General features: G+C 54.8%; 54 protein-coding genes and 4 tRNA genes (1 of these 58 running past the window's edge). 41 read left to right on the plus strand and 17 right to left on the minus strand.

Annotation, left to right across the window (positions count from 1 at the left end):
- Positions 1-231: 231 nt before the first annotated feature.
- Together gppA and rhlB are read right to left on the minus strand one after the other, a co-directional pair.
- Positions 232-1719, minus strand: coding sequence for a guanosine-5'-triphosphate,3'-diphosphate diphosphatase (gene gppA / locus ACI2I2_RS20510; protein WP_404659723.1), 1488 nt, complete (start codon positions 1717-1719; stop codon positions 232-234).
- A gap of 7 nt (positions 1720-1726) precedes the next feature.
- Positions 1727-2995 (minus strand): ATP-dependent RNA helicase RhlB, encoded by a 1269-nt coding sequence (gene rhlB, locus ACI2I2_RS20515; RefSeq protein ID WP_404659653.1) that lies wholly within the window; start codon positions 2993-2995, stop codon positions 1727-1729.
- 152 nt (positions 2996-3147) lie between these two features.
- Here rhlB and trxA point away from each other — a divergent pair, with 152 nt between their 5' ends.
- The 19 genes from trxA to ACI2I2_RS20610 all read left to right on the plus strand — a co-directional run bounded on the left by trxA (position 3148) and on the right by ACI2I2_RS20610 (position 20330).
- A complete protein-coding gene (trxA, locus tag ACI2I2_RS20520; RefSeq protein ID WP_330985223.1) occupies positions 3148-3477 on the plus strand; it encodes a thioredoxin TrxA in 330 nt (109 codons plus the stop codon).
- 330 nt (positions 3478-3807) lie between these two features.
- Complete coding sequence (gene rho / locus ACI2I2_RS20525; RefSeq protein WP_297200544.1) at positions 3808-5067, plus strand: transcription termination factor Rho; 1260 nt, start codon at positions 3808-3810, stop codon at positions 5065-5067.
- A gap of 236 nt (positions 5068-5303) precedes the next feature.
- Positions 5304-6398 (plus strand): UDP-N-acetylglucosamine--undecaprenyl-phosphate N-acetylglucosaminephosphotransferase, encoded by a 1095-nt coding sequence (wecA, locus tag ACI2I2_RS20530; RefSeq protein WP_404659655.1) that lies wholly within the window; start codon positions 5304-5306, stop codon positions 6396-6398.
- 21 nt (positions 6399-6419) lie between these two features.
- The gene (gene wzzE, locus ACI2I2_RS20535; protein WP_404659657.1) at positions 6420-7466 is read left to right on the plus strand and encodes an ECA polysaccharide chain length modulation protein; all 1047 of its coding nucleotides are present in this window, start codon (positions 6420-6422) and stop codon (positions 7464-7466) included.
- A gap of 215 nt (positions 7467-7681) precedes the next feature.
- Positions 7682-8812 (plus strand): non-hydrolyzing UDP-N-acetylglucosamine 2-epimerase, encoded by a 1131-nt coding sequence (gene wecB / locus ACI2I2_RS20540; RefSeq protein ID WP_404659659.1) that lies wholly within the window; start codon positions 7682-7684, stop codon positions 8810-8812.
- The gene (gene wecC / locus ACI2I2_RS20545) at positions 8809-10071 is read left to right on the plus strand and encodes a UDP-N-acetyl-D-mannosamine dehydrogenase (protein WP_404659660.1); all 1263 of its coding nucleotides are present in this window, start codon (positions 8809-8811) and stop codon (positions 10069-10071) included. The genes wecB and wecC overlap by 4 nt, the downstream gene beginning before the upstream one ends.
- Positions 10068-11135 (plus strand): dTDP-glucose 4,6-dehydratase, encoded by a 1068-nt coding sequence (gene rffG, locus ACI2I2_RS20550; protein WP_404659661.1) that lies wholly within the window; start codon positions 10068-10070, stop codon positions 11133-11135. The genes wecC and rffG overlap by 4 nt, the downstream gene beginning before the upstream one ends.
- Positions 11136-11152: 17 nt before the next feature.
- The gene (gene rfbA, locus ACI2I2_RS20555) at positions 11153-12034 is read left to right on the plus strand and encodes a glucose-1-phosphate thymidylyltransferase RfbA (protein WP_404659663.1); all 882 of its coding nucleotides are present in this window, start codon (positions 11153-11155) and stop codon (positions 12032-12034) included.
- The gene (gene rffC, locus ACI2I2_RS20560; RefSeq protein WP_404659664.1) at positions 12012-12686 is read left to right on the plus strand and encodes a dTDP-4-amino-4,6-dideoxy-D-galactose acyltransferase; all 675 of its coding nucleotides are present in this window, start codon (positions 12012-12014) and stop codon (positions 12684-12686) included. Before rfbA ends, rffC begins: the two co-directional genes overlap by 23 nt.
- Positions 12687-12690: 4 nt before the next feature.
- Positions 12691-13821: a dTDP-4-amino-4,6-dideoxygalactose transaminase gene (gene rffA, locus ACI2I2_RS20565; protein ID WP_404659665.1), complete on the plus strand. Its 1131-nt coding sequence runs from the start codon at positions 12691-12693 to the stop codon at positions 13819-13821.
- A 1-nt stretch (position 13822) separates the two neighbouring features.
- A complete protein-coding gene (wzxE, locus tag ACI2I2_RS20570) occupies positions 13823-15073 on the plus strand; it encodes a lipid III flippase WzxE (protein WP_404659666.1) in 1251 nt (416 codons plus the stop codon).
- Positions 15070-16149, plus strand: a complete 1080-nt coding sequence (locus tag ACI2I2_RS20575; protein ID WP_404659668.1) for a TDP-N-acetylfucosamine:lipid II N-acetylfucosaminyltransferase — start codon at positions 15070-15072, stop codon at positions 16147-16149. Before wzxE ends, ACI2I2_RS20575 begins: the two co-directional genes overlap by 4 nt.
- Complete coding sequence (gene wzyE, locus ACI2I2_RS20580) at positions 16146-17492, plus strand: ECA oligosaccharide polymerase (protein ID WP_404659669.1); 1347 nt, start codon at positions 16146-16148, stop codon at positions 17490-17492. Before ACI2I2_RS20575 ends, wzyE begins: the two co-directional genes overlap by 4 nt.
- Before the next feature lie 11 nt (positions 17493-17503).
- Positions 17504-18244, plus strand: coding sequence for a lipopolysaccharide N-acetylmannosaminouronosyltransferase (gene wecG / locus ACI2I2_RS20585; protein WP_404659671.1), 741 nt, complete (start codon positions 17504-17506; stop codon positions 18242-18244).
- Positions 18245-18406: 162 nt separating this feature from the next.
- Positions 18407-19792 (plus strand): amino acid permease, encoded by a 1386-nt coding sequence (locus ACI2I2_RS20590; RefSeq protein ID WP_404659672.1) that lies wholly within the window; start codon positions 18407-18409, stop codon positions 19790-19792.
- A gap of 102 nt (positions 19793-19894) precedes the next feature.
- A tRNA-Arg gene (locus tag ACI2I2_RS20595) sits at positions 19895-19971 on the plus strand.
- Positions 19972-20027: 56 nt separating this feature from the next.
- A tRNA-His gene (locus ACI2I2_RS20600) sits at positions 20028-20103 on the plus strand.
- Positions 20104-20125: 22 nt separating this feature from the next.
- A tRNA-Leu gene (locus tag ACI2I2_RS20605) sits at positions 20126-20211 on the plus strand.
- A 42-nt stretch (positions 20212-20253) separates the two neighbouring features.
- Positions 20254-20330 (plus strand) — tRNA-Pro (locus ACI2I2_RS20610).
- Positions 20331-20801: 471 nt separating this feature from the next.
- Here ACI2I2_RS20610 and ACI2I2_RS20615 read toward each other — a convergent pair.
- The 5 genes from ACI2I2_RS20615 to hemC form a co-directional block, all read right to left on the minus strand.
- A complete protein-coding gene (locus ACI2I2_RS20615) occupies positions 20802-22007 on the minus strand; it encodes an MFS transporter (protein WP_404659673.1) in 1206 nt (401 codons plus the stop codon).
- 168 nt (positions 22008-22175) lie between these two features.
- Positions 22176-23372: a protoheme IX biogenesis protein HemY gene (gene hemY, locus ACI2I2_RS20620; protein WP_404659674.1), complete on the minus strand. Its 1197-nt coding sequence runs from the start codon at positions 23370-23372 to the stop codon at positions 22176-22178.
- 2 nt (positions 23373-23374) lie between these two features.
- A complete protein-coding gene (hemX, locus tag ACI2I2_RS20625) occupies positions 23375-24565 on the minus strand; it encodes a uroporphyrinogen-III C-methyltransferase (RefSeq protein ID WP_404659675.1) in 1191 nt (396 codons plus the stop codon).
- 21 nt (positions 24566-24586) lie between these two features.
- Positions 24587-25327, minus strand: a complete 741-nt coding sequence (gene hemD, locus ACI2I2_RS20630; RefSeq protein ID WP_404659676.1) for a uroporphyrinogen-III synthase — start codon at positions 25325-25327, stop codon at positions 24587-24589.
- Entirely contained in the window at positions 25324-26265 is a 942-nt protein-coding gene (gene hemC / locus ACI2I2_RS20635; protein ID WP_404659677.1) for a hydroxymethylbilane synthase, read from the minus strand. The genes hemD and hemC overlap by 4 nt, the downstream gene beginning before the upstream one ends.
- Positions 26266-26584: 319 nt before the next feature.
- Here hemC and cyaA point away from each other — a divergent pair, with 319 nt between their 5' ends.
- The gene (gene cyaA, locus ACI2I2_RS20640) at positions 26585-29131 is read left to right on the plus strand and encodes a class I adenylate cyclase (protein ID WP_404659678.1); all 2547 of its coding nucleotides are present in this window, start codon (positions 26585-26587) and stop codon (positions 29129-29131) included.
- An 89-nt stretch (positions 29132-29220) separates the two neighbouring features.
- Here the strand turns inward: cyaA and cyaY are convergent, their stop codons facing one another.
- On the minus strand, positions 29221-29541 hold the full coding sequence (gene cyaY, locus ACI2I2_RS20645) for an iron donor protein CyaY (RefSeq protein ID WP_404659680.1): 321 nt from the start codon (positions 29539-29541) through the stop codon (positions 29221-29223).
- Positions 29542-29651: 110 nt separating this feature from the next.
- Between cyaY and ACI2I2_RS20650 the strand changes: the two genes are divergently transcribed.
- From ACI2I2_RS20650 to corA, 8 genes are all read left to right on the plus strand, one after another.
- Positions 29652-29855, plus strand: a complete 204-nt coding sequence (locus tag ACI2I2_RS20650; protein WP_404659681.1) for a lipoprotein — start codon at positions 29652-29654, stop codon at positions 29853-29855.
- A gap of 36 nt (positions 29856-29891) precedes the next feature.
- Positions 29892-30716, plus strand: a complete 825-nt coding sequence (gene dapF, locus ACI2I2_RS20655) for a diaminopimelate epimerase (protein WP_404659724.1) — start codon at positions 29892-29894, stop codon at positions 30714-30716.
- Entirely contained in the window at positions 30713-31420 is a 708-nt protein-coding gene (locus ACI2I2_RS20660; RefSeq protein ID WP_404659682.1) for a DUF484 domain-containing protein, read from the plus strand. The genes dapF and ACI2I2_RS20660 overlap by 4 nt, the downstream gene beginning before the upstream one ends.
- Positions 31417-32319, plus strand: coding sequence for a tyrosine recombinase XerC (gene xerC, locus ACI2I2_RS20665; protein ID WP_404659683.1), 903 nt, complete (start codon positions 31417-31419; stop codon positions 32317-32319). The genes ACI2I2_RS20660 and xerC overlap by 4 nt, the downstream gene beginning before the upstream one ends.
- Complete coding sequence (yigB, locus tag ACI2I2_RS20670) at positions 32319-33035, plus strand: 5-amino-6-(5-phospho-D-ribitylamino)uracil phosphatase YigB (protein WP_404659684.1); 717 nt, start codon at positions 32319-32321, stop codon at positions 33033-33035. Before xerC ends, yigB begins: the two co-directional genes overlap by 1 nt.
- A 64-nt stretch (positions 33036-33099) precedes the next feature.
- Complete coding sequence (gene uvrD, locus ACI2I2_RS20675; protein WP_330985197.1) at positions 33100-35262, plus strand: DNA helicase II; 2163 nt, start codon at positions 33100-33102, stop codon at positions 35260-35262.
- 148 nt (positions 35263-35410) lie between these two features.
- Entirely contained in the window at positions 35411-35467 is a 57-nt protein-coding gene (ysgD, locus tag ACI2I2_RS20680) for a YsgD/CorL family protein (RefSeq protein ID WP_404659725.1), read from the plus strand.
- Between the two features lie 149 nt (positions 35468-35616).
- The gene (gene corA, locus ACI2I2_RS20685; protein ID WP_330985196.1) at positions 35617-36567 is read left to right on the plus strand and encodes a magnesium/cobalt transporter CorA; all 951 of its coding nucleotides are present in this window, start codon (positions 35617-35619) and stop codon (positions 36565-36567) included.
- On the opposite strand, the gene ACI2I2_RS20690 is transcribed toward corA, so the two are convergent.
- The 4 genes from ACI2I2_RS20690 to yigI all read right to left on the minus strand — a co-directional run bounded on the left by ACI2I2_RS20690 (position 36545) and on the right by yigI (position 39777).
- Entirely contained in the window at positions 36545-37279 is a 735-nt protein-coding gene (locus tag ACI2I2_RS20690; protein WP_404659685.1) for a phosphate/phosphite/phosphonate ABC transporter substrate-binding protein, read from the minus strand. The genes corA and ACI2I2_RS20690 overlap by 23 nt on opposite strands.
- Positions 37269-38255 (minus strand): fatty acid desaturase, encoded by a 987-nt coding sequence (locus ACI2I2_RS20695; RefSeq protein WP_404659686.1) that lies wholly within the window; start codon positions 38253-38255, stop codon positions 37269-37271. The genes ACI2I2_RS20690 and ACI2I2_RS20695 overlap by 11 nt, the downstream gene beginning before the upstream one ends.
- Positions 38256-38364: 109 nt before the next feature.
- The gene (gene rarD, locus ACI2I2_RS20700; RefSeq protein WP_404659687.1) at positions 38365-39258 is read right to left on the minus strand and encodes an EamA family transporter RarD; all 894 of its coding nucleotides are present in this window, start codon (positions 39256-39258) and stop codon (positions 38365-38367) included.
- A 51-nt stretch (positions 39259-39309) separates the two neighbouring features.
- The gene (gene yigI / locus ACI2I2_RS20705) at positions 39310-39777 is read right to left on the minus strand and encodes an acyl-CoA thioesterase YigI (protein WP_330985192.1); all 468 of its coding nucleotides are present in this window, start codon (positions 39775-39777) and stop codon (positions 39310-39312) included.
- Positions 39778-39936: 159 nt separating this feature from the next.
- On the opposite strand from yigI, the gene pldA reads away from it, so the two are divergent.
- The 3 genes from pldA to rhtC all read left to right on the plus strand — a co-directional run bounded on the left by pldA (position 39937) and on the right by rhtC (position 43383).
- Positions 39937-40806: a phospholipase A gene (gene pldA / locus ACI2I2_RS20710; protein WP_404659688.1), complete on the plus strand. Its 870-nt coding sequence runs from the start codon at positions 39937-39939 to the stop codon at positions 40804-40806.
- 59 nt (positions 40807-40865) lie between these two features.
- Positions 40866-42701, plus strand: a complete 1836-nt coding sequence (gene recQ, locus ACI2I2_RS20715) for an ATP-dependent DNA helicase RecQ (RefSeq protein WP_330985187.1) — start codon at positions 40866-40868, stop codon at positions 42699-42701.
- Positions 42702-42762: 61 nt separating this feature from the next.
- A complete protein-coding gene (gene rhtC, locus ACI2I2_RS20720; RefSeq protein ID WP_404659689.1) occupies positions 42763-43383 on the plus strand; it encodes a threonine export protein RhtC in 621 nt (206 codons plus the stop codon).
- Here rhtC and rhtB read toward each other — a convergent pair whose 3' ends face one another.
- On the minus strand, positions 43384-44004 hold the full coding sequence (gene rhtB, locus ACI2I2_RS20725; RefSeq protein ID WP_404659691.1) for a homoserine/homoserine lactone efflux protein: 621 nt from the start codon (positions 44002-44004) through the stop codon (positions 43384-43386).
- 110 nt (positions 44005-44114) lie between these two features.
- On the opposite strand from rhtB, the gene pldB reads away from it, so the two are divergent.
- Both pldB and yigL read left to right on the plus strand, forming a co-directional pair.
- On the plus strand, positions 44115-45107 hold the full coding sequence (pldB, locus tag ACI2I2_RS20730) for a lysophospholipase L2 (RefSeq protein WP_404659692.1): 993 nt from the start codon (positions 44115-44117) through the stop codon (positions 45105-45107).
- 41 nt (positions 45108-45148) lie between these two features.
- Positions 45149-45955 (plus strand): sugar/pyridoxal phosphate phosphatase YigL, encoded by an 807-nt coding sequence (gene yigL / locus ACI2I2_RS20735; protein ID WP_404659693.1) that lies wholly within the window; start codon positions 45149-45151, stop codon positions 45953-45955.
- On the opposite strand, the gene ACI2I2_RS20740 is transcribed toward yigL, so the two are convergent.
- Positions 45946-46737 carry an EAL domain-containing protein gene (locus ACI2I2_RS20740; protein ID WP_404659694.1) on the minus strand — a complete coding sequence of 264 codons (792 nt, stop codon included), beginning with the start codon at positions 46735-46737 and terminating at the stop codon, positions 45946-45948. The genes yigL and ACI2I2_RS20740 overlap by 10 nt on opposite strands.
- A gap of 195 nt (positions 46738-46932) precedes the next feature.
- Here ACI2I2_RS20740 and ACI2I2_RS20745 point away from each other — a divergent pair, with 195 nt between their 5' ends.
- Complete coding sequence (locus ACI2I2_RS20745; RefSeq protein WP_404659696.1) at positions 46933-47832, plus strand: carboxylate/amino acid/amine transporter; 900 nt, start codon at positions 46933-46935, stop codon at positions 47830-47832.
- On the opposite strand, the gene metR is transcribed toward ACI2I2_RS20745, so the two are convergent.
- Positions 47720-48673: an HTH-type transcriptional regulator MetR gene (metR, locus tag ACI2I2_RS20750; RefSeq protein WP_330985911.1), complete on the minus strand. Its 954-nt coding sequence runs from the start codon at positions 48671-48673 to the stop codon at positions 47720-47722. The two genes, ACI2I2_RS20745 and metR, sit on opposite strands and share 113 nt — an antisense overlap.
- A gap of 116 nt (positions 48674-48789) precedes the next feature.
- On the opposite strand from metR, the gene metE reads away from it, so the two are divergent.
- Positions 48790-51051: a 5-methyltetrahydropteroyltriglutamate--homocysteine S-methyltransferase gene (gene metE, locus ACI2I2_RS20755; protein WP_404659698.1), complete on the plus strand. Its 2262-nt coding sequence runs from the start codon at positions 48790-48792 to the stop codon at positions 51049-51051.
- On the opposite strand, the gene ACI2I2_RS20760 is transcribed toward metE, so the two are convergent.
- Positions 51048-51353: a hypothetical protein gene (locus tag ACI2I2_RS20760; protein ID WP_404659699.1), complete on the minus strand. Its 306-nt coding sequence runs from the start codon at positions 51351-51353 to the stop codon at positions 51048-51050. The two genes, metE and ACI2I2_RS20760, sit on opposite strands and share 4 nt — an antisense overlap.
- 92 nt (positions 51354-51445) lie before the next feature.
- On the opposite strand from ACI2I2_RS20760, the gene ACI2I2_RS20765 reads away from it, so the two are divergent.
- Positions 51446-51901, plus strand: a complete 456-nt coding sequence (locus ACI2I2_RS20765) for a hypothetical protein (RefSeq protein WP_404659700.1) — start codon at positions 51446-51448, stop codon at positions 51899-51901.
- Positions 51902-51947: 46 nt separating this feature from the next.
- Here ACI2I2_RS20765 and ACI2I2_RS20770 read toward each other — a convergent pair whose 3' ends face one another.
- Positions 51948-52754, minus strand: coding sequence for a dienelactone hydrolase family protein (locus ACI2I2_RS20770; RefSeq protein ID WP_404659702.1), 807 nt, complete (start codon positions 52752-52754; stop codon positions 51948-51950).
- A gap of 255 nt (positions 52755-53009) precedes the next feature.
- Between ACI2I2_RS20770 and udp the strand changes: the two genes are divergently transcribed.
- From udp to ubiB, 5 genes are all read left to right on the plus strand, one after another.
- A complete protein-coding gene (udp, locus tag ACI2I2_RS20775) occupies positions 53010-53771 on the plus strand; it encodes a uridine phosphorylase (RefSeq protein WP_330985906.1) in 762 nt (253 codons plus the stop codon).
- Between the two features lie 267 nt (positions 53772-54038).
- On the plus strand, positions 54039-55490 hold the full coding sequence (gene rmuC, locus ACI2I2_RS20780) for a DNA recombination protein RmuC (RefSeq protein ID WP_404659704.1): 1452 nt from the start codon (positions 54039-54041) through the stop codon (positions 55488-55490).
- Positions 55491-55557: 67 nt separating this feature from the next.
- Positions 55558-56313, plus strand: coding sequence for a bifunctional demethylmenaquinone methyltransferase/2-methoxy-6-polyprenyl-1,4-benzoquinol methylase UbiE (ubiE, locus tag ACI2I2_RS20785; RefSeq protein ID WP_404659705.1), 756 nt, complete (start codon positions 55558-55560; stop codon positions 56311-56313).
- An 11-nt stretch (positions 56314-56324) separates the two neighbouring features.
- Positions 56325-56930, plus strand: coding sequence for an SCP2 domain-containing protein (locus ACI2I2_RS20790; RefSeq protein ID WP_404659706.1), 606 nt, complete (start codon positions 56325-56327; stop codon positions 56928-56930).
- Positions 56927-57095: the beginning of a ubiquinone biosynthesis regulatory protein kinase UbiB gene (gene ubiB, locus ACI2I2_RS20795; RefSeq protein WP_404659708.1), read on the plus strand. Its footprint extends 1472 nt past the window's final position; only the first 169 of its 1641 coding nucleotides appear in the window; its start codon is at positions 56927-56929; its stop codon lies beyond the right edge, outside the window. Before ACI2I2_RS20790 ends, ubiB begins: the two co-directional genes overlap by 4 nt.

Genomic DNA, 57095 nt, shown 5'->3' on the forward strand with positions numbered 1-57095 from the left:
CATCCTTGCGAATGCGGGGTACCGGGTGTTCCGGTCCATGATACTGTTCGGTTTATCACATGTGGAGAGGTGCAGTCCGGCGCGAATTATCTACGACACAGATTTGAAAATCTAAGGCCCGGTACGGCGTCCGGACTGCAGGCAGAAAGAACTGGCCGGTTCTTTCTGCACGAGAGGAATAATACAAGGCCCGGTAAGGCGTAGCCGCCACCGGGCAATTCAGGCTCGGGTTTATTCTACCGTCAAAGGCCAGTGCACATAGCTTTGCCACTGGCTTTCCTGCAACACCAACTCTGCACCCAGCGGATGATTTTCCAGCCAGCCTGTGGGCAGTTTTAACGTCAGCGCTTCACCTTCCACGCTTAACGTCATGTCGGGAACCAGATCGTCACGGCGGCGGCCGGCAAACAAAATCGCCAGGCGCAGCAGGCGGCAGAGCCTGTCGGCAACGCGTGGAGAGACGGCGTTTTGCTGGTGCAAAGAAGGGAGATCAACCGGATTGGTTTGGTTGAGCACTAACGTTGCCAACAGCTTTTTCTGAGCGGGAGTAAAGCCTGGCAAATCCAGATTACGTACCAGATAGGCTGCATGCTGTGGGGCTTGTTTAAAATCCACACTCAGGCCGATTTCATGCAGATGGCAAGCACTTAGCAGCAGATCGCAGCTTAATGGCTCGATATCCCACTTTTCCCCGATCTGATCAACGAAATGAGAAGCCAGTTGCGCCACGCGCTGAGCTTGTTCGGTATCGACCATAAAACGACGCTGAATATTGCGCAGTGTACGGTTGCGTATATCCTGATCGACCGCCAGATGGAGCATGCCGTAAACCAGGCCTTCACGCAGCGCACCGCCAGCCAGCGTCATGCACTGAATACCCAGTTCGTTGAAAATGGCCAACAGGATAGCCAGGCCGCTGGGGAAAACCAGCGCTCGTTCCAGCGTCAGGCCTTCAATTTCAAGCTCTTCAAGACGACCGCACTGGATGGCTCGCTGCTTCAGCTGTTGCAGTTTAGGCAATGTGATGCGCTCGTCCATGCCCTGCGCCATCATGATTTCCTGCAAGGCCTGGACGGTGCCGGAAGCGCCGACGCAAACTTTCCAGCCATTGTTGCGCAGTTCATTGGCAACCGGACGCAGTACCTCGCGCGCAGCTTGTTCGGCTGCATCGAAATGAGCTTGTTCAAGGTTACGGTCGGTAAAGAAGCGTTCCAGCCAGGTGACGCAGCCCATGGAAAGGCTGAACAGCGAAGTGGTTTGTGCGCCCACACCGGTGACGAGTTCGGTACTCGCACCGCCGATATCGACGACCAGACGGCGCTCATCGCCGCCAGTGGTATGCGCCACGCCTTGATAAATCAGACGCGCTTCTTCTTCACCGCTGATGACCTGAACCGGACAGCCAAGGATCTCTTGTGCTTTGGCGATGAAATCGCTCGCATTGACCGCCAGGCGCAGCGTTGCGGTGGCGACCACACGGATTTGGGCGTGAGGAATATCTTGCAGACGTTCAGCAAACAGGCGCAAACACTGCCAGCCTCGCTCCATCGCTTCGGGAGACAGCGTGTTGTTGCTGTCCAGCCCGGCGGCGAGCCTGACTTTGCGCTTGATGCGCGTCAGGGTTTGAATGCTCCCCGCCACTTCGCGCACAACCAGCATATGAAAACTATTGGAACCGAGATCGATAGCTGCATAAAGCGAAGAGGCGGTGCTGAGCATAGCGCGTTTAACCTGGACGACGACGATTACGCGGTGCGCCACCGGAGCGACGCGGGCCATTGCCTGGACGAGCACGCGTCAGGCGCAGTGCCTTCGGCAGATCGTTCATCAGGGCATCCGGATTGTACTTACTCTGCGGAATCGAATGACCAATATAGGTTTCGATAGCAGGCAGATTCAGGGCGTACTCTTCACAGGCGAGGCTGATGGAGTGGCCGCTGGCACCGGCACGACCGGTACGACCGATACGGTGAACGTAGTCTTCGCAGTCGTCTGGCAGGTCGTAGTTAAAGACGTGGGTCACGGCGGGAATATGCAGGCCGCGCGCAGCAACGTCGGTTGCGACCAGAATATCGAGATCGCCACGGGTGAATTCGTCGAGAATACGCAGGCGTTTTTTCTGCGCAACATCGCCAGTCAACAGGCCGACGCGATGACCGTCTGCTGCCAGATGGCCCCAGATGTCTTCACAGCGGTGTTTGGTGTTGGCGAAGATGATGGCGCGATCTGGCCACTCTTCTTCAATCAGCGTTTGCAGCAGGCGCATTTTTTCTTCGTTAGAAGGGTAGAAGAGTTCTTCTTTAATGCGGTGCCCGGTTTTCTGCTCTGGCTCCACTTCCACGTACTCGGCGTTGTTCATCTGCTCGAAAGCCAGCTCGCGAACGCGGTAAGAAAGAGTAGCGGAGAACAGCATGTTCAGACGTTGGTTAGCCTGTGGCATGCGGCGGAACAGCCAGCGAATATCTTTGATAAAGCCGAGATCGTACATGCGGTCGGCTTCGTCCAGCACCACGACCTGGATCGCGCCCAGGTTAATGTGATTCTGTTTTGCATAATCAATAAGACGGCCAGTGGTGCCGATCAAAATATCGACGCCGCTTTCCAGGACTTTGAGCTGCTTATCGTAGCCGTCGCCGCCGTAGGCGAGACCCAGCTTCAGGCCGGTCGCATTTGCCAAAGGCTCTGCATCCGCATGAATCTGGACAGCCAGTTCACGCGTCGGTGCCATGATCAGAGCGCGAGGTTGGTTAACCTGACGGTTCTCTGCGGCCGGGTGAGAGAGAAGATAATGGAACGTTGACGTTAAAAACGCCATCGTTTTGCCGGTTCCGGTTTGCGCCTGCCCTGCAACATCACGACCCGCCAGTGTCAGCGGGAGGGCCAGTGCCTGAATGGGCGTGCAATTATGAAACCCTTTCTTTTCAAGGGCTTCAATCACTTTTGGGTGCAGGGCGAAGTCGGAAAACTTCTGTTCTGTTAAATGTGTTTTGCTCATAGTGTGGTAGAATATCAGCTTACTATTGCATTAAGAAAGCGTATCCGGTGAAATAACGTCAACCTTTTAGTTGGCTAAAGCAACATCAACACGACGTTGATTGTTGATTAATGCTACACCAACACACCAGGCTTATTCCTGTGGAGTTATATATGAGCGATAAAATTATTCACCTGACTGACGATAGTTTTGACACGGACGTACTCAAAGCTGACGGGGTTACTCTCGTTGATTTCTGGGCAGAGTGGTGCGGTCCGTGCAAAATGATTGCTCCGATTCTGGATGAAATCGCTGAAGAGTTCGAAGGTAAGCTGACCGTTGCGAAGCTGAACATCGATGCAAACCCAGGCACAGCGCCGAAATACGGCATCCGCGGTATTCCGACCCTGCTGCTGTTCAAAAACGGCGAAGTCGCGGCCACGAAAGTGGGTGCGCTGTCTAAAGGCCAGCTGAAAGAATTCCTCGAAGCAAACCTCGCCTAATCCAGACGTTGCCGATGTGGCGCCCAGTGTTCTCCTAAAATGTCAGGACCGCTGGACGCCCGTTCATAGTCGTGCTAAGTTAACGTTGACTTCGTTTTAAACATACCTTATGTAGTTTGAATCTGATTTAGCCAAACCTTCCCGTACGACTACATTACGCGTGAAGTTGAAAGATTCCAGGCTTATCACTATTTCCGTCTCGTCGTTTCAGTTCTGCGTTCTTTCCTTGACCAGGCAGCGTACAGACATGAGTTGATGGCCGTAAACAGGCACGGATGACCCTGCCATACCATTCACAACATACGTTCGAGATTTACCCCTCACACCACTATGAATCTTACCGAATTAAAGAATACGCCGGTTTCTGAGCTGATTACTCTCGGCGAAAATATGGGGCTGGAAAACCTGGCCCGTATGCGCAAACAGGACATCATTTTTGCCATCCTGAAGCAGCACGCGAAGAGTGGCGAAGATATCTTTGGCGACGGTGTGCTGGAGATTCTGCAGGATGGATTTGGTTTCCTCCGCTCCGCAGACAGCTCCTACCTCGCCGGCCCCGATGATATCTACGTTTCCCCCAGCCAAATCCGCCGTTTCAACCTCCGCACAGGTGACACCATTTCCGGTAAGATTCGTCCTCCTAAAGAGGGTGAGCGTTACTTTGCTCTGTTGAAAGTTAACGAAGTTAACTACGACAAGCCGGAAAATGCGCGTAATAAAATCCTGTTCGAGAACTTAACGCCGCTGCACGCGAATTCTCGTCTGCGTATGGAACGTGGAAATGGCTCCACCGAAGACTTAACGGCTCGCGTACTCGATTTGGCTTCGCCAATCGGTCGTGGCCAGCGTGGCCTGATTGTTGCACCGCCGAAAGCCGGTAAAACCATGCTGCTGCAAAACATTGCACAGAGCATTGCCTACAACCACCCAGACTGCGTGTTGATGGTACTGCTGATTGACGAACGTCCGGAAGAAGTGACCGAAATGCAGCGTCTGGTTAAGGGTGAAGTGGTTGCTTCTACCTTTGACGAACCGGCTTCTCGCCACGTTCAGGTTGCGGAAATGGTTATCGAGAAAGCGAAGCGTCTGGTTGAGCATAAAAAAGACGTTATCATTCTGCTCGATTCCATCACTCGTCTGGCTCGTGCCTACAACACCGTCGTACCGGCTTCCGGTAAAGTGCTGACCGGTGGTGTGGACGCCAACGCCCTGCATCGTCCGAAGCGTTTCTTCGGTGCGGCACGTAATGTGGAAGAGGGCGGAAGCCTGACCATCATTGCCACCGCACTGGTCGATACCGGTTCTAAAATGGATGAAGTTATCTATGAAGAATTTAAAGGTACCGGCAACATGGAACTGCATCTGGCGCGTAAGATCGCTGAAAAACGTGTCTTCCCGGCTATCGACTACAACCGTTCTGGTACCCGTAAAGAAGAGCTGCTCACCACTCAGGAAGAGCTGCAGAAAATGTGGATCTTGCGCAAAATCATCCATCCAATGGGTGAAATCGACGCAATGGAGTTCCTCATTAATAAGCTGGCGATGACCAAAACTAACGACGATTTCTTCGACATGATGAAGCGTTCGTAAGGTTTGTTTCGCTGAGAAACGCCACGCAGTTGCGTGGCGTTTTTGTTTTTGCCGTACGGTGATTAACACCGGCGAAAAAGACAGTGAAGTGAAGAGTTTTTTGCGGCGTTCGGGTTGAAGTCGTCATTTCTGGCTAAAATTACAACAATCCCCTTAAAACTCAGTCGTATTCCTCTTCAGGAGAGCGGCTATCGTGAGTATACTTTCGCTAATAATTTTTCCAGAGAGCACCAATTGTGAATTTACTGACCGCCAGTACTGATCTGATCAGTATTTTTTTGTTCACAACCCTGTTCCTTTTTTTCGCCCGCAAGGTCGCTAAAAAGGTCGGACTGGTGGATAAACCCAACTACCGTAAACGTCATCAAGGATTGATCCCTCTGGTTGGCGGCATCTCAGTTTATGCAGGGATATGCTTCACGTTTGCGATTGTTAACGCCTACATTCCTCATGCCATGCTCTATCTGGCCTGTGCCGGTGTGCTGGTGTTCATCGGCGCACTGGATGACCGATTCGATATCAGCGTAAAAATCCGAGCCACTGTTCAGGCGTTGATCGGCATTGTCATGATGTTTGTCGGCAATCTGCACCTGATGAGCCTGGGCTATATTTTTGGCTCGTGGGAACTGGTTTTAGGGCCATTCGGCTATTTCCTGACGTTGTTTGCCGTCTGGGCCGCGATTAACGCCTTCAATATGGTCGATGGCATTGATGGCCTGCTGGGTGGGCTGTCCTGCGTGTCCTTTGCCGCGATGGGCCTCATCCTGTGGTTCGACGGGCAGACCAGCCTGGCGATGTGGTGCTTTGCGATGATTGCCGCGATTGTGCCTTACATCATGCTGAACCTCGGCATTCTGGGTCGTCGTTATAAAGTCTTCATGGGTGATGCTGGCAGTACCTTAATCGGCTTCACCGTCATCTGGATTTTGCTGGAAACCACTCAGGGGAAAACGCACCCGATTAGCCCGGTCACCGCGCTGTGGATTATCGCGATCCCGCTGATGGATATGGTGGCGATTATGTATCGCCGTCTGCGCAAAGGGATGAGCCCGTTCTCCCCTGACCGCCAGCACATCCACCACCTGATCATGCGTGCCGGGTTTACCTCTCGTCAGGCCTTTGTGCTTATCACCCTCGCAGCAGCGCTGTTAGCGGGAATTGGCGTGTTGGGCGAATACACCCACGTCATCCCTGAATGGGGCATGCTGATCCTGTTTTTACTGGCGTTCTTCCTGTACGGCTACTGTATTAAACGTGCATGGAAAGTGGCGCGCTTTATCAAACGCGTGAAGCGCAGAATGCGCCGTAAAAGTACGACACGTCCAACCTAACCCCAACAATCTGGAAGAGAGATGACACAACAATTACCGGGAGCAAACTCAGTGAACGCTGAAAATGAACTGGATATTCGCGGTCTGTTTCGTACGTTATGGGCGGGGAAACGCTGGATTGTCGGCATTGCATTTCTGTTTGCTCTGATTGTGCTCATCTACACTTTCTTCGCCCGGCAGGAGTGGAGCGCGACGGCGATTACCGATCGCCCAACGGTGAATATGCTGGGCGGTTACTACTCTCAGCAGCAGTTTCTGCGTAACCTGGACATCAAGGCCAATCTCGCTTCCACCGATCAGCCTTCGGTGATGGATGAATCCTACAAAGAGTTCATCATGCAGTTGGCTTCCTGGGACACCCGTCGTGAATTCTGGCTGCAGACGGATTACTACAAACAGCGCAAATCGGGCAACGCTCGTGCTGATGCCGCGCTGCTTGATGACCAAATCAACGACATCGTGTTCACCCCGGGCGATGTGCTCAAGAACGTCAACGACAGCGTGAAGCTGGTGGCTGAAACTGCGCCGGATGCCAACAATCTGCTGCGCCAGTACGTGGCGTTTGCCAGTGAACGTGCCGCAGGTCATCTGAACGATGAACTGAAAGGGGCCTGGGCGGCGCGCACCGTGCAGATGAAAGCGCAAGTGAAGCGTCAGGAAGAGGCCGCAAAGTCTATCTTCGACAGACGCATTCACAGCGTTCAGGAAGCGTTGAAAGTGGCTCAGCAAAACAATATCTCACGCAGCGAAACCGATGTGCCGGTGGGCGAACTTCCTGATTCCGAACTTTTCCTTCTGGGGCGGCCGATGCTTCAGGCGCGTCTGGAGAATCTGCAATCCGTCGGTCCGGAATTTGATCTCGACTATGATCAAAACCGGGCGATGCTGACCACACTGAATGTTGGCCCGACGTTAGATCTCCATTTTCAGACCTATCGTTATTTGCGTACGCCAGAAGAACCGGTAAAACGCGACAGTCCTCGCCGCGTCTTTCTGATGGTGATGTGGGGCATTGTGGGGGCACTGATTGGCGCAGGTGTCGCGCTGGCTCGTCGTCGTCCACAGTAACAGCACCATCCTGATGAAGGCGTAAGCCTTCACCAGAATGATGATAAACCTCATGCCAATACCGAATAAGCAGATGTCACCAGTGACAAAACATGGAAAATCAATTTATTGATTTTCGGCTGATAATCACAAAGAAGGAAAAACCACGCTTTTTCCTTCTTTGTCAGCAATCGAATGAAGGCGTAAGCCTTCATCGTCTACCAAAGAGAATCGATGTGAAAGTACTGACCGTATTTGGCACACGTCCGGAGGCGATCAAGATGGCGCCGCTGGTCCATGCGTTGGCGAAGGACCCTCATTTCGAGGCGAAAGTTTGCGTCACCGCACAGCATCGGGAAATGCTGGATCAGGTGTTAAAACTGTTTTCCATCGTGCCCGACTACGATCTCAATATCATGAGCCCGGGGCAGGGACTCACGGAGATCACCTGCCGAATTTTGCAGGGGCTAAAACCGGTACTCGACTCCTTCAAACCCGATGTTGTGCTGGTGCATGGCGACACCACAACCACGGTTGCCGCAAGCCTTGCAGCGTTTTACCAGCGCATTCCCGTCGGGCATGTTGAAGCGGGTTTACGCACCGGTGATCTTTATTCGCCGTGGCCGGAAGAAGCCAACCGCACGCTGACCGGTCACTTAGCGATGTACCATTTTGCGCCAACGGAAAATTCACGCCAAAATCTGCTGCGTGAAAACCTGACTGACCACAATATCTTTATCACCGGCAACACGGTGATTGACGCCTTGCTGTGGGTTCGCGACAGAGTGCTCAGCGATGATGCATTACGCGCAAGCCTGGCCGAACGCTATCCTTTCCTGAATCACGACAAAAAATTAATCCTGGTCACAGGGCACCGTCGGGAAAGCTTCGGGCGTGGGTTTGAACAAATTTGCCAGGCGCTGGCGGAAATCGCTGCGGCGAATCCGGATGTGCAAATTGTTTACCCGGTGCACCTCAATCCGAATGTCAGTGAGCCGGTTAACCGAATTCTGGGCCATGTGGACAACGTCTTTCTTATTGAGCCACAGGACTATCTTCCTTTCGTCTGGCTGATGAATCGCGCCTGGCTGATCCTCACCGATTCCGGTGGGATTCAGGAAGAAGCGCCTTCTCTTGGCAAGCCAGTGCTGGTGATGCGTGAAACCACAGAACGCCCGGAGGCCGTTGAGGCGGGCACTGTGCGTCTGGTGGGCACTGACCGTCAGCGTATTGTTGATGAAGTCACGCGTCTGCTAAGAGACAACGAGGAGTATCAGGCCATGAGCCACGCCCATAATCCTTATGGCGATGGACAGGCCTGCAGCCGTATTTTGTCAGCCCTCAAAAACAATCAGGTAACGCTATGAGTTTTTCGACCCTTTCTGTGATTGGCCTCGGCTACATTGGTCTGCCGACGGCAGCGGCATTTGCCTCAAGGCACAAGCAAGTGGTAGGTGTGGATATCAATCAGCATGCGGTGGACACCATTAATCGCGGTGAAATTCATATCGTTGAACCCGACCTGGAAAAAGTCGTTAAAGAGGCGGTTGCCGGGGGCTATCTCCGGGCCAGCACGTCGCCCGTTGAGGCGGATGCTTATCTTATTGCGGTGCCAACGCCGTTCAACGGCGATCACGAGCCGGACATGGCTTATGTCGAAGCGGCTGCCAAATCCATTGCCCCGGTGCTGAAAAAAGGCGCGCTGGTAATTCTGGAGTCCACCTCACCGGTGGGTGCAACAGAGCAAATGGCGCAATGGCTGGCTGAACTTCGCCAGGATTTGAGCTTCCCGCAGCAGGCGGGTGAACAAGCGGACGTCAATATCGCCTACTGCCCGGAGCGTGTGTTGCCAGGGCAAGTGATGGTCGAGCTGATCAAAAACGACCGCGTAATCGGCGGCATGACGCCGGTCTGTTCTGCCCGTGCGAGCGAGCTCTACAACATCTTCCTCGAAGGTGAGTGCGTGGTGACTAACGCCCGCACTGCTGAAATGTGCAAACTGACCGAAAACAGCTTCCGCGACGTGAACATTGCGTTTGCCAACGAGCTGTCACTGATTTGTGCCGATCAGGGCATCAATGTCTGGGAACTGATTCAACTGGCTAACCGTCACCCGCGCGTAAATATTTTGCAGCCCGGTCCGGGCGTCGGTGGGCACTGTATCGCCGTCGACCCTTGGTTTATCGTCGCGCAAAACCCGCAGCAGGCGCGTTTGATTCGCACTGCCCGCGAAGTGAACGATCACAAACCTCACTGGGTGATGAATCAGGTCAAAGCCACCGTTGCGGACTGTCTGGCGGCCAGCGGCAAACGCGCCGCAGAGATCAAAATCGCCTGCTTTGGCCTGGCGTTTAAGCCGAACATTGACGACCTGCGTGAAAGCCCGGCGATGGAAATTGCAGAATTAATTGCCGACTGGCATAGCGGTGAAACGCTGGTGGTGGAGCCGAATATCCATCAATTGCCGAAACAACTGGCCGGGAAAGCGACGCTGGCAACACTGCAGGATGCTCTCGCCAACGCCGATGTGCTGGTGATGCTGGTTGATCATCAGCAGTTCAAAGCGATTGATGGCAAGGATGTCGCTCAGGCGTTCATCGTCGACACCAAAGGAGTCTGGCGTTGAAAAAAATCCTGATTACCGGTGGGGCGGGCTTTATCGGTTCCGCCGTGGTGCGTCACATCATCAATGACACGACGGACAGCGTAGTGGTTGTCGACAAGCTGACTTACGCCGGTAATCTTGCCTCGCTGGCACCCGTCGCACAAAGCGAGCGTTTTGCTTTCGAACAGGTTGATATTTGCGATCGCCAGGCGCTGGATCGGGTCTTTGCTCAGCATCAACCTGACCTGGTGATGCACCTGGCTGCGGAAAGCCATGTCGACCGTTCGATTGACGGCCCCGCCGCGTTTATCGAAACCAACATTGTCGGAACTTATACTCTGCTGGAAGCAACACGCGCCTGGTGGAATCATCTAGAGACAGCGAAAAAGAACGCCTTCCGTTTTCATCACATTTCCACGGATGAAGTGTACGGCGACCTGCACGGCAGCGATGATTTCTTCACTGAAACAACCCCTTATGCGCCGAGTAGCCCTTACTCTGCGTCCAAAGCGGGGAGCGACCATCTGGTACGCGCGTGGCTGCGTACCTACGGCTTGCCAACGTTGGTGACTAACTGTTCCAACAATTACGGCCCATACCATTTCCCGGAGAAACTGATCCCGCTGACCATCCTGAATGCATTGTCGGGCAAACCTCTGCCGGTTTACGGCAACGGCCAGCAAATTCGTGACTGGTTGTATGTGGAAGATCATGCGCGAGCGCTTTACCGTGTCGTGACCACCGGTGTCGTCGGCGAAACGTACAACATCGGCGGGCATAACGAGCGCAAGAACATCGATGTCGTGCAGACCCTTTGCGCGCTGTTAGAAGAGCTGGTGCCACAAAAGCCTCAGGGTGTGGCGCACTATAAAGATCTGATCACCTTCGTCACCGACAGACCAGGGCACGATGTTCGCTACGCCATCGATGCAGCGAAAATCGAACTTGAACTGGGCTGGACGCCAGACGAAACCTTCGAAAGCGGCATGCGCAAAACCGTGCAGTGGTATTTAGCCCACGAAGTCTGGTGGAAACAGGTTCTTGATGGCAGCTATCAGGGCGAGCGTCTGGGCCTGAAAGGCTAACCCTCCCGGGAGGACACATGAAAGGTATTATTCTGGCTGGCGGTTCCGGTACACGCTTACACCCGATTACGCGAGGTGTGTCGAAACAGCTGTTACCCATTTACGATAAGCCAATGATTTACTACCCGTTGTCCGTGCTGATGTTGGCAGGGATCCGGGAAATTTTGATTATCACCACGCCTGAAGACAAAAGCTACTTCCAGCGCCTACTGGGCGATGGCTCCGAGTTTGGCATTGAACTGCATTATGCCGAACAGCCGAGCCCGGACGGCCTCGCGCAAGCTTTTATCATCGGGGAAACCTTCCTTGCAGGCCAGCCGTCCTGTCTGGTGCTTGGCGATAATATCTTCTTCGGCCAGGGGTTCAGCCCAAAACTGCGCAGCGTTGCCGCGCGTACGGAAGGGGCGACCGTCTTCGGTTATCAGGTGATGGATCCCGAACGCTTCGGCGTGGTGGAGTTCGACGACAACTTCCGCGCGCTCTCTTTGGAAGAAAAACCAAAACAACCAAAATCCAATTGGGCGGTGACCGGGCTCTATTTCTACGACAGTAACGTCGTGGAATATGCCAAACGCGTCAAACCGTCTGAGCGCGGCGAGCTGGAAATTACCTCCATTAACCAGATGTATCTTGAGGACGGCAATCTCACTGTCGAACTGTTAGGCCGCGGTTTTGCGTGGCTGGATACCGGCACACACGACAGCCTGATTGAGGCGAGCACCTTTGTGCAGACGGTTGAAAAACGTCAGGGCTTCAAAATTGCTTGCCTGGAAGAGATTGCCTGGCGAAACGGCTGGCTCGACGACGAAGGCGTAAAACGCGCCGCCACGCAGTTGGCCAAAACCGGCTACGGCCAATATCTGCTGGAGCTGCTTCGTGCTCGTCCGCGCCAGTATTGAACCTCTCCACTGGGAGAATCAATTCTTCGGCGTGAACAGCGCCATCGTGCGTTTTAGCGACGAAGCGGAGGAATTGACAGATTCTGTGCTGGCGGGCTGGTCGCGGGTTCAGGCAAAAATCCCCGCTCATCGCACAGACTGGCTGGATGCTTTGCAACGCCTGGATTTTCACCTTGTTGAAGGTGAAGTGGATTTGCAGTTGCCGGTGGTAGCTTGTGCCGACCCACAACCTGAGACAGCAACGGAAAGCGATATTCCGCGCTTGCGTGAATTAGCGGCCCAGGCCTTTGCTCAGAGCCGTTTTCGCACGCCCTGGTATGCAGAAGGGGCCAGCGGGCGTTTCTACGCGCAGTGGATTGAAAATGCCGTTCGCGGCACGTTCGATCACCAATGTTTGATTTTCAGAGAGGATGGCGGCGATATTCGCGCTTTTGTCTCTCTGCGTCAGTTAAACGAAAGTGAAGCGCGCATCGGCTTGCTGGCCGGGCGCGGCGCAGGGCAAAAATTGATGCAGGCGGCGATACAGTGGGCGCATGCGCGACAGCTGACGACGCTAAGAGTTGCCACACAGGTCGGCAATACTGCCGCCCTTAAACGTTACATTCAAAGCGGTGCCACGATTGAGAGCACCGCCTACTGGTTATACAGGTGACACGATGATTCCTTTTAACGCCCCGCCGGTAGTCGGCACCGAACTGGATTACATGCAGTCTGCCATGGGCAGCGGCAAGCTCTGTGGCGACGGTGGTTTTACTCGTCGCTGCCAGCAGTGGATGGAACAGCGCTTCGGCAGCGCCAAAGTCTTGCTGACGCCATCCTGTACTGCTTCTCTGGAAATGGCCGCGTTGCTGCTGGATATCCAGCCGGGCGACGAAGTGATCATGCCGAGCTACACGTTTGTGTCTACCGCCAATGCGTTTGTGCTGCGTGGAGCAAAAATCGTGTTTGTCGACGTACGTCGTGACACCATGAATATCGATGAAACGCTGATTGAAACGGCCATCACCGACAAAACTCGCGCTATCGTGCCGGTTCACTATGCGGGTGTTGCCTGTGAAATGGACACCATCATGGCGATTGCTAAAAAGCATAACCTGTTCGTCGTCGAAGATGCCGCACAGGGCGTGATGTCGACCTACAAAGGCCGGGCGCTCGGTTCCATCGGCCACATTGGTTGCTTTAGCTTCCACGAAACCAAAAACTACACCGCAGGTGGAGAAGGCGGCGCGACGCTGATTAACGATAAAGCGCTGGTGGAACGGGCTGAAATCATTCGTGAAAAAGGCACCAACCGCAGCCAGTTCTTCCGTGGGCAAGTGGACAAATACACCTGGCGTGATATCGGGTCGAGCTACCTGATGGCCGATTTGCAGGCCGCCTATCTTTGGGCGCAGCTTGAAGCCGCAGATCGCATCAATCAGCAGCGCTTAAGCCTGTGGCAAACTTACTACGACGCGCTGAAGCCGCTGGCGGAAGCCGGGCGAATTGAACTGCCCACTATTCCGGCCGACTGCGTACACAACGCGCATATGTTCTACATCAAACTGCGCGACGAAGACGATCGCAGCAAGCTCATTGCCTGGCTGAAAGAGGCGGAGATTCTGGCGGTGTTCCACTACATCCCGCTGCACTCTTCACCTGCGGGGAAAGCGTTTGGTGAGTTCAAAGGCGAAGACCGTTTCACCACGCAAGAAAGTGAGCGTTTACTACGCCTGCCACTTTTCTACAATCTGTCTTCTGTTAATCAGCGCACGGTGGTCAACTCTCTGCTGAGTTACTTCGCCTGATATGTCACTGGCAAAAGCTTCAATCTGGACCGCCGCCAGCACGCTGGTAAAAATTGGCGCTGGCCTGCTGGTGGTCAAACTGCTGGCGGTCGCTTATGGCCCGTCCGGTGTCGGTCAGGCGGGTAACTTCCGCCAACTGGTGACCGTATTGGGCGTACTGGCTGGCGCAGGCATTTTCAATGGCGTGACCAAATACGTCGCGCAGTACCATGATAACCCTGAGCAACTGCGCAAAGTCGTGGGGACTTCCTCAGCGATGGTGCTGGCGTTTTCCACGCTGCTGGCCGTCATCTTCTTATTGGCTGCCGCGCCAATCAGCCAGGGCCTGTTTGGACATACGCATTATCAGGGGCTGGTTCGCCTGGTCGCACTGGTGCAAATGGGCATCGCCTGGGCGAATTTGCTGCTGGCGTTGCTGAAAGGGTTTCGCGATGCGTCCGGAAACGCACTGGCACTGATTGCCGGGAGCGTAATCGGCGTGGCGGCGTATTTTGTGAGCTGGCATGTTGGCGGTTATGAAGGCGCGTTGCTGGGCCTGGCGCTGGTGCCTGCTTTAGTGGTTCTCCCTGCAGGCATCATGCTGGCGAAGCGAAAAGTCATTTCGTTTTCCTGGTTAAAACCAAAATGGGATACTTTCCTGGCAGGCCAGCTCGGCAAATTTACCCTGATGGCGCTGATCACATCGGTGACGATACCGATCGCTTACGTGATGATGCGAAACCTGCTGGCGGCGCACTACAGTTGGGATGAAGTGGGGATCTGGCAGGGTGTCAGCAGTATTTCAGACGCTTATTTGCAGTTTATCACCGCCTCGTTTAGCGTCTATCTGTTACCTACTTTATCCCGGTTGACGGCGAAAGCGGACATCACCCGCGAAATCGTCAAATCGCTGAAGTTTGTGCTTCCGGCGGTGGCGGCTGCAAGCCTGACCGTCTGGCTGCTGCGTGACTTCGCCATCTGGCTGCTGTTTTCGGCGAAGTTTACCGCGATGCGCGACCTCTTCGCCTGGCAACTGGTGGGTGACGTCCTGAAAGTGGGCGCTTACGTCTACGGCTATCTGGTGATCGCCAAAGCGTCGCTGCGGTTTTATATTTTGACGGAAATCAGCCAGTTTGCGCTGCTGACCGCGTTTTCTCACTGGCTGATCCCTGCGCACGGCGCGTTGGGTGCAGCACAGGCCTACATGGCGACTTACATTGTTTATTTTGCGCTGTGTAGCGGCGTATTTTTAATCTGGCGTAAACGGGCATGACTGCACTGATACACGTTTTGGGATCGGATATCCCGCACCACAACCAGACCGTACTGCGGTTCTTCAACGATGAACTGGCGGACTCAGGGCAGCACGCCCGTGAGTTTATGGTGGTGGGAACGGAAAAGGGACAACCTGAAGCTTACCCGGCGCTGACGCTGAGTTTTTATGCCAGCAAGAAAGCGTTGGCTGAAGCGGTTCTCGCGAAAGCAAAAGCCAATCGCACTCAGCGCTTCTTTTTCCACGGGCAGTTCAATTTCGGCCTGTGGCTGGCGTTGCTGTCGGGTGGCATCAAGCCTGCCCAGTTTAACTGGCATATCTGGGGGGCCGATCTGTATGAAGTTTCCCATGGCCTGAAATTCCGTCTGTTCTACCCGCTGCGTCGCCTGGCGCAAGGGCGTGTTGGCAGAGTGTTTGCCACGCGTGGCGATCTCAATACGTTTGCCCAGCAGCATCCACGAGTTAAAGGTGAATTGCTTTATTTCCCGACGCGCATGGACCCGACATTAAATAAGATGAGCACTGTTTCCCGTGAGGGCGATGTGTTGACGGTGCTGGTGGGCAATTCGGGCGACCGCAGTAACGATCATGTCGCGGCCCTGAAAGCCATCCATCAACAGTTTGGCGACACCGTCAACGTGGTTGTCCCGATGGGCTATCCGGCAAATAATGACGAGTACATTCGTGAAGTCCGTGCCGCAGGGGAAGCGCTGTTCAGCCCAGAACACCTGAACATTCTCGACCAGAAACTTGAGTTTAACGATTATCTGGCGCTGTTGCGCCGTTGCGATTTGGGTTACTTCCTGTTCCCGCGCCAGCAAGGTATCGGCACGCTTTGCCTGCTGATTCAGGCGGGTATTCCGTGCGTACTGAATCGCGAAAACCCTTTCTGGCAGGACATGACGGAACAGCACATTCCAGTGTTGTTCACTGCCGACAAGCTTGATGTTGCCGTCGTGCGCGAAGCTCAGCGTCAGCTGGAAAGCGTGGATAAAACGCAGATAGCCTTCTTCCGCCCCAATTATCTCGAACCGTGGCACCGTGCGCTGCAGTTAGCGGCAGGAGGATCGCAATGAGCCTGATGCAGTTTACCGGCCTGCTGGTGGTGTGGCTGTTCTCCTCGTTGTTTATTGCCACGCTGACGTATTTTGAGTTTCGTCGCGTGCGCTTTAACTTCAACGTCTTTTTCTCGCTGCTTTTCATGCTGACGTTTTTCTTCGGCTTCCCGCTGTCGATGACGCTGGTGTTCCGTTTTGATGTCGGCGTGGCGCCGCCAGAGATCTTGCTTCAGGCCTTATTGTCGGCGGCGTGCTTCTACGCGATTTACTACGTGACCTATAAAACTCGCCTGCGTGCTGCCAGTTCGCAAAGCGAGCGTCGCCCCTTGTTTACCATTAACCGGGTGGAAGCACATCTGACGTGGCTGATGCTGGCGTTGATTGCGCTGGTGAGCGTCGGCATATTCTTTGCTCACAACGGTTTTCTGCTGTTTAAGCTGCACTCCTACAGCCAGATTTTCTCCAGTGAAGTCTCGGGCGTAGCCCTGAAGCGCTTTTTCTACTTCTTCATTCCGGCGATGCTGGTGGTCTATTTCCTGCGTCAGGACAGCAAAGCGTGGATTTTCTTCCTCGTCAGCACGGTAGCTTTTGGTTTATTGACGTATGTGATTGTCGGCGGCACTCGCGCCAACATCATTATCGCCTTCGCTATCTTCCTGTTCATTGGCATCATTCGCGGTTGGATCTCGTTATGGATGTTGGCGGCGGCTGGCGTGATGGGGATCGTCGGCATGTTCTGGCTGGCGCTGAAGCGTTATGGGATGAACGTCAGCGGCGACGAAGCCTTTTACACCTTCCTGTATCTCACGCGCGACACCTTCTCGCCGTGGGAGAACCTGGCGCTGCTGCTGCAAAATTACGACAAAATTGATTTCCAGGGGCTGGCCCCGATTGTGCGCGATTTCTACGTGTTCATTCCGACCTGGCTGTGGCCTGATCGTCCTGGGATTGTGCTCAATACCGCCAACTACTTTACCTGGGAAGTCCTGAATAACCATTCCGGACTGGCGATTTCACCGACGCTAATCGGCTCGCTGGTGGTGATGGGCGGCGCGTGGTTTATTCCGCTGGGGGCGGTGGTCGTTGGGTTAATCATTAAATGGTTTGACTGGCTCTATCTGCTCGGTAACCGAGAAACGAACCGCTATAAAGCGGCCATTCTGCACAGTTTCTGTTTTGGGGCTATCTTCAACATGATTGTGCTGGCGCGTGAGGGACTGGATTCCTTTGTCTCCCGCGTGGTCTTTTTCCTGGTGATTTTCGGGCTCTGCCTGCTGATCGCCAAATTGCTTTACTGGCTGCTGGACTGTGCCGGGCTTGTTCACAAGCGCGTAAGAACACAGCCGCAACCTCTGGTTTGAGAAGGAAACACATGACGGATTCGACAGCAGCACCGCATTACACCGTGCGTGGGCTGCAACTCATCGGCTGGCGGGATATGCAGCATGCGCTCGATTATCTCTACGCCGACGGGCAAATGAAGCAGGGCACGCTGGTGGCCATCAATGCGGAGAAAGTGCTGACGGCGGAAGACAATGCCGAAGTGCGCACGCTGATTGAGGCGGCGGAGTTTAAGTATGCCGATGGCATCAGCGTTGTGCGTTCGATTCGCAAAAAATATCCGCAGGCGAATGTTTCACGCGTGGCGGGGGCTGATTTATGGGAAGCGCTGATGGCGCGAGCGGGCGCTGAAGGCACCCCTGTTTTTCTGGTGGGTGGCAAGCCTGAAGTGCTGGCCCAGACGGAAGCGAAGCTTCGCCAGCAATGGAACGTCAACATCGTGGGCAGCCAGAATGGCTATTTCAAAGCTGAGGACAGGGCGGCGCTGTTTGAGCGCATTCATGCCAGCGGTGCGAAAATTGTCACGGTGGCCATGGGGTCGCCCAAGCAAGAAATCTTTATGCGTGATTGCCGCGAAGTTCATCCTGATGCGCTTTACATGGGCGTTGGCGGGACCTATGACGTCTTTACGGGCCACGTGAAGCGTGCGCCGAAAATCTGGCAACAGCTTGGCCTGGAGTGGCTCTACCGTCTGTTATCGCAGCCGAGCCGCATCAGCCGTCAGTTACGCTTACTGCGTTACCTTCGCTGGCACTATTCCGGCAACCTCTGATCCCCTTCCGCTTTAGACGCTGTATTGCACAGTAATTGTGCAATACATTCGTATAATTAATACTTTGTTTGCCATACCAGCGATTTTATTCAACCATGCGCCCCTTATTTTTTCATAACAATAACCGGCACCGACCGGAACGTTGCAGACACATGAGGATCTATGGCTGAGAAACAACCGGCGCTACAGCGAGGGCTGGAAGCGCGACACATCGAATTAATCGCCCTCGGCGGCACCATTGGTGTGGGCCTGTTTATGGGGTCGGCAAGCACCCTGAAATGGGCTGGTCCGTCCGTCCTGCTGGCGTACATCATCGCCGGGTTGTTCGTGTTCTTCATTATGCGTTCGATGGGCGAAATGCTGTTCCTCGAACCGGTCACCGGCTCCTTCGCAGTCTACGCTCATCGCTACATGAGCCCGTTCTTTGGTTATCTTACCGCCTGGTCGTACTGGTTTATGTGGATGGCGGTGGGGATATCCGAAATCACGGCGATTGGGGTGTACGTCCAGTTCTGGTTCCCGGACATGGCGCAATGGATCCCCGCGCTGATAGCCGTCGCGCTGGTGGCGCTAGCGAACCTTGCCGCAGTGCGTTTGTACGGCGAGCTGGAGTTCTGGTTTGCGATGATCAAAGTCACCACCATTATCGTGATGATTGTGGTCGGGCTGGGCGTCATCTTCTTCGGTTTTGGCAATGGCGGGCAGTCGCTTGGCTTTGGCAATCTGACAGAGCATGGCGGCTTTTTTGCGGGCGGCTGGAAAGGTTTTCTGACTGCGCTGTGTATTGTTGTCGCTTCCTATCAGGGCGTTGAGTTGATAGGCATTACGGCGGGTGAGGCCAAAAATCCTCAGGTCACCCTGCGCAGCGCAGTAGGTAAAGTGCTGTGGCGCATCCTGATTTTCTATGTGGGCGCGATTTTCGTTATCGTCACCATTTTCCCGTGGAATGAAATTGGCACCACAGGCAGCCCGTTTGTCCTGACATTCGCGAAAATTGGCATTACCGCAGCGGCGGGTATCATCAACTTTGTGGTACTGACGGCGGCGTTGTCGGGCTGTAACAGCGGAATGTATAGCTGCGGGCGCATGCTCTACGCGCTGGCGAAAAATCGTCAATTACCTGCGAAGGTGGCAACGCTTTCCCGCAATGGCGTGCCGGTGGTGGGTGTTGCTGTGTCGATTGCCATTTTGCTGCTCGGATCGTGCCTTAACTACATTATTCCTAATCCACAGCGGGTGTTTGTTTACGTCTACAGCGCCAGTGTGCTGCCAGGCATGGTGCCGTGGTTTGTCATCCTGATCAGTCAGTTACGCTTTCGCGAAGCTCACAAGCAGGCGATGGTGAATCACCCGTTCCGTTCAGTGCTGTTCCCGTGGACCAACTACCTGACGATGGCGTTCCTGATTTGCGTGCTGATCGGCATGGGATTCAATGAAGATACGCGCATGTCGTTGTTTGTTGGCATTCTCTTCCTGGCGGTGGTGACGCTGCTGTATAAGCTTTTGGGTCTCAATCGTGTCGGCGATCCCCAGAAAGTGAAGGAATAAGCGACAAAATGCACAAAGCATGAGCAAACAAACATTTTATTTAAAAAGGCACTAGACAGCGGGGGGGGAAGTCCGTATTATCCGACCCCGCAACGGCGCTAAGCGCCCGTAGCTCAGCTGGATAGAGCGCTGCCCTCCGGAGGCAGAGGTCTCAGGTTCGAATCCTGTCGGGCGCACCATTAACCCGGTGTCGGAGCTGCGGTGGTTTATGACCGCGTAGAAAAGATTTGCAGTGGTGGCTATAGCTCAGTTGGTAGAGCCCTGGATTGTGATTCCAGTTGTCGTGGGTTCGAATCCCATTAGCCACCCCATTATTTAAGAGTTTTGTGGCATGCGAAGGTGGCGGAATTGGTAGACGCGCTAGCTTCAGGTGTTAGTGTCCTTAGGATGTGGGGGTTCGAGTCCCCCCCCTCGCACCATAACTCTAAAGAATTGAACTAAAAATTCAAAAAGCAGTACATCGGCGAGTAGCGCAGCTTGGTAGCGCAACTGGTTTGGGACCAGTGGGTCGGAGGTTCGAATCCTCTCTCGCCGACCAATTTTGAACCCCGCTTCGGCGGGGTTTTTTCTATTCTGAATTCCCACCTTTCTTTTCCCCGTAAATAAAATTCTTAAGCGCTGCTCATCTCTGGGAAATATGTCTCCAGATGGCGACATTTAATTCACTGATTCTCAGCTAATTCTGTATCAGGCAATTCTGGCGTCTCCCTTTGGCGACATCTCCTTTATTCCTAAAAGCACAAACTCCCTGATATTGAGGGGTGCAAGAATGGCACGCGGTGTGCAATAATATCTGTGTAGATGCTCATTCCATCTCTTATGTTCGCGTTTACGCCTCATAAACTCAGGAATGACGCAGAGCCGTTTACGGTGCTTATCGTCCACCGACAGATGTCGCTTCGGCCTCATCAAACACCATGGACATAACGTTGAGTGAAGCACCAATTGTTGTCAAACAGACCTGTTTTAACGCCTGCCCTGATTTCAGTGCAGGCGTTTTTTTATGGGATTAATGCCGATAGCGGAATAAGACGAGCGCGACCAACAATAATGCGCTGAACGAAACGCACCACAGTGTCTGAATAGCGTTAAACCTCGCGGAGAGGACAACGGTTATTAAGGTGGTGAAGGTGGCTGTCAGTGTTTGCCAGCGGTATGCTTTCGCGCTGGCATGGGCAACGCAGTCTTGCGTAAAGTGATGGAGCACGCTGAAGGTGCCCAGCGCAAACACCACGTTTGAAGCCAGATGGGCAATAAAAATGGCCGCCAGAGCTGCGCCGACATGGTGCGATAAAGCAGGCATCAAGGCGTATGAAAGCAAAAACAGCCCCAGACATCCCAGCAGTAACCCGTTGTGCTGCATATGTTGCGTCATCTTCTTACTGTTGAGCAGAAGAGGGCCGCAAAGCTGCCCGAGACTTCGGCTGAACAGCAAAGGTAACGCCAGCGCAGTGGAGTCATCCGGCCTGAATTGCTGTGCCAGTGAAGGCAACAGTGCCATCGCAGGAGCGCCCACTGCGGCCAGAGCGGGTAACAGAAGCAAACTGCGCTTCTGCCTGATGCTGAGGGTTGTCCAACTCAGTGCAGGCATGGAGTCGCTCGCTGGGGCTTGCGGGCCGATACCAATACGTCTTCCTGCCAGCCACAATAGCAGTGAGGCGACGACAAAACTTGCCGCGTCCACCGCCAACAGGCTTTCCGGATCCACCCTCTCGAACAGAAGCACGCCGACCCCCGTCCCCAACAAAACCTGAGAGGCAAAAATCAGGTTCTCCATGGCGGTTGCCGCGGGAAGCTCTTCGCTAGAAAGCCCTCGTTTAAACGTCAGCGCCAGAGCGGGCCACGACATGCCACCCAATAGCGCCTCAACGGATTGCACGGAAAGAAGCAGGGGAATGCTTTGATAGTGCAAACCCAGCAACGGCAGCAGTAAGGCGACTAGCCCTGCGAGCTCACAGAACAGCAGCAAACGCAGAGGAGGGGAGAGGCGACAAAGCTTCTCGCCCAGCAGGCTGCCAATAAACCCAGGCACTGTTGCCAGTAGCCAGGCCAGCGTTAATACCGAAGATGAAGCTTGCCAGCGCAGAAGCTGACCAAACACCACGACCTGCGTCAGGCCGTTTCCCAAAGAAGACACAATAAAGGCGAGTGCCATCAAGCGAAGCCAGGCATGGCTTCGCAATGCGCGTATCAGCGCAAACAGCAGAGAATTCATGTGAGACGATCTCCAGCAATACGTTATCCACGCGTCATTGCGCGTGAGTGAAAAACGGTAAATGCTGAAAAATCGTTACATTGGCGGGCCCGGTCAGGTACGGAAGAACTTTGACTCTAGCATGGGGATATCGAAAAAAGAAAGGGGCCGAAAAGGCCCCTTATTGCATCAGGAAGGTGAATTGTTCTGAAGTGTGAGCAACAGCCCGTCCCGGCGCATGGCGGCGGCTTCTTCTGGCTGGTGCAATCTGTCCAGCGCATCGGCAAGCCAGGCATAATCAAAGGCATCCGGGCGTTGTTTCAACGCTGCGCGGAACGCGACGGTCGCTTCCTGCCATTCGCCATGTTTCATCAGCGACTGGCCTAAGGTGCTCCACAACAGCGGGCGATCGCCCACGCTTTTGATTTGCTGACGCAGCACTTTTTCAAGCTGCTCAGGGTTGTTGGTTTTCAGGCGCGGCACCGGCAGCAGCAGGCGATCGTCGTACTGGCGCTTCAGGCCATCAATAATGATCTGCTGGGCGGTGTCATGATCGTCACATTCAATGAGGTGATCAGCCATGGCAACCTGCAAAGCAACCTGATGACGCGTCTTACGGCTCTGGTTTTTCCACCATTCACGCAGGCCATCGCTACCCTGATCGGCACGTGCCTGATCCATCAAACCAATCCACGCTTGCTGTTCCAGTGCATCGCGATGAGCCTGATCGCCGACATTCGCTTTCGCCATCGAAGGGATGATGTCGAGCAGCGAGCTCCACGCACCGGTGCGGATGTAGGCCTGTTCTGCCAGACGCAGCACTTCCGGGTGGCGCGGAGAAATCTCAAGCAGCCTGTCGATACCGTGACGTGCAGCGTGGTCTTCATTACGGGCAAGCTGAATACGAACGCGGGTAATTTCTACCGGGATCAGATCGTTACCGGCACTTTCTGCGGCGCGCTCCAGGTGCTGGTTGGCACGCATTTCGTCGCCACGCTGTTGAGCCGCTTCAGCCGCCAACAGATAGTTCACCACCGGTTGCTCAGCGTGATCGGCATTTTTCGCCATCAGCTTCTCAACCTGCTGGTAATCGCCTTCTGCCAGTTTCAGCAACGCTTGTTCAGTCTGCTTACGGGCACGGCGGCGTTTGCGTCCTACGAACCAGCCGCGAGTGTGCGCGCCGGTGCGGAAGATGCGACGCAAGATCCACTCAATGGCAAACAACACCACCATCGTCAGGATCAGAATGATCACAAGCCCGGTGACGCTGGTCTCAATGTTGTAGTTATCGGTCTGGATCAGGACATAGCCCTGATGCCCGGCAACGATGGGGCCCACAACGATCCCGGCGATCAACAGCGCAAAGAGCAATAATACTTTGATCATGATTATTCTCCTTGCGGCGCAGCAGCGGCAGGCGCTTCAGCCTGAGGTGCGGCTTCTGTGGCGGCCACGGACGGCTGAGCCAGCAGATTACGCACGCGCGTTTGCATCAGTTTTTCCAGAATCGCCTGGCTTTGCAGCGTGTCTGGCACATCCATATTAATGTTCTGCTGGCTCAGCTTATCCAGCTCATCGAGGAACGCTTTGGTGGTGGCATCGTCGGTGTCGTAATAAGCACGCACCCACGTTGAAACGTTATCCAGCGCCTGTTTGTAAGTCTCTTCCTGGTGACGTGGAACAGCCTGAGCGGCAACCAGCAGACGTGAGCGAATGTTTTCGCGCAGATAGACGTCCTGGTTTGGTGCCAGCAGCGGTACGGCTGTTTCGTCACGACGGCGAATAGTAATGAAGCTGTCCATAAAGTTCTGCCAGCTTTTCTGCAGGTTGACGCGCCATTCACTGAGGGAGCTTGAAAGCTCGCCGCCGTCGTCATCCATTGGAGAGTCGTCGGTGCTGTTATCCGCCAGACGCAGGTTGTCGATTTGGTTCGACAGCTGATTCACTTTGAGAATAATGCCGTCGTAGTCGACCTGTGAAACACCGGAAAGGCTTGCAACATCGTCGGTGATTGCGCGGCGTGCGCCAATCAGGCTCGGATCGTTCATGTCAGCCAGACTCGCATCGGCACTTTTCAGCAGCGCCGCGGCAGTAGTGACATCCTGATCGCTCCACAGCTTGCGGCCTGCCAGTTTGACGAGGAAATCGGCCTGAGCCAGCAGCCAGGTTTTGGCATCGCTGCCAGAAATGGTGGCGACTTTCTGCTGTAGCTCATCAAGCTGTTTATTGAGCGCATCTTGCTGATTCTTCGCTTCTGCCAGCTGAGAGGCCTGCTGCTTGATAACGCCTTCCAGCTCACTTTTCTGGGTCTCCTGCGCTTTTTGCAGCGCAGTCACCTGATTCACCAGCGCATCGCTGGCGGTGGTCTGATTCACGTTTTGCTGCTTAACCAGCCCATACAGGCCGGCACCCGCCGCCAATGCGATAGCGATAGCCACTACGCTCAGCACCAGTGGCGTTTTGTTGCTGCCATTTTTCTTCTCAGCGTTCTTCTTTTCAGCATTCTCCGGCTGTGGCGTGATGTCCACGGCCTCCCTGGTCTCTTCAACCACGGCGGAGTTCTCTTTTTGTTCCGTCATTATGGCTTCCAATGTTGAGAGTTATTGTAAAGCACGCAGCAGCGCGTCGTTGTCAGCGCTATCGGCTACCTTGATGTTCCGCCAGCCCAGCTCCCGGGCCTGTTGTGCAAGACGTTCACTGACCACCAAAAGGTCGCAGTTTACCAGCCACTGCTCGCGATACCATTGAGGGATCAGCGACCAAAGGTGTTGTAACATTTCACCGCTGGTGATGACTATCTGGCTCACGCCGCGTGACTGCCAGCGCATCGCCTCTTCTGCACCGTCATAATGACGGTTACAACGTTGATAACATTCACAAAATGTAACGCTGGCGCCACGGCTGCGTAAGGTTTCCCCCAGCAGTTCCCGGCCGCCATTACCGCGTAAAATCAGCGCTTTCTTGCCCGCAACAGATTGTAATTCCGGTAATTGTAGCAACACTTCGCTGATTTCCCGATCGAGGGGATAGCGAACGTGATGGCTGCTGACTTTATGTAATGCCAGCGCCGTGGTGCGTCCAATGGCGAAATAGTCGGGAGACGATGGCCAGTGCAAACCTTGTTGTTGCAGGTGAGCGTGAGCGAACTCAACGGCGTGTTGGGAAAGGGCAAACAGCAGCGAGTCTTTACCCAGGGCCGCGAGATGCTCTGGCAACGCAGCCAGCTCGCGGCCTGGGGTAAACTCAATTAACGGAAAGCTCCAGGCCTCTCGCCCCAGCGCGCGCAGGCGGCTGACAAGTTCTTCTCCCTGAGGAGACGGGCGAGTGACCAGAATACTCATTCAGGTGCTTCTCCGTTATACACGTCTTTGAGGATTGCCCGAGCGCCGTTATCCAGCAGCTCTTCAGCAAGGGACACGCCCAGTGCTTCGGCATCTTTAGCGGGGCCGCGACGTTCGCCGCGCACCATCTGGCTACCGTCAGGTGCGCCAACCAGGGCACGCAGCCACAGCTCACCGTCCTTTAATTCAGCATAGCTGCCAATCGGCACCTGACAGCCGCCTTCAAGACGAGTATTCATCGCGCGTTCTGCACGAACACGAACGGCGGTTTCATCATGATTCAGTGGCGCGAGCAGCGCGCGAGTCTGCTCATCGTCGAGGCGACATTCAATCCCGACAGCACCTTGACCAACAGCCGGCAGAGACTGTTCTGGAGACAATGCGAGGCGAATTCTGGATTCCAGACCCAGACGTTTCAGCCCGGCAACCGCCAGAATGATGGCATCGTAGTCGCCGTTATCGAGTTTGCTCAGGCGCGTGCCAACGTTGCCACGCAGCGAACGGATCACCAAATCGGGGCGTTCAGCGGCTATCTGACACTGGCGGCGTAAACTTGACGTGCCAACCACGCTTCCAGCGGGCAGAGCATCAATGGAGTCAAAGTGATTGGAGACAAACGCATCGCGCGGATCTTCACGCTCGCAAATGGTGGTCAGCCCCAATCCTTGTGGAAATTCTACGGGCACATCTTTCATCGAGTGCACGGCAATGTCAGCGCGGTTTTCAAGCAGCGCAAGTTCCAGCTCTTTGACAAACAGCCCTTTTCCGCCCACTTTCGCCAGCGGGGTATCAAGGATCACATCGCCTCGCGTCACCATCGGCACCAGCTCTACGCTCAGGCCGGGATGGCATGCCATCAGGCGGTCTTTCACATAATGTGCCTGCCAAAGGGCGAGGGGACTTTGCCGTGTGGCAATTCTTAAAACTTTGTCTAACATGCTTGTTACCGTCGTTATCGTCCACTGGTCATCCTAACATTGTTGCTATAAGGATGTTAGTTTTCGAGTTTTTCTGAAAATCCAAAATCGAAGCAGGCGAGGCGTGCTGAAGAATTTACAGCGCTTAAACAGTGCTAAACTTATCTGTAGCGCATCTTTCTTTACCGTCAAACGGCAAGGTGTTAAATTGATCACGTTTTAAACCGTTTGTTAGCCCGTACTACCCAACCTGACGGCAACGGACGGTAGCGGTTCTTGTTGAAATTCTAAAATCCGTCACCCTCGCGGTACAACGGGTTTAAACATCAGGCGATATGTCTTGTACCTCTATATTGAGACACTGAAACAGAGACTGGATGCCATCAATCAATTGCGTGTGGATCGCGCGCTTGCTGCCATGGGGCCCGCTTTTCAGCAGGTCTACAGTCTTCTGCCGACATTGCTTCACTACCATCATCCGCTCATGCCGGGTTACCTCGACGGTAACGTACCCAAAGGCATTTGCCTCTACACGCCTGATGAAACTCAACGCCATTACCTGGACGAACTCGAACTCCATCGCGGTATGCCGCCGCAGCTCACCGCAAAAGGTGAACTGCCGATAACCGGCGTTTACTCGATGGGGAGCACCTCGTCTGTGGGGCAAAGCTGTTCCTCCGATCTCGACATCTGGGTGTGTCACCAGGCCTGGCTGGATAACGAAGAGCGCCAACTGTTGCAGCGTAAATGCAGCCTGCTTGAAAGCTGGGCGGCGTCGCTGGGCGTGGAAGTGAGCTTTTTCCTGATCGACGAAAACCGTTTCCGCCATAACGAAAGCGGCAGTCTGGGTGGTGAAGACTGTGGATCAACCCAGCACATTTTGCTGCTCGATGAATTTTATCGCACCGCTGTGCGCCTCGCAGGTAAACGTATTCTGTGGAATATGGTGCCGTGCGAAGAAGAAGAGCATTACGACGATTACGTCATGAAGCTCTATGCGCAAGGCGTGCTAACGCCGAACGAATGGCTGGACTTAGGCGGATTGAGCTCGCTCTCCGCGGAAGAGTACTTCGGTTCCAGCCTGTGGCAGCTGTATAAAAGTATTGATTCACCGTACAAAGCGGTGCTGAAAACCCTGCTTCTCGAAGCCTATTCCTGGGAATATCCCAACACGCGTCTTCTGGCCAAAGACATTAAGCAACGTTTGCATGACGGCGAGATAGTCTCTTTCGGCCTCGACCCTTACTGCATGATGCTTGAGCGCGTAACAGATTATCTGTTGGCAATTGATGACACCACGCGTCTGGATCTGGTGCGTCGATGTTTCTATTTAAAAGTTTGCGAAAAACTCAGCCGTGAGCGCGCCTGCGTGGGTTGGCGTCGTGAAGTGGTGGGGCAGTTAGTCAAAGACTGGGGCTGGAGTGAAGACCGTCTGGCGATGCTCGATAACCGCGCTAACTGGAAAATCGATGAAGTGCGTAAAGCGCACAACGAACTGCTTGATGCGATGATGCAAAGCTACCGCAATCTGATTCGCTTCGCGCGCCGCAATAATCTGAGTGTTTCCGCAAGTCCGCAGGATATTGGTGTTCTGACCCGTAAACTGTACGCTGCGTTTGAAGCGTTGCCGGGTAAAGTCACGCTGGTGAACCCGCAGATATCCCCGGATCTTTCCGAGCCGAACCTGACCTTTATCCATGTGCCGCCGGGCCGTGCCAACCGCACAGGCTGGTATCTTTACAACCGTGCGCCGAACATGGAGTCCATCGTCAGCCATCAGCCGCTGGAATATAACCGTTATCTTAATAAGCTGGTGGCCTGGGCCTGGTTTAACGGCCTGCTGACCTCACGCACCCGCCTGTTTATTAAGGGCAACGGCGTTGCCGACCTGGCAAAACTGCAGGAAATGGTGGCCGATGTGTCGCATCACTTCCCGCTGCGTTTACCGGCACCTACACCGAAAGCGCTCTACAGCCCGTGCGAGATTCGCCACCTGGCGATTATCGTCAACCTGGAATATGACCCGACGGCGGCGTTCCGCAATCAGGTTGTGCATTTCGATTTCCGTAAGCTCGATGTCTTCAGCTTCGGCGAAGAGCAAAACTGCCTGGTGGGCAGCGTCGATCTGCTTTATCGCAACTCGTGGAATGAAGTGCGTACGCTGCACTTTAACGGCGAGCAGGCGATGATCGAAGCGCTGAAAACCATTCTGGGCAAAATGCACCAGGATGCCGCGCCGCCGGACAGCGTTGAAGTGTTCTGCTACAGCCAACACCTGCGCGGGTTAATTCGTACTCGCGTGCAGCAGCTGGTCTCTGAGTGTATTGATTTGCGCCTCTCCAGTACCCGTCAGGAAACCGGGCGTTTCAAAGCGCTGCGAGTGGCGGGGCAAACCTGGGGCCTGTTCTTCGAACGTCTGAATGTGTCGGTGCAGAAGCTGGAAAACGCGATCGAGTTTTATGGTGCCATCTCGCACAACAAGCTGCATGGCTTGTCCGTGCAGGTGGAAACGAACCATGTGAAACTGCCGTCGGTTGTGGATGGGTTTGCCAGCGAAGGGATTATTCAGTTCTTCTTTGAAGACACCAGCGATGATAACGGCTTCAACATCTACATTCTGGATGAGAGCAACCGGGCAGAGGTTTATCACCACTGCGAAGGCAGCAAAGAAGAGCTGGTGCGAGACGTCAGCCGCTTCTACTCCTCGTCGCACGACCGCTTTACCTACGGCTCAAGCTTTATCAACTTCAACCTGCCGCAGTTCTATCAGATTGTGAAGACGGACAACCGCGCGCAGGTCATTCCTTTCCGTACTCAGGCCATCGCCTCTGTCGCACCTGCGAATCAGGATGCTGCAGCACCGCTTTTACAGCAGTATTTTTCCTGAGAAATTGCCCGGTGACGCTACGCTTACCGGGCCTACAACGGCTTAATCCTTATGCCGGATAAGCGTCAGCACCATCCGGGATAAGGGGTTTAACGGAAAGTCACTTCCTCACCCGCTTGCTGGGTTGCAGCCTGTTCCAGTAAATCCCAGAACGTTTCGCCGCTGCGATCGCACACCCACTCCTCTTCCTTGAGACTGAAGTGATAGCCGCCTTGTTTGGTCGCCAGCCACACCTGGTGCAGCGGTTCCTGACGGTTGATAATGATTTTGCTGCCGTTTTCAAAACTGAGCGTCAGCACGCCGCCGTTGATCTCACAATCGATATCGCTGTCGCCGTCCCAGTCATCAAGACGCTCTTCAATAGTGAGCCAAAGTGTGTCGGCAAGGCGATGGAATTCACTGTCGTTCATTTTTGTTTCCCATTATTGCGTGATGGCGACAGTATATCGCTAAACGCTTGCTTTTACGTCTTCTCCTGCGATGATAGAAAGCAGAAAGCATCAACCACAGGCACTTTAGAATGAAGAACATTGTTGGACCTCTGGTCCTTATGACTGCGTTATTTACGCTGACGGGTTGCGGTCTCAAAGGCCCGCTTTATTTTCCGCCGGCCGATAAAACAGCCGCTCCGCCGACCCAACCGGTAAACCCTGGAACGCAAAGCACCGAGCCGACTCGCAACGATCGCGGCGATAACGGTGGCCCGACTCAGGTGAACTACTAAAACTCAGTCGTTGTTTCTGCGTGGATGGAGTAGATGATGCAGTTCTCTAAAATGCATGGCCTTGGCAACGACTTTATGGTCGTTGATGCGGTGACGCAGAACGTGTTCTTTTCGCCGGAGCTGATTCGTCGCCTCGCGGATCGGCATCTCGGCGTAGGGTTTGATCAACTGTTGGTGGTTGAGCCCCCTTACGATCCCGATCTCGATTTTCACTACCGCATCTTTAATGCCGATGGCAGCGAAGTGAATCAGTGTGGCAATGGCGCACGTTGTTTTGCCCGATTTGTTCGCATCAAAGGCCTGACCAATAAACGTGATATCCGCGTCAGTACCGCTAATGGCCGTATGGTATTAAGCGTAACGGATGACGAACTGGTGCGCGTGAACATGGGCGAACCCAATTTCGAGCCTTCGCAGGTGCCTTTCCGCGCTAACAAAGCGGAAAAGACCTATATTATGCGTGCGGCAGAACAAACAGTATTGTGCGGCGTGGTCTCGATGGGCAACCCGCATTGCGTTCTTCAGGTTGATGATGTGGATACCGCTCAGGTGGAAACATTAGGACCAGTGCTGGAAAGCCATGAGCGTTTTCCGGAGCGTGCCAATATCGGTTTTATGCAGGTCGTCAAACGTGATCACATCCGTTTGCGCGTGTATGAACGTGGCGCAGGCGAAACGCAAGCATGCGGAAGTGGTGCCTGTGCCGCTGTTGCGGTCGGTATTCAGCAAGGCTTGCTGGCCGAAGAGGTACGCGTGGAACTGCCAGGCGGGCGGCTGGATATCGCCTGGAAAGGACCGGGTCAACCGTTGTATATGACTGGCCCGGCGGCACATGTCTACGACGGATTTATTCATTTATGAAACAAATAGGGGAAGAGCAGCAGGCTGAGCTTAGCGCGCTGGATGACAGCGCGGTGGTGGAGTATCTGTTGCACCATCCTGAGTTTTTCATTCGCAACGCACCGGTTGTGGAGCAGATGCGCGTCCCGCATCCTGTTCGCGGCACGGTGTCGTTGGTTGAGTGGCACATGGCGCGGGCGCGAAATCAAATCAACGCGCTGGAAGAAAACATGTCGCTGCTGGTGGAACAGGCAACGGCCAACGAAAGCCTGTTCTATCGCCTGCTGCATCTGCAGACGCGTCTCGCGGCGGCAGAAAGCCTCGACGATATGTTGAATCGCTTTCATCGTTGGGCCCGTGATTTAGGTCTGGCTGGCGCAACGGTTCGGCTGTTCGCCGATCGCTGGCGTATTGGCGCCCCCTCCAAATGCACGCAACTGGCGCTCTCGCGTCAGGCCTTCGAACCCATTCGCATTCAACGTCTTGGTCAGGAACGGCATTTCCTTGGCTCACTGAACGGCCCGGAATTGCTGGTCATGATGCCGGAAGCGAAAGCCATTGGCTCGGTAGCGATGTCGATGCTCGGCAGCGATGGCGATCTCGGCGTGATACTGTTCAGCAGCCGTGATGTGCACCACTATCAGGCAGGGCAAGGCACTCATCTTCTTCAGGAAATTTCGTTGCTGTTGCCTGGCCTGCTGGAGCGCTGGGTCGAGCGCGTATGACGGCCTCACCTTTAGCGACAGCCACCGAACGTTTTTTGCGTTACCTGGGCGTAGAGCGCCAGTTAAGTCCCATCACCGTGTTGAATTATCAGCGTCAGCTTGATGCCATTATCGCTTTAGCCGAAGAAACCGGCGTCAAAAGCTGGCAACAATGTGACGCTGCCGTGGTGCGCAGTTTTGCCACACGCAGCCGCCGCAAAGGGCTCGGCCCTGCCAGCCTCGCGCTGCGCCTCTCCGCATTACGCAGTTTTTTCGACTGGTTAGTCGGTCAGGGCGAGCTACAGGTTAACCCGGCGAAAGCCGTCTCTGCGCCGAAAACGCCGCGCCATCTGCCGAAGAACATTGATGTCGATGATGTGAATCGTCTGCTGGATATCGATCTTAACGATCCGCTGGCCGTGCGAGACAGAGCAATGCTGGAAGTGATGTACGGCGCTGGCCTCCGTCTTTCCGAATTAGTCGGCCTCGATTTGAAACATCTCGATCTGGAATCGGGTGAAGTGTGGGTGATGGGCAAAGGCAGTAAAGAGCGCCGTTTGCCGATTGGCCGCAACGCGGTGCACTGGATTGAACACTGGCTGGATTTACGCGGGTTGTTTGGCGCTGAAGAAGACGCGCTGTTTTTATCTAAGCTCGGTAAGCGAATTTCGGCGCGGAATGTGCAAAAGCGTTTCGCGGAGTGGGGCATCAAACAAGGGCTGAACAGCCATGTCAACCCGCATAAACTCCGTCACTCCTTCGCCACCCATATGCTGGAATCGAGCGGCGATCTGCGTGGCGTGCAGGAATTACTGGGCCACGCCAATCTGTCGACCACCCAAATCTATACCCATCTTGATTTTCAACACCTTGCATCGGTGTACGACAAAGCACATCCACGCGCAAAACGGGGGAAATAATGCGTTTTTACCGTCCTCTGGGCCAGATAGCCGCCCTGACGTTTGATCTCGATGACACCCTTTACGATAACCGCCAGGTGATTCGTCGCACCGAGAAAGAGTCGCTTGAGTTTGTTCGCAACTATCACCCAGCGTTGAACCAACTTGAGAGTAGCGATTTCCAGCAACTGCGCACGGCGCTACGCCAGGCGGAGCCGGAAATCTATCACGACGTCACCGAATGGCGTCGTCGTGCGGTAGAACAGGCGATGTTGAACGCCGGGCTATCCACAAGTGACGCGGAAATTGGTGCCAATGCCGCGATGATGAATTTCGCCAAATGGCGCAGCGCCATTGATGTGCCGCAGGAAACGCACGATACCCTCGCGAAACTGGCAGAGAAATGGCCGCTGGTGGCGATCACCAACGGCAACGCGCAGCCAGAATTGTTTGGCCTGAATGAGTACTTCAAATTTGTGCTGCGCGCGGGCCCTGACGGGCGCTCGAAACCGTTCAGCGATATGTACCATCTGGCGGCTGAACGCCTTGATGTGCCGCTCGGGCAAATCCTGCATGTTGGTGATGACCTGACCACAGATGTTGCCGGTGCCGTCCGTTGCGGCATGCAGGCGTGCTGGATCAATCTGCTCGATGGCGACCTGATGCAAATCAGTGACAGTCGCCTGCTGCCGCACATTGAAATTTCGCGGTTGGCATCCCTCACTACGCTGATATAATCACCAGCAACTCTGTATATATTAACAGGGGTTCTGCGAACCCCGATTTTCTCCGGCGGTGCCAATGGACGTTTCTTACCTGCTCGACAGCCTCAATGACAAACAGCGTGAAGCCGTAGCGGCTAAGCGTACCAACCTGCTGGTGCTGGCTGGGGCGGGGAGTGGTAAGACGCGCGTGCTGGTGCACCGCATCGCGTGGCTGCAAAGCGTGGAAAACTGCTCGCCGTATTCCATTATGGCGGTGACGTTCACCAACAAGGCGGCGGCGGAAATGCGCCACCGTATCGCGCAGCTGATGGGCTCTTCGCAGGGCGGCATGTGGGTGGGTACTTTCCACGGCCTGGCGCACCGTTTGCTGCGTGCGCACCATCTGGACGCCAATCTGCCGCAGGATTTCCAGATTCTGGACAGCGAAGATCAACTGCGTCTGCTGAAGCGCCTGATGAAAGCGATGAACCTCGACGAGAAGCAGTGGCCCGCGCGTCAGGGGATGTGGTTTATCAACGGCAAGAAAGATGAGGGCCTGCGCCCGCATCATATTCAAAGCTTTGGCAATCCTATCGAACAAACCTGGATCAGCGTTTATAAAGCCTATCAGGAAGCGTGTGACCGCGCGGGGCTGGTGGATTTCGCCGAGCTGTTGCTGCGAGCGCACGAGCTGTGGCTCAACAAGCCGCATATTTTGCAGCACTACCGCGAACGCTTCACCAATATCCTCGTCGACGAATTCCAGGATACCAACAACATTCAGTACGCGTGGATCCGCATGCTGGCGGGCGACACTGGCAAAGTGATGATCGTCGGCGACGATGACCAGTCAATTTACGGCTGGCGTGGTGCGCAGGTTGAAAATATTCAGCGTTTCCTCAACGATTTCCCGGGTGCCGAAACTATTCGTCTGGAACAGAACTACCGTTCGACCAACAATATTCTGAGCGCCGCTAATGCCCTGATTGAAAACAACAACGGGCGTCTGGGTAAAAAGCTGTGGACCGACGGCGTCGACGGCGAGCCTATCTCACTCTACTGCGCCTTTAACGAACTCGACGAAGCGCGTTTCGTGGTCAGCCGCATTAAAACCTGGCAGGACAACGGCGGGGCGCTGGAGCAGTGCGCCATTCTTTATCGCAGCAACGCCCAGTCGCGTGTGCTGGAAGAAGCCTTGTTGCAGGTCAGCATGCCGTATCGCATCTACGGCGGCATGCGCTTCTTCGAACGTCAGGAAATCAAAGATGCGCTTTCCTATTTGCGCCTGATTGCTAACCGAAATGACGACGCAGCGTTTGAACGCGTGGTGAATACCCCAACGCGTGGGATTGGCGATCGCACTCTGGATGTGGTGCGTCAGGCTTCGCGTGATCGTCAGTTAACGCTGTGGCAAGCCTGTCGTGAGCTGCTGAAAGAGAAAGCCCTGGCAGGACGTGCGGCCAGCGCGTTACAGCGCTTTATGGAGCTTATCGAAGCGCTGGCGCAGGAAACTGTCGACATGCCGCTGCATGTGCAGACTGACCGGGTGATTAAAGATTCCGGCCTGTTCATGATGTATGAACAAGAGAAGGGCGAGAAGGGCCAGACGCGTATCGAAAACTTAGAGGAACTGGTGACGGCCACGCGCCAGTTCAGCTACAACGACGAAGAAGAAGACATGATGCCGCTGCAGGCGTTCCTCTCCCACGCTGCGCTGGAAGCGGGCGAAGGGCAGGCGGACACCTGGCAGGATGCGGTTCAGTTGATGACGCTGCACTCAGCGAAAGGTCTGGAGTTCCCGCAGGTGTTTATCGTCGGGATGGAAGAGGGCATGTTCCCGAGCCAGATGTCGCTGGATGAAGGCGGGCGTCTGGAAGAGGAACGCCGTCTGGCCTACGTTGGGGTGACGCGTGCGATGCAAAAGCTGACGCTGACCTACGCCGAAACGCGTCGTCTGTACGGGAAAGAGGTCTATCACCGTCCATCACGCTTTGTGGGTGAATTACCGGAAGCTTGTGTGGAAGAAGTCCGTCTGCGTGCAACGGTGAGTCGCCCGGTGAGTCACCAGCGGATGGGCACGCCAATGGCGGAAAACGACACGGGCTACAAACTCGGCCAGCGCGTTCGTCACCCGAAATTTGGTGAAGGCACCATTGTTAATCTGGAAGGCAGCGGCGAGCACAGCCGTTTGCAGGTCGCGTTTCAGGGGCAAGGGATCAAATGGCTGGTGGCCGCCTACGCTCGTCTCGAAACCGTGTAACGTTAAGAAAATTATCATAATTTTTTAACGTTCTGCTAGTCTTATACGCCAGAGGGGTGGAAAAGCTCTCTGGCTTTTCGTTGCGTGTTGACGCTGCATTTAGGCTGGCGTAACATGCGCGCACGATTACGCTAAGAGGACTGATACCTTGGACACACCCAGTAGATGCTGGCTCAACTTCCTGCAATTCAGGAACAACTCCTAAGGCTATCACCCCACGCTGATGGCCTTAGAGGTTGTCAGCGACCCGCTCGTATTCCGTCGCTCTGAGTCAGGCTTTATGGTCTGAAACCCCCATTGTTTCTGTGTGCCCAACGTACCGTCCGATCATTTTTTGCATTGGGAGTCCCGGTCATGCTGAGCGCATTTCAACTGGAAAACAATCGCTTAACGCGTCTTGAGTCTGATGACATCGAACATCTGGGCAGCTCTGTCTGGGTCGATTTGGTGGAGCCGGATGATGACGAGCGAAACCGCGTACAGTCAGAACTGGGTCAAAACCTTGCCACACGTCCTGAACTGGAAGACATCGAAGCATCGGCCCGTTTCTTCGAAGACGAAGACGGCCTGCACATTCACTCCTTCTTCTTTTTTGAAGATGCTGACGATCACGCGGGTAACTCCACCGTGGCATTTACCATTCGCGAAGGGCGCTTGTTTACTCTGCGCGAGCGTGAACTGCCTGCGTTTCGTCTCTATCGTATGCGCGCCCGTAACCAGGAAATGGTCGACGGTAACGCCTTCGAGCTGTTACTGGATTTGTTCGAAACCAAAATCGAACAGCTGGCGGATGAAATCGAAAACATCTACAGCGATCTGGAAAAGCTGAGCCGGGTGATCATGGAAGGCCATCAGGGTGATGAGTACGACGAAGCACTGTCCACCCTGGCGGAGCTGGAAGATATCGGCTGGAAAGTGCGTTTGTGTCTGATGGATACCCAACGTGCACTGAACTTCCTGGTGCGTAAGGCGCGTTTGCCTGCTGTCCAGCTTGAACAGGCGCGCGAAATCCTGCGAGATATCGAATCTCTGCTGCCGCATAACGAATCGCTGTTCCAGAAGGTGAACTTCCTGATGCAGGCGGCGATGGGCTTTATCAACATCGAGCAGAACCGCATCATCAAGATCTTCTCGGTGGTGTCCGTGGTGTTCCTGCCACCGACGCTGGTGGCCTCCAGCTACGGGATGAACTTCGAGTTTATGCCAGAGCTGCATTTAAGCTTCGGCTATCCGGCAGCGATTGTGGTGATGATCCTCGCGGGTCTCGCACCGTATCTTTACTTCAAGCGTAAGAACTGGCTGTAAGGATCACTTCATACTCCCGGCGGCTTGCTGCGGTGAAGCCGCCGATCAACAACGGTTCTGCAATTTCCTTTTCTGCCGCAATCTCGCCTAAAACATCACGTAGCTTTGCCAGCGTTTTCTCTGACGTGTGGCTCGACGTGATCAACGGCAGGCCCGGTGTTAACGCTGTTTCGCCAATCGTCGCCAGCCCAGCCAGTGCTTCAGGCTGATAACGGGCGAACAGCGCCAGGCTGACACAATCAATGGCAGCGATGTCGGCCACGCCGTTTTGCAGCGCCTTCAGCGACTGGCGATGGCTGCCCGTCCAGACAAGTGAGCTGAAAAACGTATCGTCATGCGCCACGCTGTTACGCAGGGCGTGATACCCCGATTGCGAGTCTGCTGAATTGCTGGCGGCGATGCGCCCGCGAAACGCTGCAAGCGTTTTACCCTCATCCACTTTTCTTACCACCAGCTTGCTACGGTAGTTTCCTCTCTCACATCCCGACGCGAGGTAATGAAACTGGCCCACCACCTGAACCTCCGGCAACTGTGTCATCAGAGGATATCCGCAGGTCTGGCTTAACAATAAAGTGTCGTCACGCCAGTGTGGGAGGAGTTCAACCGGTCGCAGAAATTGCGCCTCAGGAAAACGGCGCAGCACGGCAGCAGCCAGTGCATCGGTGGCTGTGGGATTAACGTCATACATCGGAAAAGCCAGCTTAGCCGCCATGCGTTTCTCCTTCGTGCTTGCCTGGATGCACCGTTACGTCGACCGGACGGAAGCGATAATTGCGCCACCATTCCCGATAGCCTTTCACCACGAATCCCTGATTCCGCTGCTGATAACGCTCTTTATCGCGCAGCCAGACTTTACGCAGGCCATACCAGGGCACGCCGGGTAAATCGTGGTGTACCGAATGATAGTTCAGATTGAGGAACAGCAGCCGCCAGGGTAAAGACGTTTCGGTAATGGCGGAGCGTGCCAGCGGATCGTCCGCTGCGCGGTGCTCCAGAAAAGAACGCACTTTTGTCACGGCAAGCGCTGGATAGCTGACCGCAGCGAGATACCACAGGATCGGGAAATCGTTATGCTCCAGCCAGTAAAAAACCAGGGCGAGCAAGATGAAATGAACCAGCCACATGGCGATAGCAGGGCGTTCAAGGCGGCGGAAAGAGGCCACCATTCCCGTGAACACGCCGAAGATATCCAGCAGCGGAGCCAGCAGCAATCGCCCGACAAAGGTGTTTCGCCAGTGGATCACGCGTTGCTGCCACTCGCTGAAACGCTGCCAGCGTTCGGCTGAAAAATAGTAAGTTTCAGGATCTTCTCCCGGCACGGTCAGCAGCTGATTGCGGTGATGCGCCAGATGTGAATCGCGGTATAAGCCATACGGATACCAGACGGCCAGAGGCAAAAGACCGAACAGTTGGTTCAGACGTGGCCAGCGGGTCGGATGCCCATGGATAAGCTCGTGCTGAAGCGACATATACCAGGTGGTAAACAGAATGAGCAGGGCGGTGGAGGCGAAAATCCCCAACGTTTGATGGAAGGCCAGCGTGGCAAACCAGCCGCTGTAAATCGTGACCATCAGCAACCACGTGGGGAGCTCGCTGCGCCACAGCCAGCTTTGGGACCACTGGCGCACCGCCAGCCGTTGAGTGTCGTTAAGCCAGGCAGAACGTCTGGCGCTGTCAGGAGGTAACATCCGGCCTTCACATTTCAGGAATACATTCGCTGAAGATGTGAGAAGCCGTTTGAAATAACAAAGAATTTAAGCGGATGAGCTTTGCTATTTTTCAGCAAAGCCGGGGACATCAGGCTTTGGGTGCGCGTCGCAGCGTGTAAACCGCATCCATCACAAAGAGTGCCAGCGCGACCCAGATAAACGCAAAGGTCACCATCTTATCGGTACCCGGCGTTTCACCGTAGAATACAACCGCCAGCAGGAACATCAGCGTCGGGCCGATGTACTGGAAGAAACCGAGCGTCGACAGGCGCAGGCGAGTGGCTGCACCGGTAAAGCACAGCAGCGGAATAGTGGTGACGACGCCCGCCGCCATCAGCAGCACATTCAGTGACCAGGGGTTTTGCCCCATATGGCTGGTGGCACTGTCGGCAATGCCGAACAGATAAATCGCCGCCACTGGCAGCAGCCAGAGGGTTTCAACCAACATGCCGGTCTGCGCATCGACAGCAATCTTTTTGCGTGCCAGGCCATAGAACGCGAAGCTGAAAGCCAGCCCCAGCGCGATGACTGGCAGGGAACCAAATGTCCAGAGCTGCACCAGCACGCCACACGCTGCCAGCGCGACCGCCAGCCACTGCATACGACGGAAACGCTCGCCGAGGAAAATCATCCCCAACACCACGTTCACCAGCGGGTTGATAAAATAACCGAGGCTAGCTTCCAGCATGTGCTGATTGTTCACCGCCCAGATAAACAGCAGCCAGTTGCCGCCGATCAGCACCGCAGACACCGCCAGCATCAGGATTTTTTTCGGGGTCTGGCACAGGCGTTTGATCCCGCTCCACTGACGGCTGATAGAGATCAGCGCAATCATAAAGAAGAAGGACCAGATGATACGGTGCGTCAGAATTTCATCGGCTGGCACGTAGTGGATCAGCTTGAAGTAAGCCGGTGCCACACCCCAGATAAAATAAGCGGCAAGGGCGAGTAATACGCCTTGCCGCGTTTGTTTAGCATCCATCAGTAAAATCCGTTACAGAAAAGTAAAACGATTTTACCTGAATTTACCTGATCAACCCACCATATAAGTCGCCGTGGCGCTGGCGATATAGACCTGATCTTCGTTATGCAATTCGACCCGAGCTACCGCCACTTTATTACCTGCACGCAGCAGGCTGCTGGTGGCGGTAAAGCGGTTCCCACGCCCTGGGCGCAGGTAATCGACTCGTAAATCGATGGTGCCCATCCGCGACAGGCGCTGGCGCAGTTCGTCCTCGTTAATGGTGTCGTGACGAGTCAGAGTGCTGCCTACGCAAACCAGGCCTGCCGCCACATCCAGTGCCGAAGCAATCACGCCGCCGTGAAGAATGCTTTGCGCCCAGTTGCCGACCATCATCGGCTGATTGTTGAAGCTGAGCTGGGCGAACGCTTTTTCATAACGTTCCAGTTCCAGACCAAGCGCACGGTTAAACGGCATGTGATACACAAAAATATCGCCGACCAGTTTTAATGCTTCATCGGCGGTCAGTTCTTTCGACATAGCAACCTGTCCATTGGTTAATGAAATGTTGATTTTATGCTTATGGAATGTTGATTGCTACTTTCGGAACGGATAACCGCGCATTACGGAGATAAATGAGTAGAATGTCTGGCGAATAATAATCCAACAAATAAATATTTATCTTCAGGAGAACTCCCGATGCGAACCAGGCTGGGTTGGTTACTGGCAGTAGCAGGACTGCCGCTTTCCGTTTACGCACAGGAAGCTACGATCAAGGACGTTCATGATACTCCCGCCGTTCGCGGCAGTATTATTGCCAACATGCTGCAGGAGCACGACAACCCGTTCACGCTCTACCCGTATGATACTAACTATCTGATTTATACGTGGAGCAGCGACATTAACAAAGAAGCCATTCAGACCTACAACTGGTCGGATAATGCGCGTAAAGATGAGGTGAAGTATCAGCTGAGCCTGGCCTTCCCAATCTGGCGCGGCATTCTGGGCGACAATTCCGTGCTGGGCGCTTCGTACACGCAAAAGTCCTGGTGGCAGCTTTCCAATACCGGCGAGTCTTCGCCTTTCCGCGAAACCAACTATGAGCCGCAGCTCTTCTTAGGCTTCGCGACAGACTACGAGTTTGCAGGCTGGACGCTGCGCGATGTTGAAGTCGGGTATAACCACGATTCCAACGGCCGTTCAGATCCCACTTCCCGCAGCTGGAACCGCATGTATACGCGCCTGATGGCGCAGAACGGCAACATGATGGTTGAAGTGAAGCCGTGGTTTGTCATCGGCGACACCGACGATAACCCGGATATCACCAAGTACATGGGCTACTACCAGCTGAAAATTGGGTATCAGCTGGGCGACGCAGTGCTAAGCGCGAAAGGCCAGTACAACTGGAACACTGGTTACGGCGGCGCGGAGCTGGGAATAAGCTACCCGGTGACCAAGCATATGCGTGTTTATACTCAGGTTTACAGTGGTTACGGCGAGTCGCTGATTGATTACAACTTCAATCAGACGCGCGTTGGCGTAGGCGTAATGCTCAACGATCTGTTTTAATCGTTGCACTCTTGTCCTCAGGCGCTGAAAATAGCGCCTGTTTTTATTTCAGGGCTGGGGTGAGTGTGGCGCAGGCGGAAGTGATCAATCAGGTAACGCTGGCAAGACAGGTTTTACAAGAAACCTTCGGCTACCAGCAATTCCGCCCAGGACAGGAAACGATCATCGAGACCGTGCTCGAAGGGCGCGATTGTCTGGTGGTGATGCCGACGGGCGGCGGGAAATCCCTCTGCTATCAAATTCCTGCGTTAGTGCTTGAAGGCCTGACGGTGGTAGTTTCTCCGCTTATCTCGCTGATGAAAGACCAGGTCGATCAGCTGCTCGCCAACGGCGTGGCTGCGGCCTGTCTGAACTCAACCCAGAACCGCGAACAGCAGCAAGAAATTATGGCGGGTTGCCGAACGGGCAAAATCCGCCTGCTCTATATCGCGCCCGAGCGCCTGATGCTCGACAACTTCCTCGACAACCTCAGCCACTGGAATCCGGTGATGCTGGCGGTAGATGAAGCGCACTGTATCTCCCAATGGGGCCACGATTTCCGTCCTGAGTACGCTGCACTGGGCCATCTGCGTCAACGCTTCCCGGCACTGCCTTTTATGGCTTTGACGGCAACTGCCGATGACACCACCCGTAGCGATATCGTCCGTCTGCTCGGCCTTAACGATCCGCTGATTCAAATCAGCAGCTTCGATCGCCCCAATATCCGTTACATGCTGATGGAGAAGTTTAAGCCTCTCGATCAGCTGATGCGTTACGTGCAGGAACAGCGCGGTAAATCCGGCATTATCTACTGTAACAGCCGCTCAAAAGTGGAAGACACCGCTGCCCGCCTGCAAAGTCGTGGTATCAGCGCCGGCGCTTATCACGCGGGGCTGGAAAACGACGTGCGCGCCGATGTACAGGAGAAATTCCAGCGCGATGACCTGCAAATCGTGGTGGCAACCGTGGCCTTCGGCATGGGCATCAACAAGCCAAACGTGCGCTTTGTGGTTCACTTCGACATTCCGCGCAACATCGAATCTTACTACCAGGAAACCGGCCGCGCCGGGCGTGATGGCCTGCCTGCGGAAGCGATGCTGTTTTACGACCCGGCCGACATGGCGTGGTTGCGCCGCTGCCTGGAAGAGAAACCTGCCGGGCAGTTGCAGGACATCGAACGCCACAAGCTCAATGCGATGGGCGCTTTTGCGGAAGCGCAAACCTGCCGTCGTCTGGTGTTGCTGAATTATTTTGGCGAAGGGCGTCAGGAGCCGTGCGGTAACTGCGACGTTTGCCTTGATCCACCGCGTCAGTACGACGGCCTGGAAGACGCACGTAAAGCCCTCTCTACGGTGTACCGTGTGAATCAGCGTTTCGGGATGGGCTACGTGGTGGAAGTGCTGCGGGGGGCGAATAATCAGCGCATCCGCGAAATGGGCCACGACAAGCTGCCTGTTTACGGCATTGGTCGCGAGCAAAGCCATGAGCATTGGGTCAGCGTGATTCGCCAGCTCATTCACATGGGTTTTGCGACTCAGAACATCGCCCATCATTCTGCCTTACAGCTCACTGAAGCGGCGCGTCCGGTGCTGCGTGCCGAAGTTCCGCTGCAATTGGCTGTACCGCGTGTGCTCGCACTCAAACCACGCGTCGCGCAGAAATCGTATGGCGGCAACTACGACCGCAAACTGTTCGCCAAACTGCGCAAGCTGCGTAAATCCATTGCCGACGAAGAGAACATCCCGCCTTACGTGGTGTTTAACGACGCAACGCTGATTGAAATGGCGGAGCAGATGCCGACTTCACCAGGTGAAATGCTCAGCGTGAACGGCGTGGGGATGCGCAAACTTGAACGTTTTGGCCAGGAGTTTCTGGCGCTGATCCGCTCGCACGTGGATGGCGATGATGAGGAGTAGTCAGCCGGGCGAAAAAGTGCCAGGATAATCACTCACTGAATCATTCCCCCGCGAGTTATCTATGCTGATGTTATTTCTCACCGTGGCGATGGTGCATCTGATTGCACTGATGAGCCCGGGTCCGGACTTTTTCTTCGTGTCGCAAACGGCGGTCAGTCGCTCCCGAAAAGAAGCGATGATGGGCGTACTCGGCATTACCGCAGGCGTCATGGTCTGGGCTGGTGTGGCGCTCTTAGGCCTGCATCTGCTCCTCGAAAAAATGGCCTGGCTGCATAACATCGTGATGGTGGGCGGCGGACTTTATCTCTGCTGGATGGGCTATCAGATGCTGCGCGGCGCGCTGAAGAAAAGCGAAGCGCCAGCAGGTGAACCGAAAGTTGAACTGGCGCAGGGCGGAAAAAGCTTCCTCAAAGGCCTGCTGACCAATCTGGCAAACCCAAAAGCGATTATTTACTTCGGTTCCGTCTTCTCACTGTTTGTGGGCGACAGCGTCGGCGCCGCAGAGCGCTGGGGGATTTTCCTGCTGATTATCGTTGAAACCTTCGCGTGGTTTACCGTGGTGGCAAGCCTGTTTGCGCTGCCGTCCATGCGCCGGGGTTACCAGCGCATGGCGAAGTGGATTGATGGCGTAGCGGGCACTCTGTTTGCCGGGTTCGGCATTCACCTGATTATCTCCCGCTGATCACGCATGGCGCGCGGACGCTAACAGCGCCCCAACCAGCATAAACAACGAACCAAAGACTTTATTCAGGGCCTTCATCTGACGAGGGCCTTTGATCCAGCCCGCAATGCGCTGCGCCAGCGTCGCATAGCCAATCATCACGATGATATCCACCACAATGGTTGTCACCCCGAGCACCACGTACTGCATCACCTGTGGCTGATGCGGCATGATGAACTGCGGGAACAGTGCTGCCAGAAAGACGATGCTTTTCGGGTTGGTCAGGTTCACAAACACCGCGCGCTTGAAAAGATGCCCGCTTGACTGTGTTTTTGCCACGGTATTGAGGTCGATAGCGCCCGCCGCCCGCCACTGCTGAATGCCGAGCCAGATAAGATAGGCTGCACCGGCCCACTTCAGCACTTCAAACGCCATTACTGACCGGGAAAACAACGTTCCCAGCCCGACACCGACCAGCACGATGTGAATGCCCAATCCGGTTTGCAGCCCGGCAATCGACGCGGCTGCACCACGATAGCCGTGATTGATGGATGTGGTCATGGTGTTGATAGCCCCGGAACCCGGAGAAAGGCTGAGGATAATCGACGTCAACAGATAGGCGAACCACCATTCAAAGGTCATCAGAATCTCCCTGAGGGACTGTTTTTATGCCACAATACCGTATAAAGCAGGTGTTGTAAGTCACGTCACTGAAAATACGATCTTCCGCGGTTAGCAGGGGTGGATACCCGATGTTTCAGCAACAAATGGACTGGAAAACAAGAGAAAACGCGTATGCTGCTTTCACCATGGGGCCACTGAATGATTTCTGGCGTCAGCGTGAAGAAGCAGAGTTTAAAGGCGTAGACGGTGTTCCGGTACGCTTTGTCCGCTTTTGTGCAGAGAAAAACGATCGGGTGATTGTGGTTTGCCCGGGGCGCATCGAAAGCTATGTGAAATATGCCGAACTGGCGTATGACCTGTTCTACAGCGGTTTCGACGTGCTGATTATTGATCATCGCGGGCAGGGGCTTTCCGGGCGACTGCTCGACGACAGCCACCGTGGGCACGTGGTGAATTTCAGCGATTATGTCGACGACCTGAACGCCTTCTGGCAACAGGAGGTCGCTCCCGGCCCGTGGCGCAAGCGTTACATTCTTGGGCACTCGATGGGCGGCGCGATTTCCACGTTGCTGCTGCAACGCCATCCTGGGCTGTGTGATGCGATAGCGCTTTGTGCGCCAATGTTCGGTATCATCATGCGTCTGCCTGACTGGATGGTGCGTCACATTCTCGATTTCGCCGAGGGCCATCGGCGTATTCGTGAAAGCTATGCGATGGGCACAGGACGCTGGCACGCGCTGCCGTTCGGTCTCAATGTCCTGACTCACAGCCGTGAACGTTATCGCCGTAATCTGGGGTTTTATGCGGATAACCCCTTCCTGCGTGTCGGCGGGCCAACGTACCATTGGGTGCGTGAAGGTTTGCTGGCCGGTGAGCAAATCCTCGCAGGAGCCATCGATGACAACACGCCGACGTTGCTCATTCAGGCAGAAGAAGAACGGGTCGTGGATAACCGCATGCACGACCGCTACTGTGAATTACGCGCCGCAGCGGGCAAGCCTTGTGAAGGTGACACCCCGCTTGTCATAGAAGGTGCTTATCATGAGATCCTTTTTGAAAAGGACGATATGCGCTCAGTCGCGCTTACTGCCATCGTCGGCTTTTTTAACCGACATGATTAATCCGGCACTATGCCGCTCTTACCCAAAGGTTGAATCTTATTATGTACCAGGTTGTTGCGTCTGATTTGGATGGCACGTTACTCAATCCCGACCATCGTCTCTCCCCTTATGCAAAAGAAACACTGCAACTGCTGACCGCCAAAGGGGTGAACTTCGTGTTCGCAACGGGCCGCCACCACATTGACGTTGGACAAATTCGCGACGGGCTTGGCATCAAGTCCTTCATGATCACCTCCAACGGCGCGCGTGTGCACGATACCGACGGCAATCTGGTGTTTGCGCATAACCTCGACCGCGATATCGCCGCCGACCTGTTCGGTGTGGTGAATAACAATCCGGATATCGTGACCAACGTCTACCGCGATGACGAATGGTTCATGAACCGTCACCGTCCGGAAGAGATGCGTTTCTTCAAAGAAGCCATCTTCAACTATTCGCTGTATGAACCGGGCCTGCTGGAGCCCGAAGGCGTGAGCAAAGTGTTCTTCACTTCGCCAAGCCATGAAGTGCTGCTGCCGCTGGAGCAGGCGATTAATGCTCGCTGGGGCGATCGCGTGAACGTCAGTTTCTCAACGTTGACCTGTCTGGAAGTGATGGCGGGTGGCGTGTCTAAAGGCCACGCGCTGGAAGCCGTTGCCAAAAAGATGGGTTACGGATTAGCAGATTGCATCGCCTTCGGCGACGGGATGAACGACGCGGAAATGCTCTCCATGGCCGGCAAAGGTTGCATTATGGAAAATGCCCATCAGCGTCTGAAAGATTTGCATCCTGAGCTGGAAGTGATAGGCACTAACGGCGATGACGCCGTGCCGCACTACCTGCGCCGCCTGTATCTCAATCAGGCGTAACGCGACTCGCACCAATGCACAAAAGCCCTGCTGGTCAGGGCTTTGCTGTATAACCAGCCCTGCGCGTACTTCACGCCATGGGATTTTAGCCAGGTCGCCTGGGCCTGCGTTTCCACGCCTTCAGCCAGTGGCTCCAGCGCGAGTGAACGCGCCAGCGCAATAATCTGTGGCAGCAGGCTCTTGCCCGGCAGCGGGTCGATCAGCGTCTTGTCTATCTTCAGCATGTCAAAGGTCATGGCCTGCAAATAATTCAGGTTCGCGTAGCCGCTCCCAAAATCATCAAGATAAATAGCAAAGCCTGCTTTGCGATAACACGCCACTTTTGGCGCGGCGGTCTTGGGATCGATAACGCTGCTTTCGGTCATCTCCAGCGCGATTTGCTGCGGGCGAACATGATGCTGCTGGCAGAGTTGCGACAGATGCTCAAGCAAAGCGGTGGATTGCAGATCGTCGGGTTCAACGTTAATGGAAATGTACTGTTGAGGATGCTTGTGCAGCCAGCCGCCCAGATCGTCAAAAATCTGTTCAACCACCCATTCCGTCATGCTGGTGAGCAGCTCGGTTTCGCGGGCAAAGGGCACAAAACTGTCTGGCGGCAGCAATCTGCCGTCGGGCAACGGCCAGCGCACCAGCGCTTCAGCGCCCGTGACACGCCCGTCTTCCAGCCTGACGATGGGTTGATACCACATCTCCAGTTGTCGGGTGTGAATGGCTTTTTTCAGCCGGGCATGCGAGGCCGATAACTGGCGTAAGAAAGGGGGGATCAGACTACTGTCCGTCACAGGTTCCATCCTGAACAAGCTCCATAAGCAGGATAAGGGAAACAGTATTCCCCTAATCGGCCTGTTTAACTATCAGTAATGGCCGATTTCCTGTTAGGAAAAGGCTGGAAGGGCTTTTAAGTGTTCTTTATTTGCTCAGTTGTCAACCGACGACTCGGCTACAATGACCGCCTGGCTTCCTGAGAGAATTTCACTGTGGCATTACTGATTATCACCACCGTGCTGTGGGCGTTTTCCTTCAGCCTGATCGGCGAGTATCTGGCGGGCAGCGTCGACAGCTACTTTTCCGTGCTGATGCGTGTCGGCCTTGCCGCACTGGTCTTCCTGCCGTTCCTGCGGGCGCGCAACCAGTCGCTGCGTGTTGTGCTGATGTACATGCTGGTGGGCGCATTGCAGCTTGGCATCATGTATCTGCTGGCCTTCCGTGCTTATCTGTACCTGACGGTTTCTGAATTCCTGCTGTTCACCGTACTGACGCCGCTCTACATCACGTTGATTTACGATCTGATGAGCAAGCGACGCTTGCGCTGGGGCTATCTGCTGAGCGCTGGGCTGGCGGTGATTGGCGCGGCGATTATTCGCTACGACCATATCAGCCCGCACTTCTGGACGGGTTTGCTGCTGGTTCAGCTTTCAAACATCAGCTTTGCCATCGGGATGGTGGGCTATAAGCGCCTGATGGAAATCCACCCAATGCCGCAGTACAATGCGTTTGCCTGGTTCTACATGGGCGCGTTTCTGGTGGCGGTGGTGGCGTGGTTTATGCTCGGCAATCCGCAAAAGCTGCCGACCACCACGTTACAGTGGGGCATTCTGGTGTGGCTTGGCGTAGCGGCTTCCGGGCTGGGTTACTTCATGTGGAACTACGGCGCAACGCAGGTGGACGCCGGGACGCTCGGCATCATGAACAACATGCACGTGCCAGCCGGGCTGCTGGTGAATCTTGCCATCTGGCAACAGCAGCCTCACTGGCCGAGCTTTATCACAGGGGCGTTGGTGATTGTGGCTTCACTGTGGGTCCATCGCCAGTGGGTCGCTCCGCGTTCCGTACAAACGGCAAATGATCGCAAGCGTGGTTCCGCGCTGAGCGAATAAACGCTTCTGTGACTGGCTGACGCTGCTCGCCATCGCGCACGGCAGCGTACAGCCGGCTCCACAGGCCTTCACCCAGGGTTTTGGTCACCACCAGGCCCTGGCGTTCAAAACTCTCCACCACCCAGTGTGGCAGGGCAGCGATGCCCATTCTGGCCGCCACCATCTGAATCAACAGCAGCGTGTTATCGACACTTTTCAGCGACGGGCTGACGCCAGCCGGTTGCAGGAAGTGCCGCCAGATATCCAGCCGTTGACGCTGCACCGGATAAATCAGCAAAGTCTCGCTGGCGATATCTTCCGGCGTAATACGCGCTCGCGCCGCTAGCGGATGTTCCGGAGCCAGCACCAGGCGCACTTCATAATCAAACATCGGCGAATAGTGCAGACCACTGCGCGGCAGAATGTCCGAAGTCAGCACAATATCCAGCTCGCCCTGCTGCAACGCAGGTTGCGGGTCGAACGTCACACCGGATTTGAAATCCATCTCCACCTGCGGCCAGCTTGCGCGGAAGTTTTCCAGCGCAGGGGTCAGCCACTGAATACAGCTGTGACACTCAATGGCGATACGCAGCGTGGTTTGCTGTGGCTCATTACACGCCTGCAAAGCACGGCTGATCTGTGGCAGCACCTGATTCGCCAGTTGCAACAGAATTTCGCCCTGCGGCGTAAACCGCAGCGGCTGGCTTTTACGCACGAAAAGCCGAAAGCCAAGGCGCTGCTCCAGATCGCTGAACTGGTGAGAAAGCGCAGATTGCGTCTGGTGCAGCATCGCCGCCGCTGCCGCAAGCGAGCCGCTGTTCCGCAACGCTTGCAGCGTTTTCAGGTGTTTAATCTCGATCATGAAAGTCCTTCACTTCGGCATGAAAATGTTGCGCTTGTGGATCATACACTACCTTCACATTATGGATGTGTAAACATCTGGACGTCTAAATAACGAATTCCCTGAGAGGCAACACCATGACAATCAAGAACCACACCCTCGGATTTCCTCGCGTTGGCCTGCGCCGCGAGCTTAAAAAAGCACAAGAAAGCTACTGGGCGGGTAACGCCACCCGTGAAGAATTGCTGGCTGTCGGCCGCGAGCTGCGCGCCCGTCACTGGCAACAGCAGAAAGAAGCCGGAGTGGATTTGCTGCCCGTGGGCGACTTCGCCTGGTACGACCATGTTCTGACGACCAGCCTGCTGCTCGGCAACGTGCCGGCTCGTCATCAGAACAAAGATGGCTCGGTTGATATCGACACTCTGTTCCGCATTGGCCGTGGCCGTGCGCCAACGGGTGAGCCTGCGGCAGCGGCGGAAATGACCAAATGGTTTAACACCAACTATCACTACATGGTGCCGGAATTCACTCAGGGCCAGCAGTTCAAACTGACCTGGACGCAGCTGCTCGACGAAGTGGACGAAGCGCTGGCGCTGGGTCACAACGTCAAACCTGTGCTGCTTGGCCCGGTAACTTATCTGTGGCTGGGGAAAGTGAAAGGTGAGCAATTTGATCGCCTGAGCCTGCTGAACGACATCCTGCCGGTTTACCAGCAGGTGCTGGCGGAACTGGCAAAACGTGGCGTGGAGTGGGTACAAATCGACGAACCGATCCTGGTTCTGGAACTGCCGCGCCCATGGCTTGAGGCTTTCCAGGCTGCATACGACGCGCTGCAGGGTAAAACCAAACTGCTGCTGACCACCTATTTTGAAGGCGTCACCCCTAACCTGGACACCATCACAGCGCTGCCGGTTCAGGGCCTGCATGTGGATCTGGTGCACGGTAAAGACGATGTGGCGGAAGTGCATAAGCGCCTGCCAGCTGACTGGTTGCTCTCCGCCGGGCTGGTCAATGGACGTAACGTCTGGCGTGCCGATCTGACCGAGAAATACGCACAAATTAAAGATATCGTAGGTAAACGTGAATTGTGGGTCGCGTCTTCGTGCTCGCTGCTGCACAGCCCAATCGATCTGAGTGTGGAAACGCGCCTTGATGCTGAAGTGAAGAGCTGGTTTGCCTTCGCCCTGCAAAAATGTGAAGAGCTGGCGCTGCTACGCGATGCGCTGAACAGCGGTGACACCAAAGCGATTGCCGAATGGAGCGCGCCAATTCAGGCTCGTCGCCACTCAAGCCGTGTTCACAATGCTACTGTCGAAAAACGTCTGGCGGCAATCACCGCGAAAGACAGCGAGCGCAATCGTCCTTATGCGGAACGAGCAGAGGCACAGCGTGCTCGCTTCCAGCTGCCTGCGTGGCCGACCACCACCATCGGTTCCTTCCCTCAAACCACCGAAATTCGCGGCCTGCGTCTGGACTTCAAAAAAGGTGCGCTGGATGCCAACAACTACCGCACCGGTATCGCCGAGCACATCAAGCAGGCTATTGTGGAGCAGGAGCGTCTGGGTCTCGACGTGCTGGTTCACGGCGAAGCAGAACGTAACGACATGGTGGAATACTTCGGCGAGCACCTCGACGGCTTCGTCTTCACCCAAAATGGCTGGGTACAGAGCTACGGCTCCCGCTGCGTGAAGCCACCAGTCGTTATCGGCGACATCAGCCGCCCGGAAGCCATCACCGTAGAATGGGCGAAATACGCGCAGTCTCTGACCGACAAACCGGTGAAAGGCATGCTGACAGGCCCGGTGACCATTCTGTGCTGGTCTTTCCCGCGCGAAGATGTGTCCCGCGAAACCATCGCTAAACAGATTGCCCTGGCGCTGCGTGATGAAGTAGCCGATCTGGAAGCCGCAGGTATCGGCATCATCCAGATTGACGAACCGGCTCTGCGTGAAGGTCTGCCGCTGCGTCAAAGCGACTGGGAAGCGTATCTGGCCTGGGGCGTGGAAGCTTTCCGCATCAACGCTGCCGTGGCGAAAGATGAAACGCAGATCCACACCCACATGTGTTACTGCGAGTTCAACGACATCATGGATTCCATCGCCGCGCTGGATGCCGACGTGATCACCATTGAAACCTCACGTTCCGACATGGAATTGCTGGAGTCGTTCGAAGAGTTCGATTACCCGAACGAAATCGGGCCGGGCGTGTACGACATCCACTCCCCGAACGTGCCAAGCGTGGAATGGATTGAAGCCCTGCTGCAAAAAGCGGCACAGCGTATTCCGGCAGAGCGTCTGTGGGTGAACCCAGACTGCGGCCTGAAAACCCGTGGCTGGCCAGAAACCCGCGCCGCACTGGCGAACATGGTGAAAGCCGCGCAAAACCTGCGTCAGGCTTAATAAAGTGATGGCCCGGTAAGGTGAAAACTGAACCGGGCTTTTTTCTGAAGCATGCTCGCAATTTCCACTGCAAACCCTCTGTAACGCCCAAAAGGTCCGGAAACCGCCTTCTCGCCTGAAAGTGAACCTCGTAATGTGATGCCGTTGCGGTCAATCCCGCAACCGGGCGTGGAAACCTGAAAAGCGATCATATGCCGACAAAGAATCGATGTTGAACATCGTTTTTGTGTCGGGCCAAAGTTTATCCTTGTAAAATCAATGATGACGCTGGCGGGGCAGCCATTAGGCTGGCTGAATTCCATATGGTTCGGTTTCCACCCTCGCCAGTGTCATCGCCATTTGAGCGTGGAAACTCAGGCGGTGACTCCATTTTGAAACCATATGGAGCAACCTTATGACCACCATCACCCCCCAAACCCTTTGCAAAACTTTCCAGCACCAAATTGAAGACGTTCTTGATATGCCACTCTCAGGCTCAGCCGATCTCTTTACCGCTCTCGACCAGTGCGCGGCGTTCGTTTGCGTGATGGCGGAATGTCAGGATGATTATTATCGGCTGGCGTTATGCGGACGACTGGCGCATGCGTTAAGCGTGTTGCGTCAGCGATGCTCTGAAGATTTGCCAGAAAACTTAATCAGCCAGCTAACGGCGGAAAAGGTGACGGTGTCTGAAATACCGGACTTTTGGCACGATACAGAATTACTGCTGGATTACGCCGATGCGCTGATTTTGGCGCTGTCGGGAAAAACGCTGATCGATAAAAACAGTCAGGATCTGGTGGGATTATTACACGATCTGGTCTTCTTGTTAGTCGATCAGCTCAAAACGCCGTTTATCACGCATTCCTGAATTGTGGTGCTACGCCCGGCACACTCGCCGGGCGGCCTGTCTAAACTTACCCTTTCTTCCCGCCGTACTGTTTAAACCACGCCAGCATTCTTTCCCAGCCGTCTTTGGCTGACTCTTCGTGATAGCTCGGGCGATAGTCGGCGTTGAAAGCGTGTCCTGCTTCCGGGTAAACGATGATTTCCGCTTTGGCGTTGGCAGCGCGCAGGGCCTGGCGCATCGTTTCCACACTCTCGAGTGAAATGCCCGTGTCTTGTCCGCCATACAGGCCAAGCACTGGCGCGGTGAGGTCGGTTGCCACATCGACCGGGTGCTTCGGTGAGTTTAGCGATTTCTCGCCCACCAGTTTGCCGTACCACGCTACGGCAGCCTTTAGCTGCGGATTGTGCGCGGCATACAGCCAGGAAATGCGTCCTCCCCAACAGAAGCCGGTGACCAGCAGACGATTCGCATCGCCGCCATTTCGGGAAGCCCAGCTTGCGACGTGATCGAGGTCGGCCAGAACCTGTGCGTCCGGCACTTTGGATACCAGGCCGCTGAACAGGGTTGGGATATCGGCATAATCATTCGGGTCGCCCTGACGGAAATAGAGCTCCGGCGCAATCGCCAGATAGCCTTCGTTTGCCAGGCGGCGGCACAAATCGCGAATGTGTTCGTGCACGCCAAAAATTTCCTGCACCACAATCACCACCGGCAGCGGGCCATCGGTGCTTTTTGGGCGAGCGTGATACGCAGGCATGTTTTCGCCCTGTGACGGAATGGACGTTTCTCCCGCCACGATAGTGTCATCCGACGTGTGAACAATAGTCGAGGCATGGGGTGCAGCAGCAGGTGCAAAGCCGGTCTTTTCAGTCATGGCATTCTCCGTACCAATAATTAGCGCAAAGGTAAATATAGTCCGAGGGTTAACAATTCACAGTGCCAGAAAACGGCTATCTTATGTGCAGTGGCGAATGTCGCTGCTTGTTAATGTGATGTAAATCACCTTTTAAAAGAAATTCAATGCAAACATTTTCATTCATAGTGATGAGTGTCACTAAAATCTATCAGCAGCTTCGGTAAAGTGCGTTTTTGCTTCTGCTGATAATTCTGCCCAGAGAGGAGTTTTACTATGTCTAAGTCTGATGTTTTTCATCTCGGTCTCACCAAAAGTGATCTGCAAGGGGCTACGCTCGCCATCGTCCCGGGCGATCCGGAGCGTGTGGAAAAGATCGCCGCGCTGATGGATAAGCCGGTCAAGCTGGCATCGCATCGTGAATTTACCTCCTGGCGTGCAGAGCTGGATGGCAAACCGGTTATTGTTTGTTCAACCGGTATCGGCGGCCCGTCAACGTCTATCGCGGTAGAAGAACTGGCTCAGCTCGGCATTCGTACTTTCCTGCGCGTGGGCACCACCGGCGCGATTCAGCCAAACATTAATGTTGGCGATGTGCTGGTCACGACCGCATCCGTACGTCTTGATGGCGCAAGCCTGCACTTTGCCCCGATGGAATATCCGGCAGTGGCTGACTTCGCCTGTACCACTGCGCTGGTTGAAGCGGCGAAAGCCGTTGGCGCAACCACTCACATCGGCGTCACCGCGTCTTCCGATACTTTCTATCCGGGTCAGGAACGCTATGACACCTTCTCTGGCCGTGTGGTTAGCCGCTACAAAGGCTCCATGGAAGAGTGGCAGTCAATGGGCGTGATGAACTACGAAATGGAATCAGCCACCCTGCTGACCATGTGTTCCAGCCAGGGCCTGCGCGCCGGGATGGTTGCCGGTGTTATCGTGAACCGTACTCAGCAAGAAATTCCGAATGCGGAAACCATGAAAAAGACCGAAAGCCATGCGGTGAAAATCGTGGTGGAAGCGGCTCGCCGCCTGCTGTAGTTTTTCCCTTTTCATTTCTTCGAGAAGCCTCGCTGTTTGCGGGGCTTTTTCTTTTCGGATCACAACATGCCCGGCGGCACTACGTTTGCCTGGCCTACAACATCGACGGACACGGTTCCGGTTTTGTAGGTCGGGTCAGGCATCGCCGCCACCCGAAACTATGTTGAGGCTTTTTGCGCACTGCCTCGCAGGAAATGCCTTTCCAACTGGACGTTTATACAGCACAATTCTATGTTGTGCCGGTAAGTTGTTGACGCAGGGGGAGTGGTGGACATTTCAATTATCATCAGCGCAGTGGTCGCATTGTTGGTCGGGGGCATTTTTGGCTGGCTGGCCACCAAATCTCATGCCGACAGGCTGCGGGCGGATTTTCTGGAAGATCGTCACGATCTGGATATCGAACTCAGCGCGGCGAAACAGCAGCTGGCGCAGAACGCCCATTGGCGCGATGAATGCGAACTGTTGAACAATGAATTGCGCAGCCTGCGTGAAATTAACGCTTCCTTAGAAGCCGACCTGCGCGAAGTCACCACACGTCTGGAATCCACGCAATTGCACGCGGAAGATAAAATCCGTCAGATGGTGAACAGCGAGCAGCGCCTGAGCGAGCAGTTTGAAAACCTCGCCAACCGTATTTTCGAGCACAGTAATCGTCGGGTGGATGAGCAAAATCGTCAGAGCCTGCATGGCCTGCTAACACCGCTGCGTGAGCAACTCGATGGCTTTCGTCGTCAGGTACAGGACAGCTTCGGCAAAGAAGCGCAGGAACGTCATACCCTGGCCCATGAAATTCGCAATCTCCAGCAGTTGAATGCGCAGATGGCGCAGGAAGCAGTCAACCTCACCAAAGCGCTAAAAGGCGATAATAAAACGCAGGGTAACTGGGGCGAAGTGGTGCTGACGCGCGTGCTGGAAGCATCGGGGCTGCGTGAAGGTTATGAGTATCAGACGCAGGTCAGCATTGAAACGGAAGCCCGTGCTCGCATGCAGCCGGATGTGATCGTTCGTTTGCCGCAGGGTAAAGACGTGGTGATCGACGCCAAAATGACGCTGGTGGCGTACGAGCGTTACTTTAACGCCGATGATGACTACACCCGCGAAGCCGCGCTTCAGGAACATATTGCTTCCCTGCGTAACCACATTCGCCTGCTCGGGCGCAAAGATTACCAACAACTGCCGGGTTTGCGATCCCTCGATTACGTGCTGATGTTTATTCCGGTTGAGCCCGCTTTCCTTCTCGCTATCGACAGGCAGCCAGAACTGATAACGGAAGCGTTGAAAAACAACATCATGCTGGTTAGCCCGACCACGCTGCTGGTGGCGCTGCGAACTATCGCCAATCTCTGGCGTTACGAGCATCAGAGCCGCAACGCCCAGCAGATTGCCGACAGAGCGAGCCGACTGTACGACAAAATGCGTTTGTTCGTGGATGATATGTCCGCCATCGGGCAAGGGCTTGATAAAGCACAGGACAACTACCGCCAGGCGATGAAAAAGCTTTCGTCCGGGCGCGGCAATCTGCTGGCGCAAGCCGAGTCCTTCCGTGAATTGGGTGTGGAAGTGAAACGCGAGATTAATCCGGATTTAGTGGAACAGGCCACGGCGGAAGACAACACGCTTTCTGATGAGCAAACCGCTTTCAACGACAGTGAAGACAATTTGTTAGCCTCTGAAGCACCGTCGCAAAATGAGCCGTTTCGCGTGTCACAGGGCGGTTGAGGCATAGGGGAAACGCGCCCAATCTGTTACACTCCGGGGATTATTTTCTTCAAAGGCAGGCATTGAGATGGTTGAGGATTCACAAGAAACGACGCACTTTGGCTTCCAGACGGTCGCTAAATCGCAGAAAGAGGACATGGTGGCGCATGTATTCCATTCTGTTGCCGCTAAGTACGATGTTATGAACGACCTGATGTCGTTCGGTATTCATCGTTTGTGGAAGCGCTTCACCATCGATTGCAGCGGCGTACGCCGTGGGCAGAAAGTGCTGGATCTGGCTGGCGGAACCGGCGACCTGACGGCGAAATTCTCCCGTCTGGTGGGCGAAACCGGCAGCGTTGTGCTGGCGGACATTAACGCCTCCATGCTGAAAATGGGCCGCGAAAAGCTGCGCAATATCGGCGTCATTGGCAATGTGGAATACGTTCAGGCCAATGCCGAAGCGCTGCCTTTCCCGGACAACACCTTCGACTGCATCACCATCTCTTTCGGCCTGCGTAACGTGACCGACAAAGACAAAGCGCTGCGTTCCATGTATCGCGTGCTGAAGCCAGGCGGACGCCTGCTGGTGCTGGAGTTCTCCAAACCGATTCTCGATCCGCTGAGCAAAGCTTACGACGCCTATTCCTTCCATGTGCTGCCGAAAGTGGGCGAAATGGTGGCGAACGATGGCGAAAGCTATCGTTATCTGGCGGAATCCATTCGCATGCATCCGGACCAGGATACCCTGAAAGCGATGATGCAGGATGCGGGCTTTGAAAGCGTTGATTACTACAACCTGACAGCCGGTATTGTTGCGCTGCACCGCGGCTACAAGTTCTGACAGGAGAAGCCATGCCTTTTCAACCCTTAGTCACCGCGGGCATTGAAAGCGTTCTGAACACTTTTTTGTGGCGCGATCGGGCGTTAAAGCCTGCCCGTCAACGTCTGCTGGGCAAAGTGCTGCGCGTGGAGTTGAAAGAGTTCACTTCACCGCTGGTGCTGGTTTTCAGTGAACAACAAATTGACGTGCTGGGGGCGTGGGAAGGCGAGGCGGATTGTACCGTAACCACTCGCATCGGCGTTCTGCCACAGTTGCGTAATCGCCAACAACTGACTTCGCTGATTCGTTCAGGCGATCTGGAAGTGCAGGGCGATTTGCAGGTGGTGCAGAATTTTGTCGCACTGGCTGATTTAGCCGAGTTCGACCCTGCCGAGCTGCTTGCGCCTTACACCGGCGATATCGCGGCTGAAGGGCTGAGCAAAGTGCTGCGCGGTGGGGCGAAGTTTCTTCAACGTGGCGTAAAGCGTCAGCAAAAGTACGTCGCGGAAGTGATTACCGAAGAGTGGCGGGTTGCGCCAGGTCAGCTTGAAGTGGCCTGGTTTGCCGAAGAGAGCGCTGCCGTAGCGCGGGCTGTTGATGCCTTGAGCAAACGGCTGGAAAAACTGGAGGGGAAATGACGCCAGGGGAATTTCGGCGCCTGTATTTTATCATCCACACCTTTTTGAGTTACGGGCTTGATGAGCTCATTCCCAAAATGCGTATCACCCTGCCGCTGCGAATCTGGCGGCGGATGCTGTTCTGGATGCCAAACCGCCACAAAGACTTGCCTTTAGGTGAACGCC

Source organism: Scandinavium sp. NPDC088450, from assembly GCF_044900545.1.
GTDB lineage: Bacteria > Pseudomonadota > Gammaproteobacteria > Enterobacterales > Enterobacteriaceae > Scandinavium.

Excerpts from the sequence above, each read along its gene's own strand:
- gppA (WP_404659723.1), bottom strand. The coding sequence starts at position 1,719 with ATGCTCAGCACCGCCTCTTCGCTTTATGCAGCTATCGATCTCGGTTCC.
- rhlB (WP_404659653.1), bottom strand. The coding sequence starts at position 2,995 with ATGAGCAAAACACATTTAACAGAACAGAAGTTTTCCGACTTCGCCCTG.
- trxA (WP_330985223.1), top strand. The coding sequence starts at position 3,148 with ATGAGCGATAAAATTATTCACCTGACTGACGATAGTTTTGACACGGAC.
- rho (WP_297200544.1), top strand. The coding sequence starts at position 3,808 with ATGAATCTTACCGAATTAAAGAATACGCCGGTTTCTGAGCTGATTACT.
- wzzE (WP_404659657.1), top strand. The coding sequence starts at position 6,420 with ATGACACAACAATTACCGGGAGCAAACTCAGTGAACGCTGAAAATGAA.
- wecC (WP_404659660.1), top strand. The coding sequence starts at position 8,809 with ATGAGTTTTTCGACCCTTTCTGTGATTGGCCTCGGCTACATTGGTCTG.
- rfbA (WP_404659663.1), top strand. The coding sequence starts at position 11,153 with ATGAAAGGTATTATTCTGGCTGGCGGTTCCGGTACACGCTTACACCCG.
- rffA (WP_404659665.1), top strand. The coding sequence starts at position 12,691 with ATGATTCCTTTTAACGCCCCGCCGGTAGTCGGCACCGAACTGGATTAC.
- wzxE (WP_404659666.1), top strand. The coding sequence starts at position 13,823 with ATGTCACTGGCAAAAGCTTCAATCTGGACCGCCGCCAGCACGCTGGTA.
- ACI2I2_RS20575 (WP_404659668.1), top strand. The coding sequence starts at position 15,070 with ATGACTGCACTGATACACGTTTTGGGATCGGATATCCCGCACCACAAC.
- wzyE (WP_404659669.1), top strand. The coding sequence starts at position 16,146 with ATGAGCCTGATGCAGTTTACCGGCCTGCTGGTGGTGTGGCTGTTCTCC.
- wecG (WP_404659671.1), top strand. The coding sequence starts at position 17,504 with ATGACGGATTCGACAGCAGCACCGCATTACACCGTGCGTGGGCTGCAA.
- ACI2I2_RS20590 (WP_404659672.1), top strand. The coding sequence starts at position 18,407 with ATGGCTGAGAAACAACCGGCGCTACAGCGAGGGCTGGAAGCGCGACAC.
- ACI2I2_RS20615 (WP_404659673.1), bottom strand. The coding sequence starts at position 22,007 with ATGAATTCTCTGCTGTTTGCGCTGATACGCGCATTGCGAAGCCATGCC.
- hemY (WP_404659674.1), bottom strand. The coding sequence starts at position 23,372 with ATGATCAAAGTATTATTGCTCTTTGCGCTGTTGATCGCCGGGATCGTT.
- hemX (WP_404659675.1), bottom strand. The coding sequence starts at position 24,565 with ATGACGGAACAAAAAGAGAACTCCGCCGTGGTTGAAGAGACCAGGGAG.
- hemD (WP_404659676.1), bottom strand. The coding sequence starts at position 25,327 with ATGAGTATTCTGGTCACTCGCCCGTCTCCTCAGGGAGAAGAACTTGTC.
- hemC (WP_404659677.1), bottom strand. The coding sequence starts at position 26,265 with ATGTTAGACAAAGTTTTAAGAATTGCCACACGGCAAAGTCCCCTCGCC.
- cyaY (WP_404659680.1), bottom strand. The coding sequence starts at position 29,541 with ATGAACGACAGTGAATTCCATCGCCTTGCCGACACACTTTGGCTCACT.
- ACI2I2_RS20650 (WP_404659681.1), top strand. The coding sequence starts at position 29,652 with ATGAAGAACATTGTTGGACCTCTGGTCCTTATGACTGCGTTATTTACG.
- dapF (WP_404659724.1), top strand. The coding sequence starts at position 29,892 with ATGCAGTTCTCTAAAATGCATGGCCTTGGCAACGACTTTATGGTCGTT.
- ACI2I2_RS20660 (WP_404659682.1), top strand. The coding sequence starts at position 30,713 with ATGAAACAAATAGGGGAAGAGCAGCAGGCTGAGCTTAGCGCGCTGGAT.
- xerC (WP_404659683.1), top strand. The coding sequence starts at position 31,417 with ATGACGGCCTCACCTTTAGCGACAGCCACCGAACGTTTTTTGCGTTAC.
- yigB (WP_404659684.1), top strand. The coding sequence starts at position 32,319 with ATGCGTTTTTACCGTCCTCTGGGCCAGATAGCCGCCCTGACGTTTGAT.
- uvrD (WP_330985197.1), top strand. The coding sequence starts at position 33,100 with ATGGACGTTTCTTACCTGCTCGACAGCCTCAATGACAAACAGCGTGAA.
- corA (WP_330985196.1), top strand. The coding sequence starts at position 35,617 with ATGCTGAGCGCATTTCAACTGGAAAACAATCGCTTAACGCGTCTTGAG.
- ACI2I2_RS20690 (WP_404659685.1), bottom strand. The coding sequence starts at position 37,279 with ATGGCGGCTAAGCTGGCTTTTCCGATGTATGACGTTAATCCCACAGCC.
- ACI2I2_RS20695 (WP_404659686.1), bottom strand. The coding sequence starts at position 38,255 with ATGTTACCTCCTGACAGCGCCAGACGTTCTGCCTGGCTTAACGACACT.
- rarD (WP_404659687.1), bottom strand. The coding sequence starts at position 39,258 with ATGGATGCTAAACAAACGCGGCAAGGCGTATTACTCGCCCTTGCCGCT.
- yigI (WP_330985192.1), bottom strand. The coding sequence starts at position 39,777 with ATGTCGAAAGAACTGACCGCCGATGAAGCATTAAAACTGGTCGGCGAT.
- pldA (WP_404659688.1), top strand. The coding sequence starts at position 39,937 with ATGCGAACCAGGCTGGGTTGGTTACTGGCAGTAGCAGGACTGCCGCTT.
- rhtC (WP_404659689.1), top strand. The coding sequence starts at position 42,763 with ATGCTGATGTTATTTCTCACCGTGGCGATGGTGCATCTGATTGCACTG.
- rhtB (WP_404659691.1), bottom strand. The coding sequence starts at position 44,004 with ATGACCTTTGAATGGTGGTTCGCCTATCTGTTGACGTCGATTATCCTC.
- pldB (WP_404659692.1), top strand. The coding sequence starts at position 44,115 with ATGTTTCAGCAACAAATGGACTGGAAAACAAGAGAAAACGCGTATGCT.
- yigL (WP_404659693.1), top strand. The coding sequence starts at position 45,149 with ATGTACCAGGTTGTTGCGTCTGATTTGGATGGCACGTTACTCAATCCC.
- metR (WP_330985911.1), bottom strand. The coding sequence starts at position 48,673 with ATGATCGAGATTAAACACCTGAAAACGCTGCAAGCGTTGCGGAACAGC.
- metE (WP_404659698.1), top strand. The coding sequence starts at position 48,790 with ATGACAATCAAGAACCACACCCTCGGATTTCCTCGCGTTGGCCTGCGC.
- ACI2I2_RS20760 (WP_404659699.1), bottom strand. The coding sequence starts at position 51,353 with ATGGAATTCAGCCAGCCTAATGGCTGCCCCGCCAGCGTCATCATTGAT.
- ACI2I2_RS20765 (WP_404659700.1), top strand. The coding sequence starts at position 51,446 with ATGACCACCATCACCCCCCAAACCCTTTGCAAAACTTTCCAGCACCAA.
- ACI2I2_RS20770 (WP_404659702.1), bottom strand. The coding sequence starts at position 52,754 with ATGACTGAAAAGACCGGCTTTGCACCTGCTGCTGCACCCCATGCCTCG.
- udp (WP_330985906.1), top strand. The coding sequence starts at position 53,010 with ATGTCTAAGTCTGATGTTTTTCATCTCGGTCTCACCAAAAGTGATCTG.
- ubiE (WP_404659705.1), top strand. The coding sequence starts at position 55,558 with ATGGTTGAGGATTCACAAGAAACGACGCACTTTGGCTTCCAGACGGTC.
- ACI2I2_RS20790 (WP_404659706.1), top strand. The coding sequence starts at position 56,325 with ATGCCTTTTCAACCCTTAGTCACCGCGGGCATTGAAAGCGTTCTGAAC.